Here is a 57,671-nt window from a genome sequence, read left to right as displayed (position 1 = left end):
CGGTTTTCTCCAAACCGATCAACCAACGTAAAGGCCAATCGTTCTGCCCCTCCAGATGTTCGTAACATTTCACCAAACATCGCACCAAGCCCAACGACGATGGCAATAAAGCCGAGGGTTCCACCCATTCCTTCTTCCATTGTTTCAATTAACGATGTTGGATCCATTCCAGTAAAGATCCCAATAAAAATACTAGCAATCAATAGCGCAAGAAACGCTTGCATCTTTGAATGCATAATTAAATATAGAAGTACCGCAATCCCGACAATCGTGACGAGGATTAACCCTAATGAAGACATGTTTGATCCCTCTCTTTCTTTCTATCCATTACCACTCTGCAACGCTGTGATCCTTATGTCTCCATACTGGATTTTTCCAGTCATGTCCGACCTCTGCCATCTTACGGACATGGGCTTCATTTATCTCAATACCTAAACCTGGTTTATCTGGAATAGCAACGTAGCCATCTTCGTACTGAAATACGCTGGCATCTTCAAGGTAATCGAGTAAGTCTGAGCCTTGGTTGTAATGAATACCTAAGCTCTGTTCTTGAATAAAGGCATTGTGACAGGTCGCATCTACTTGTAAGCAAGATGCTAATGCAATCGGTCCTAATGGGCAATGAGGTGCTGCTGCCACATCAAATGCTTCTGCCATTGAGAGGATTTTCTTATTCTCTGTAATCCCTCCTGCATGAGACAAATCGGGTTGAATAATATCAACATAACCGTCCGTCAGCAACTTCTTAAAATCCCACTTGGAATACATTCTTTCACCCGTTGCGATTGGGATCACGGTGTGATTGGCAATCTCACGTAATGCTTCATTATTCTCTGGTAAAACTGGTTCCTCGATAAACATCGGCCGGAATGGTTCTAGCTCTTTTGCCAGAATTTTGGCCATTGGCTTATGAACTCTGCCGTGAAAATCAATTCCAATTCCAATGTACGGTCCAACCGCTTCGCGAATTGCGCTGACATTTTCCAGAACGCGGTCAATTTTTTCATAGGAATCAACGTACTGAAGTTCATTGGTTCCGTTCATTTTTATCGCTTTAAACCCTTGATCAACAACGGCTTTTGCCGCCGCTCCCACATCGGATGGTCTGTCACCACCAATCCACGAGTAGACTTTAATGGATTCTCTCGCTTTTCCGCCAAGCAGCTGATGCACCGGTACACCTAAATGCTTTCCTTTGATGTCCCATAAAGCTTGGTCAATTCCTGATATGGCACTCATTAAGATTGGACCACCTCTGTAAAATCCACTGCGGTACATCACGTTCCAGTGGTCCTCAATTTGAAGTGGGTCTTTACCGATTAAATAATTCATCAGCTCATCGACCGCCGTTTTTACCGTAGCCGCTCGGCCTTCTATAACGGGTTCACCCCAACCCGTCACACCTTCATCGGTTTCAATTTTTAAGAACAACCATCTTGGTGGCACTTGAAACAATTCATAGCTTGTGATCTTCATTTCTCCTCATCCTCTCTTACTGTATAAGCTTTACAAAATGGGCTGCTTTTTTTGTTAACGCTTCTAAATAGTCTTCTGTTACTTCTTGCTTCGTATCAACGAGGGAACTACCAATTCCAAACGCCGTCGCCCCTGCTTGTTTAAATGCTTGAATATTCGTCTCGTTCACACCACCCGTTGGCACGAGTGGAATATGAGGCAACGGCCCTTTTAAGTCTTTGAAATACTGGGCTCCAACACTTGCAGGAAATACTTTAATCAAATCGGCACCGTTTTCGAATGCGGTTACAATTTCCGTCGGCGTGAATGCACCGGGAATACTGACCTTACCGTAACGCTTCGTTAGCTGGATCGTCTCAAGCTTCACGCTCGGAGCTAAGATAAAGTCTGCGCCTGCGTCAATTGCCGCTTTCGCTGATTCAGGATCAAGTACGGTCCCAGCACCGATTTTCATTTCATCACCAAATGCCTCTTTTAAGCGTCTAATCCCGGCTAAAGCATTTGCCGTGTTTAGCGTAACTTCAACTAGCTTCACCCCTCCGTCTTGCAAAGCTTGACCGATTGGAAGAATGTCTTCTTCATTAGCACCTCTTATGATGGCGATCAGCTGATGTGTTTTAATGGCATCAAGCGTATTCATCAAACCCCTCCTCTTTAGCGTAAAACATCTGTGCGTTTGGATTGCATAAACGCTTCTAGCTGCGCTCTTGTTGGTAGCCCTTCAATATCACCGTTCACTTGCGTCACCATTGCTCCAACGGCACAACCTCGTTGAACAGCTTCTTGTAAGGACCTCTTATCGAGCAGACCCGAGAGCAGACCAGCCGCAAACCCATCACCTGCGCCAACTGGGTCGATAACACGGGAGACAGGGAACGCGTTCACATACCCGCTCGTTTTTTCACCTTTATAATAAGCACCATCTGCTCCAAGTTTCACAATAGCGGTTTTTGCTCCGAGCTCTAGGCAGTGGTTGGCTATTTCTTTTTCATCGGGCGTTCCAAATAAAAACGCCCCTTCTTCTTTACCCGGTAGAACAAGACTCGCTGCTCCAATCAATTCTTTTAGCAGCTGCTTGCCCGCCTCTCCTTTAATAAGCGTTCGGCGAATATTCGGGTCAAACACGAGTGGAACACCCGCCAGCTTTGCTTTGCCAACAAGCTGTTGTACCGCTTTTTCACAACTACGGCTTAACACCGGCGTAATTCCGGTCAGATAAACGTATGTAAACGACTCGACATCAACTGTCTCAATTGCTGTCTCATTGAGCGTGCTCGCAGCTGAATTCTGACGGTAATAGGAAACCGTCGTAACGTCTTCCATTGTCTTTTCTTTAAAAAACAAGCCCGTCGCATGCTCCTTGTCATAGGTGACGTGTGTTGTGTCAACACCTTCTCCACGAACGGCATGAATAATTTTATGACCGAGTTCATCTGCTCCAACCCGGCTAATCCAGCTCGTTTGATGCCCTAGCTTTTGCAACCCTATTAACGTGTTCGTCTCCGCCCCGGCGATTTTCGCGTGAAATTCTGTCTCATAGCGCATCTGCCCTGTTGATCGAGGTGAGAACAAAACCATTGTTTCCCCCATGCTCAAGACGTCCATTGGTATCTCCTCCTTATCTCTAGTAGCCTAGCTTATCTGAGAGAAGCTGTGCAGTTTGTTTTAACTGATCAACAATTCGTTCTTTTTGCTTGATCATGCGCTGCTTTGGACCAGCGACGCTAATCGCCGCCTCCATATTCCCCGCAGCCCCGAATACAGGAGCAGCCAGACAATACAATCCGTCTTCATTCTCTTCATCATCAATCGAAAATCCTTGGTCAAAATAGTGTGCGAGCTTTCGCTTTAACTCGTCTTTATCCGTAATCGTCCCGTCTGTAATCGGTTGCAAAATCGTTTCTTGTAAATAGAGCTCTTTTTCCTTTTCTGGCATAAAGGCTAAATACGCTTTGCCAAGACCTGTGCAGTAAAGCGGTTTTTTTCCACCAAGATAAGCGGAAGTTCGAATCGAGCGATTGCTATCAATCTTCGCTAAGTAAACAAGTTCTTGATCGACAAGCGTGGCCATAAAGACCGTCTCTTCTACTACCCTCATTAAATCTTCCAGTGCCTCTGTTCCCAGTGCAGCTAGATCAAGCGATTCCATTGCCGCGTGACCGATTGGAATTAATCGTGGACCTAACAGATAGTGCTGCTGCCCTTTTCCCATCACGTAATTTTCTTCAACAAGCGTTTTTACGAGTTCCGATGTGCTACTTTGTGGAATCCCTAACTGCACACTTATTTCTTTAATACTTAAGCCGTTTTTGTTAGCGCTTAACAACTCAAAAATGCGTAATACACGTACCGCAGATTTAACCGACATAGCCACCTCAATCACATATGTGATATATGATCATATATGTAGTTTTTAATAGCTGCAGTCTAACATGATTAAACAAGTATGACAAATAAAATCTTTCTGATTAAATAAACAGGTGAAAAAGAGCTAGCGCTTCCTTTCACAATATATTAAACTAACTTAATAAAGTTATTTTATTTTATAGAGGAGTGTATCGATTTGACAATGAGAGAACGCATTGCCGCAGGAAAATTGTTTACCGATCAGTGCGAGGGCTTACCTGAAGACCGTCTTGATGGAAAATTAAAAATGTGGGCCATTAATACATTAAGTCCTGATGAATTAAACCGAAAAGATAAATTAATGCGGGAAACGTTTAATATTACAGGAAACGTTTCAATTGAAGCCCCTCTTTCCTTTTGTTATGGTTATAACATTAAAATTGGTGATCAATCGTACATTAATACAAATTGTACACTTATTGATGACGGAGTGATTTCAATTGGTGAACGTGTTCTAATAGGTCCTGCCGTAACAATTGCTACGGTTAGCCACCCTATTCATCCAGATTACCGGAGCTACATGTATTCAAACAGCGTTACCCTTAAAGATGGTTGTTGGATTGGTGCCGGTGTAACAATTTGTCCTGGCGTAACGATTGGTGAAAACAGCGTAATTGGAGCTGGCAGTGTTGTTGTAAAAGACATTCCGGCTAATACAATTGCTGTTGGTAACCCGTGTCAGCCGATTCGTAAGATTACCGAAGAAGATCAACGGTATTACTCAAAAGATCACCCCATTACAGACGCTGATCTAGCTGAAGAAAGACGATTAAGCAGAAAACGCTGACTAGTCCTTTTCTGACTTACTTGCTAAATAGGTTGATAACAGGCATACTTTATTAAATACATTTATAAAGGGTGTCTCTTGTGAGCAAAAATTTAATTCGCAAAAAGAATCTAGATACCATTAAACGTCTGATGTTTCTAAATGGAAAAATGGTCGCATCTGAGCTCGTTAAGAAAAGCGGGCTGAGCATTGTGACCATTAATTCGTTGATGAAAGAACTGCTTGATGAAAACGTCATTAGCGAAGGTTCGTTAATCCAACAACCAATGGGGCGTCCAGCCATCGAGTATTTTTTTCAATATGATCTACAGCATATGCTCTTGCTTTCCCTTCAGGATTTTAACGGCACACTTTGTCTTGTTGCTAAGACAACGAACTTAAGTGGGACAGAAAAACAAGCGTGGTTTATCGAGTTACCGGAGATTACGCTGGATTGGTTAATCGGTGCAATTACCAGATGTTTAGAAGAAAGTGATGTGGCAATCACGCAAATCTCGCTCTCGATTCCAGGAAAAGTGTTTGATGATACCGTTACGTCCAGTTGGAAGCAACAGCTTGACGGCTGGTCAATTAAAGCCGCCTTACAGCAAAAAACAGCCATTCCCATTAACATCCAAAACGATGCCCACCTGACAACGATTGGTTTTTGCATTCGCGGCGATTATCAGCGTGACGGAACAATTGTAGGTATTTTTTATCCTCAGGAAAGTACGCCTGGTGTGACGATTTTTAGCAACAAGAAATTAATTGAGGGTCATTTAGGACTGGCCGGCGAAGGAAAATATCTCCCCTTCTTAATGGATAAACAAGCACCTAAAAATGATGAAGAGCTGATGCGCAATATCGCGGAAATGATTGCCGTCTATAATGCGGTTATTGCCCCAAATATGTTCGTGATCTCCTCGAACGAGCTCGCGCGCGACGAAATGAACCTGGCTGTGTCAACGAACAAACACCTGCCTGAACACCCAAACAAGCCTGAGATTTTAATTGACACGAAATTTCAGGAAAGCATGACCCATGGATTGCGCTGGCTTGCCCATGAAGGAACGCCGTACTATTTGTAATTTCGTAAAAGAGACTGGGGCGAAGTAGATAGACAGACCAAAATGACGAACACTCCTGATAAATAGGAGCGTTCGTCATTTGTTTTATACAAAAATTGCTGAGGGAGATTCTGAAGACTCTGGATTACTGGTTTTCCACGGCGACGGCTGAGGCCGAGTCCCCCGGAAAGCGAGGAATTCTCCCGTAGCGGTGCTACTCAGCTATGTGTCTTTTCAAAAGCTACTTTAGGCCCCATTCTCTTCATTTCTTTACAAATAGTATTTAGCGATTTCTTCAACGTCTTTAATACCTGACCACATGTCATCTGGTCCGTCATAGACAATCGTCAATGGGCCAGAATAGTCCCCTTGCACGACAAGCTCAAGGCATTGTTCTAGCTCTGCTTGATCAATTGATCCATCGTCAAGCTGGAGTGCTTTTACATGAATCGATTTGCTATGAGGTAGTGTTTCTTGAATGGAATGAAGCTTGGACTCCCCAGAAAAATTGCCAAAATCGGTAATTAAGCCAGCAATCGCTGTCTGCTCGTTTAAGTATAAACAGTTTTCCGCTGTCGACGTTAACCGTTTGAAATTCTCGGTTAACACGCCCACGCCTTTTGTTTGTGCATATGAACAAATCTCGTTTAATTGCTCCGACGCGGTCTGAAGCTGTTTCTTTGCATCAGGCTCTGCCTCACCACCAATGATGCGAACATGCTCAGCACCAACCGCAGCAGCGACATCAATCCACTCTTTCAGAAACTGTACATCTGCCGCTTGACGAAGCGGATCTTCACTACTGATGTCTCCATAATCAATTAATAGCGTGTAAAAACGGATGCCTGCCTTTTCCACTGCCTGCCGGAGCTCTTCTAAGTAGCTTAACTCAGTTGATGGAAAATGAGGATGAATGACTTCCATTGCTTCATAGCCCTTTTCCACAAGGAGTTGCGGCAGTTCAAGCAGCGAATGCACCTCTGGTTTCTCTTCAACACGCGTCACGATTTTCTTATGTGCATCATCCCACTCATTCCATTGCAACGACCCAAGCAACCTATTCAAACTCCATGTTGTTACCGATAAAAACCGCACAGATGATTCCCCTCTCTATTCATTACATAGTAAAGAACATTTAATATGTTGAGTCTAGCGTGTTTTCTCCTTTTTTGCAAGCGCTTTATCGTACCTATTTCTTTTTATTTTGCTATTCACTCTACTTTTTTCATACTATAATAGATTAATAGAAACGAAAGAAAAGAGGAATGGATCATTTGAACGTTATTCATCAGTTTAATCAGTCTCAACCGTTATTAAGTAAAAACTATGAGCTATTTGGTTCGATCATGTCAGGCATTCGCACCGCTCTATTTGAAAAATACGGTGAAACTTACATGCCCTACAGCACAGACGATGCCCACTTTGAAGTGTGGACCGTTCTTGAAGAAGATGTAAAAAGTGAAAGCGATCGCGTTGAGCATGTAGCGCAAATTCTTGACATGCTCGAAAACTATACATTTGAATACGATGAAACGATGGACAATCCAACATTTGCCGTTCATCGGGCCATCCAAAACCATGTCTACGCTTACCCGAACGAAGGCGTTGCCTTTGCAAAGATTCCCGCCTTTGATGATACAAGCATTTACGGTATTCAATGTGTGCTCGCAACCGACAATGAACGAATGCAACAATTTCTTGAGTCGATGCGCGAACGCCTATGGGAAAAAAGCAAACAGGAAGTGCTGACCTTTACCGATAGTTATGAAGGGCTTCAACAAAAGCACCAGCCCGTCACTCATTCGGTTGACCGCGAAGATGTTGTAATGAATGCAGAAACCAAACAGGAAATTTACGGTTTGCTTGATCAATTTTTTACCGAAGATCGCTCGTTTTTCACTCGCTATGACATTCCTTATAAGCGCGGCATTTTGCTATACGGACCGCCTGGAAACGGAAAAACGACGCTGGTTAAGTCTGTTGCAAAAAGCATTGATGCCCCTGTTGCCTACTGGCAAATTACCGAGTTTACATCGAGTGAAACGATTAACGAAGTATTTCAGTCTGCTAGACGACTTGCGCCGATGATCCTTGTTGTTGAAGATATTGATGCGATGCCAAAAGAAGCACGCTCGTTTTTCTTGAACACACTTGATGGAGCAACGTCCAAAGAAGGCTTGTTTTTAATTGGCACAACCAATTTTCCTGAAGAAATTGATCCTGGGTTAATCAATCGAGCTGGTCGCTTTGACCGTGGCTATGAAATACCTTTACCAACACAATCGTTGCGTGAAGAATATTTACAAAAAGTTGGCTTCAGTGACATGATGAGCGCAGAATTGATCAGTGAGATTGCCTCTGACACAGACGGATTCTCGTTTGCCCAATTAAAAGAGCTGTTCATTAGTGCGGCAACAGACTGGCACACACTCGGCAACTTTCGCATCAATCATTGGCTGGAACAAATGAAAGGAGCAAACCGCAAGAGCCGCAACCGCAACTGGCTCGATAAGAAAGACGGACGCGTTGGATTTAATTAAAGCAAAAAGCATCACTCAGTCGAGTGATGCTTTTTTTAGCCAATGATCATTGTCATAATAACAATCAGTAGCAACAGCAAATAGATTTTAGAATACAGTTTATCAGGCAAATTTTGCGCAAAGGCTCTGCCAATCGGCACCCCGATAAAACCACCAATCGTAAAGCCAATTAGCGCCGGTATGTAAATAAATCCGACGGTTGAAGAAGGCATCGTCTCTACCGCTAGCCCCGTTACTAAAAAAGAGATTGTGCCAACAATGGCAATTGGCAAACCAAGCGGTGTCGCTAACGCAACAGCATGCAGCATTCGCATCCCGCGATTACGTAAGTATGGAATCGTCATCGTACTTCCGCCAACACCGAGTAAAGTTGAGATAAAGCCAATAATGATTCCAACGAAAGTCGCCGATTTATGCGTTGGATTTTGATAAACACGGTCTTCGACATCCATCGTAAATGTTTTTTTTATTAAACTACTTAGTAAGACGTATACAAGCAGCGCAATAAATGCAAACCGCAGAAAATTTGAATTAAGGTAAATCGCCACAATGCCGCCAATCAAAGAACCAATTGCAATATAGCCTGCAAGCCGCTTAAAAATCGGCCACTGAACATTTCCTTTTTTCGCATGATTGTAGGTTGAATTAAGTGAGTTAATAATCATCACAGCGAGTGACGTCCCAATGGCTGTATGCATCAGGTAATTGCTCGGAATCGTATCCGGCAAAAACGCAAATAAAACGGGAACAACGACCAATCCCCCACCAAACCCAAATAAACTAGAAAAAATGCCTATCAGTATCCCGATCAACGAAAAAAGCATAATCGTAACTTCCACTGCAATCACCTTTCGTTCTTTAGCTGCCTAAACTGTGTTCACAACTTAACTAGTTTATCATAAAAACAACAATCATTATGGTAGTAATTCAAACGGTTCTTTCTAGGAGATTAGTGATTACATCTTTAGCAAGAGCCAGTTACGAGTATGGATAGGGACCTCCAACAATAAAAGAGCTAACCCAATCGACAATGGAACGCGAACGCTTTTCCTTTTAGAGTTGTTGTTCTCTTCTCACTCCGCATCCTGAAGTTATTTTATCACAGCAAAGAAGCACGTCATAAGTGTAAGACATGCTTCTTTGCTGGAAATTAAGCGGTCCTCTTTATTTTGGTTGCTGCTTTTTTTAATGTCAGCAAATGGAGCATGCAATAAAGTAATAGAGATACAAGAGTTGCGCTCATCAGATTTGCAAATGAAAAGGAAGTAGCGATCAATAGTACTAGCCAGACGAAGCTAGCAATACAGGCATGTATTAACAGATTAATATTCAAATTCTTTCACCTCACGATAAAAAGCCAATCCAACTTCATACTGGATCAGCACGATACCTATACATACCCCTATTTCGTACTTCGAAACAAAAATTCGATCCATACATTAATGACTCCTTTTTCTAAAGTGAGCCATGAAGAAATCATCTGTTAATTTTTAATTGAATAGTAACAGCACATTCCTTACACCCGCAAAAAGCAAGACCGGAATTAGCACACTCGTGATAATCAAAACGCCTCTTTTCTTTCCACTCCAGATCACCTCTAAAGACAGCAAGAAAAAGAAAAGCACTGAAGCAAACGCAAACAAGATGTCTAACCAAATTGATTCAAAAGTAAGTCCTGCTAGTAACGCGATAATTGAAAGAAAACAAAAGTATGGCCATGTATGTATCAGTCGCTTCATAACGCTCTCCCCCCCTCAGTTGAGCTTATCATAAAATGAGGCTGTGACCATCCCTAAAGAAAATAAAACGCTGTGAAAAAACGTTGAGTTCTTCTTAAATCACGAACACCGTTACAATTCCGCTACAGGAGAATCCCTCGCTTTCCATGGGCGCTTCCTCAACCTTTCATGTTGAAATACCACCACGACAAAGACTTAAGACTCTTGCTGTGCCATAGGAGTCTCGGGTTCTCCTTACGCTACTTTAGATGAAAAACGAACAGACGATCAATCCAAAAGTGGACCGTTCGTCTCTTCATTATATGTTCCTATCTTTCCATTGGCTCTTTTTCATAAATAATAGCAACCTGCAACGCGATCAATAGTATCTTATGCAAGGTGGGGTAAGCTGTGCTACTTCTTGGTGATTAAGTTAACGTCTTCATAAATGTACCGATTCGCCGATCATAGTCTGTAAGCGACTCCGTATTCTGCCAAACGAGCCAGCTACCGATACCAACGGATTGAACACCTGCTTCTAAATAGGCTTTGGCATTTTTATTTGTCATGCCTCCTGTTGCCATAATAGGCAGCTGCTTAAAAGGCCCTGCTAGATCCTTAAAGAAACGTTCACCAAGCGTTGTAGCAGGAAACACTTTTACTGCATCGACTCCAGCCTTTAATGCGGTTATGATCTCAGTTGGTGTAAACACACCAGGTATTACGGCTAAATCATGCGCTTTTGCAGCATTAACTACATCCCTATCGAAGTGTGGCGAGACGATAAAAGCAACCCCTGACTCACGGGCAAGCTGAACCTGTTCTGTCTCAATAACTGTACCTGCTCCAACCGTAACCTGATCCCCATATGTATCAACAATTTTTTTTATTTTACTTGGTGCATCTGGATCATCTAACGTAATTTCTAGCGTAGTAATGCCGTGTTTCACTAGCGTCGCAATACTTTGGTCAAAAAGCGTGTTATCGACGTTTCGTAGTACGGCGACCACTTTTGATCGTTCTATTATGGTTGACATGTAGAAATCCCCATTGTTCCACAATACGGAAATTAGTTTCATTGATATCATAAAAGAGTCTATTTGTTTACGCAATCTTTTTTGCACAAAAAAACCAGCAACGAAGCGATTCTCACTTCTGCTGGTTTTTTCTATCAAAGCCTAACTCACGGGAAATTGTGGCTGACGTCTGTTTCATTTTTTCAATCAACGTTTCATGAATAAATTGCTTTGTTACGCGATTAATCGGACCGGCTACGCTAAAACTGGCAACGATATCCCCTTTAAAATTAAAGAGTGGTAACGCTACACAGCGAACGCCTTCTGTAATTTCTTGCTCATCAATCGCAAACTGCTCTTCTTTTACCTGCTTCATTTCCCGTTCAAGTAGTTCGGGCGAAAGTAGCGTATGTGACGTAATTTTTTCAAACGTTGTTTCAGCAACGATTTTCTCATAGCGCTCATCTGGCATGCCCGATAAAAGCACTTTTCCCACTGCCGTGCAGTACATTGGTGCCCGTGTTCCAATCCGTGAATAGAGGGCGATGGGTTGCGTGCTTTCAATTTTGTCTATATATAAAACCTGTCCTTGATCTTCGATACAAAGATGTACGGTTTCGTTTATATCAATCGACAGCTGCTTGAGATGAGGCTTAGCGATTTCGATCATTTCACTATTGCTTAAAAAATGGGTTGCCAGCGATACAATTTGATAGCCCATCTTGTATCGTTCTGTATCTGGATCTTGTCTCACAAAGTTCTCGGTAATTAACGTTGTCAATAGGCGATGAACCGTTGCTTTCGATAAATCCAGTTCTTTAGCAAGACTGGTTATCTTTATTCCATTCGGGTGCTCAGCTAGCACATTGAGGATGGATAGTGCTCGTGTCACAGATTGTACAGTAGACATGGTTGGTTCACCCTTCACAGTAGTCGTTTATCGTCTTCCTCATATTAAGTGAAAGCTTTTAGTTTGTAAATGATCGCCTGAATTCTTTAAAAAAGGCTTGCTTTATTTATGAAAGCGCTTATAATCATACTTGTGAATTAAATGAAACACAGTTCCACATTATGAAACAAAAGGAGTTGTCTTATATGAAAACACTTTACCCTCATCATCCCGAAGATGTCCGTTTGTACACAACGAATAAGCTACGTGATCAGTTTTTAATGGAAAAGGTCTTCATTTCTGGAGAATGGAACATAACGTATAGTCACGTTGATCGTATTATTTATGGTGGTGTGATGCCAATTGAATCAGCCCTTCAATTACCTGCTGGCGATTCTTTATCTGCTACCTACTTTCTCGAACGAAGAGAACTAGGAACGATCAATATAGGAGGAGCCGGTTATGTCCATGTTGATGGTTCAACATTTGAGGTTGGACAGGAAGAAGCTTTGTACATCGGCAAAGGTGCGAAAGACGTTTCTTTCGAATCTGTTGACAGCAACAACCCAGCCAAATTCTACATAAACAGCTGTCCTGCTCACCATACGTATGAAACAAGAGTCATAACGAAAGAACAAGCGCAAAAGCGTGCCCTTGGCACAAAAGAATCAATGAACGAACGCGTCATTAATCAGTACATCCATCCAGATGTGCTCCCCACCTGTCAGCTAACTATGGGAATGACTGAACTTGCTCAAGGAAGCGGTTGGAATACAATGCCAAGTCATACTCATGAGCGACGCATGGAAGTTTATTTTTACTTTAATATGGCAGAGGATACCAACGTATTTCATCTAATGGGACAACCAGAGGAAACGCGCCACCTTGTTGTTCGTAACGAACAAGCGGTGTTGTCACCGAGTTGGTCGATACATTCAGGAACGGGCACTGCTAACTACACATTTATCTGGGGCATGTGTGGGGAGAACCAAGACTTTGATGATATGGATTTCGTCCCCATGCAACAACTACGCTAACGCATAAAGGAGTGAGAAAATGACTGCAACCGTCATTATTACAGACTGTGACCATGAACATATTCAACATGAAAAAGACATTTTTAATGAGCGAAACCTCTCCTTTCTACTAAAACAATGCAAGACCGAAGAGGATTTAATTCATGAATGTGCCGGTGCAACGGTCTTAATTAATCAATATGCACCGATTACAGACCGAGTCTTGAAAGCGTTGCCGACGGTAAAACTCGTTGTTCGGTACGGGGTAGGTGTAAACAATGTGGACTTAGCTGCAGCAAATGCCGCTGGAGTTCACGTCTGCAACGTTCCAGATTACGGTACACAAGAAGTTGCCGATCACGCACTGGCGCTCATGCTTGCCTTCACTCGAGGCGTTCATCAGATGACGCTACGTGTAAAGGCAGGTGAATGGAATTATCAAGACGCCGTTCCCCTGTTTCGTCACCAGCAGCAGACGATTGGTGTAATCGGTCTTGGTCGCATTGGCACTGCTTTTGCCGAGAAAGTACATGCTTTAGGTTGCCGTGTGCTCGTTTATGATCCGAAATTTGCGGACAACAAGACAAAAACGATTCCTCCATTTGTAGAACAGACAAGTCTTGATGAACTACTTGCTCATGCAGACGTTGTCTCGATACACTGCCCTCTTGATCGTGCCTATCACTTAATTGGGCAAGCGGAGTTAGCGCTAATGAAACAAACCGCCTATTTAATTAATGTTTCTCGTGGTGGAATCGTGGATGAAACGGCTCTCGTTGAAGCCTTACAGCAAAAAGAGATTGCTGGTGCTGCCCTTGATGTATTTGAGCAAGAACCTGTTCCTCATGATCATCCATTGCTCCACTGTGATCAGTCTCTGTGCACACCACACATGGCTTGGTATTCCGAACAAGCAGCAATTGAATTAAAGCAAAAGGTCGCACAGGAAGCGGTTCGTTTCCTCGAAGGCGATTCTGTTCATTACTTAGTAAACGATCCGCAATAAGAGGAGTGAACTTAATATGAAGCGTTTTCTTCTTATTGGAACATGCCTGCTGATGTTGGCAGGCTGTTCCGCTGAAGAATCATCCGTTGGTCAAGTCGATATTCCTGAAACCGATGCAACAATCATCCGTGTATCGTTCAATCAGCCTGAAAGCAATCCACAGTTTATTGCGCTTGAAGAAATGGGTAAGCGCTTTAATGAGCGTACAGACGGAGCTTACGAGATTGTCATCTATCCTAGTGAATTGCTCGGCGCCCAGCGTGAATCGATTGAAATGGTACAAGTCGGCGCAATTGACATGGCTGTCATTGTTGGAAGCTTAATGGAGAACTTCGTTGACGAATTTGCCGTGTTTAACCTGCCTTACGTATTTTATTCCAAAGAGCATCAAATGGATGTTTTGCAGAATCAAGACATTGTTGCCGATCTTTATTCTTCCGTTGAGGATGGAGGCATGAAGGTGCTTGGTGCATTTCACGGTGGCGTTAGAAATGTCTATAACACAAGCGGTCCGATTGAAACGCCCGCTGATTTAAACGGCATGAAAATTCGGATTATCGACAGCGATACAAACATTCAAATGATGCAGCGAATGGGCGGAGCTGGCACCCCAATGGGTCAAGGTGAAGTGTATACAGCGATTCAGTCGGGCGTACTCGATGGTGGGGAAAACAACGAGCTCATCTACTCTAATTTAAGCCATGCTGAAATTGCTCCCTACTATTCTTATACCCGGCATTTAATGGTACCAGATTACATCATTGGCAGTACCAATTTAATTAATTCTATGTCGGACGAGCATCAAGCGATTTTTATGGAAGAAATTCAATTGGCGATAGACCATCAAGTTGACTTGTTCGACTCCGAAGTGGAACAAGCCATTGATACAGCCGTCGCTGCTGGTGCTCGTTTTAATGAAGTAGACATTGATGCCTTTCAAGAAGCGGTTTCTCCAGTTATAGAAAACATGCTCAAAACGCCAGAATCACAAAAGCTTTACGAAGATGTTCAAAGCGCGGCACTTCCCTATCGATAGAGGTGATAGTTATGACAACCATTCGTACGTTATTAAACAAATTACTTAGCACGTTCTGCATAATCTTATTTGCTTTCCTTGTTTTACTTGTAACTTGGCAAGTCGCTTCCCGTTATTTTTTTAACGCACCGAGCTCGTTTTCAGAAGAACTCGCCAAATACTGCTTTGTTTGGCTCGCTTTATTTGGAAGCGCCTTCGTTTTTGGCGAAAAAGGCCATATGGCGATTGAGTTTTTAAAAGAAAAGTTCTCTAAGGCCACACAGTATCGCTTAAATCTATTCAGCGAGCTTGTCACATTACTCTTCGCGCTCATTGTTATGCTTATTGGCGGTATCCAGCTTGTGCTCATGACTTGGTCACAAACATCAGCATCTCTTGGCGTTTCAATTGGTTTTCTTTATAGCGCAGTTCCTTTAAGCGGTTTATTTATTGTCCTTTACAGTCTCGCAAACATGTACACATTATCGAAAGAAAAACGCACGTAATGGGGGGTGTATGAAATGGAACTTGCACTACAGGCTGCCCTGATTTTGTTTATTGTTATTGCTGTATTGCTCGTGATCGGCGTTCCAATTAGCATTAGTGTTGGATTTGGTTCCGTCATTGCGCTTATTTCAATTATCGGCTTTAACGAAGGGCTTATTTTATCTGCACAGCGAATGTTTACCGGTATGAATTCCTTTACGTTGCTTGCGATTCCGTTCTTTGTCCTTGCTGGCGTCATTATGAATAATGGTGGTATGGCCCTACGATTAATTAATTTGGCAAAAGTCATTAGTGGCCGCATGCCCGGATCACTTGCCCATACCAATGTTGTCGCCAATATGCTGTTTGGTTCCATTAGCGGCTCTGCCGTTGCCTCTGCCGCAGCGGTCGGTCAAACGATGGGACCACTTCAAGAAAAAGAGGGGTACAAACGCGAGTTTAGCGCAGCCGTTAACATTGGCTCAGCACCAGCTGGAATGATTATTCCACCAAGTAACACATTAATTGTCTATTCCCTTGCTAGTGGAGGAACATCGATTGCCGCTCTCTTTATTGCCGGTTATTTGCCGGGCATTTTATGGGGACTAGCTTGTATGGCCGTTATCTTTTTTATGGCACGACGGAAGCAGATGCCCCGCTCCGAACGTGTTACGCTCAAGCAAGCAGGAATTATTCTAGCGAAGGCTATACCCAGTTTGCTGTTAATCGTCATTGTTATTGGTGGGATTGTTGGAGGCGTTTTCACAGCAACAGAAGGTTCGGCAATCGCCGTCATTTACTCCCTTCTACTCTCGCTTTCCATGCGAACCATTCAGTTTAAGCATATGCCGGACATCTTATTGACAGCAACACGCACGACCGTCATCGTCCTTTTCTTGATCGGCGTTTCCATGGTTATGTCGTGGGTAATGGCGTTTACAAACATACCTGCATTACTTGCCAGTTCATTATTTGGCTTCACCGACAATATCATTATCATTTTACTTATTATGAATCTTGTGCTTTTACTGATTGGAACGTTTCTCGATCCGACACCAGCTATCCTCATCTTCACACCAATTTTTTGGCCAATTGCTCAAAGCTATGGCATTGATCCCATTCACTTCGGAATCATGATTGTCTTCAATTTAAGTATCGGTACGATTACACCACCAATGGGACCTGTATTATTTATAGGTTCACGTGTTGCCGGCTTAAAGCTTGAACAAGTCATAAAACCGCTCATGCCGTTCTTTATCGTCACTGTTCTTGTTTTACTGCTCGTCACCTTCGTACCGCAAATTACGCTGATCGTACCAGAATTGCTTGGTTTATTTAATTAACGGATTAAATGAGATTGAATAGGAGTGGAAAAAATGAAATCAATCGTTTACGAACACGCACAGGTTGTCTCTCTTAAAGAAAAAGAATTGATACAGGGAAACAATGTCCGTCTCCGCGTGGCCTATGCTGGCATTTGTGGAACAGACTTAAATATCTTTGCCGGCACACATCCCCGGGCTAAACCGGGATTAACGATGGGGCATGAATTTTCAGGAACTATTGAAGCGAATCATCCTACCTTAAAAAATGGAACAACCGTAACTGTCAATCCCTTACTCTCCTGTGGTAGCTGCTCATCATGCCTATCCGGCTACCCTCACGTCTGTGAAACGCTCGAACTGATCGGAATTGATTGCGATGGTGGGATGGCAACATATGTAGATGTTCCCGCTGAGAATGTGGTGCCCTTACCTGAAACCATGTCCCTCCGTCTCGGTGCGTTAACAGAGCCTGTAGCGGTGACGGTTCATGCGATTCGACAGGCTGGATACAAGCCCGGTGACAGCGTGATCATCTTCGGTGCTGGAACGATCGGCTTATGTTTGGCACTTACGCTCCAAGCATCGGGTGCAACCGATATTGTTATCGTAGAAACAAACATGAACCGAATTGAAAAAGCAAAGGAACTAGGCTTTATAGCTATTAACCCAGCAATCGAATCTGTTTCCTCTTTTATCAAACAAAAAACAAATGGAGCAGGCTACGACGTCGTTTTTGATTGTGCCGGTCATCCCGCTGTACTTGAAAGCGTATTTGATAATGTAAAAAATCGCGGCACAATCGTTATCATCGCTGGATACAAACAGCCAGCAGAGGTGAATTTGTTGAAAGGCATGTTTAAGGAACTGACAATGCGGTTTGTTCGCGTCTATACTCCCAAAGACTTCAAGATCGCAATCAATCTCTTAATGACTAAACAAAGTGACTATGATGCAATAATCACTCATACGTTAAAACCTGAGCAAGCAGCTGATGGCTTCAAGCTACTAACAACACCATCTGATGCTGTCAAAGTCGTTTTTGACTTCACAGAGGAGACTGTCTGATGAATCCATTATTCGATTTAAGCGGAAAAACAGCCGTTGTCACAGGTGGAAGCAGAGGCCTTGGTAAAGACATCGCTCTGGGTCTCGCACAAGCAGGCGCCAATGTCGTCATCCTCTCTCGCGAAAAACAGCCGCATTTTCAATCAGAATTGCGTGCTTACGGTGTGACTGGAACAAGCATCGCCTTTCAGCTAGAAGATGATCATCTTTATCCAGAGCTGATTGACCAAATTGAATCTGACGTCGGACCCATTGATATTTTTGTTAACAATGCTGGAGTCCAAGCACGCTATCCATCAACTGAATTTCCGAGAAAAGAGTGGGACATTGTGATGAACATTAATGCCAACGCCGTCTTTTTTCTCTGTCAAGAAGTGGGCAAACGAATGATTAAACGAGGGAGTGGCAAAATCATTAACCTCGCCTCCCTCCTCTCATTTCAAGGTGGTCTAACCGTACCTGCCTATGCGGCAAGTAAAGGAGCCGTCATGCAGTTTACAAAATCATTGGCGAATGAATGGGCAAAAAACGGTGTTAATGTTAACTGTATCGCTCCTGGCTATATGGAAACCGATATGAATACAGCCTTAATTGAAGACCAAGCCCGCAGCAAACAAATCTTAGAACGCATTCCCGCTGACCGCTGGGGGCGTCCACAAGATATTCAAGGGGCGGTTGTTTTCCTTGCCTCACCCGCCTCCGATTACGTGCACGGCTTTACACTGGCCGTCGATGGAGGTTGGCTCGGCCGCTAAGCAACAAAGACCGCTCCTCGGGGAGCGGTCTTCTTCATTCAATTCTCCAGCGAAATCTGCTCATAAATCGATGACTCAATTCCAGGAAACAACTGATAAACAGAACAGCCAATGATCGCTTCAATCTCTTGTTTAATCTGAAAGAAGCCGCGCCAATGTGTAGGCACATGAACGGAGGTACCATTGCGGATGGCAACGGATACAAGCCGTCTTTCGATAATCGTAAATCCATTCGTATCCGCAATTGCATCACTGAGCGTAAGCACTTTGTCATACATCGTCCAGTCTATTTGTTTCAAGATGTTAATCAATTCACGTTGCATCCATTCCGGTACCTGATCCCAGCCATTAACCGCCTCAATTAACTCTGTCCCAATTGGAAAGGAATGCGTCACGCAAATAGTGGCATTGCCGACGTATCCCAGCTTTTTTAATAAGAGATAGCCATCATAGGAATGAATAACAGATGGAGAGAAGCCTTTGTATCGGCCAATATCATGCAATATACCTGCTATGTATGCGATTTCTGGATCAATCTCATAGCCGTTCTCCACCAAAGCTTGAGCCATTCGTTCCGCTGCTTTAGCCACAAACCTCGAATGATCGACCCATCTGCCCGGATTTTCTTTGCTTGCCCACTCTAGTAATCGTTCCGCCTCATATCGGTCCTTTAAGTACATATCCCACCTACCAACCATAAGGATGCTTACAATCTCATTATACCGACTATTCCGCTGATGATAAAATAGATAGGCAATAAACACATAATTGCTAACATCATTCGATTATCATTTTTATGGTTGCGAATACATGCAAAAACGATTGTTCCTATAAACAGGGCAGCTAGAAAGAAATCAGATACAATAGAATAGACTTGGTTAGACTCGCCCTCTCTTAAGGAGAAAAAGAGGTTAATGATCGTTGCAATCAGAAAAACAATGCTCGATATAATAATAATTACCTTTATTCTTCTCATCCGAAACACCTCTATTTATTGATTACCCAAGTAAATGAGAAAGAAACCGTTCTACCCTTTTCAAAAATCGTATTTCCTATGAAAAGTTTACATTTCTCCCCTTGAACTTAACGTTAACGTCAACGATATACTTAAATCATTCAGGAGGTGACATCGATTGAACACCATCAGCAAAATTGCGGCTGACTTTGATGTAACAACGCGGACGATTCGGTACTATGAAGAACTTGGATTAATTACCTCTCAGCGCACAGAAGGAAATCAGCGGCTTTACTCAAAAAAAGAATACGCCAAGTTGAAGCTGATTTTTCGCGGAAAACGCTATGGCTTCTCACTCGAAGAAATTAAAGAAATGGTGTTGTTGTTTGATCGAGATCGCTCTGGCGCCGCTCAGTTGGAACGAACAATACGCTACGGCGACCAACGACTGAAACAAATTGACGAAAAAATCGCAGAACTAACGGAAATGAAACAAGAGCTTCTCCATCTTAGAGATTCGTTTGCGCAAAAACTAGAAAACTTGACTCAAAAGGAGAATGACGATGAATAGTGCTCAATTCGTTAGCCGTAACGCTCGTAAATACCCGAATACCATGGCAATTCACAGCCCCCTTCGTGCATACACGTATGCGCAGCTTGAGACAGAAGTGAATGGCTTAGCGAATGCCCTTCTCAATCTCAGCATTAAACAAGGCGACCGTGTTTGTTTGTTTATCCCGAACACACCAGCTTTTATAAGTAGTTATTTTGCTGTTCAACGGATTGGGGCAATTGTTGTGCCGATCAATGCCAAGTTTACGCTTGAAGAAGTACAGCACGTCATCAATCATGCTGAACCTAGCTGTATCATCGTTGACGATGCTCTATTCCCAGTAGTTGCTAGTGTTTCAAACGTTCCTCTTAAAATTAAAACAGGTTCTCCATCCTCTGACTGGAAACACTTTGAGACGCTCATTGCGGAAGCAAGTCATGCAGACATTCACATCCCCTTAACCGAAGATGACCTGAGCACCATCCTTTATACATCTGGCACAACCGGAGACCCGAAAGGTGTGTTATTCAGCTATCGCAACATCTTAACCGTTGCGCAAATGATTGCGGTCGAGCTGGAAGTGAAACCAGAAAGCAAGCTGCTCATTATGATGCCTCTTACCCACTCTGCTCCGCTTCATTTGTTTTTAATGGCGGGTATCATCACCGGATCGACTATCGTCATCACGCCAACCTTTTCACCTGACCAACTTTTGGAAGCGGTTTCTAAACAAAAGACGACGCACTTCTTTGGTGCCCCGGTCGCTTATTTAATGACCGCAAACCATCCTTCCCTTTCAGAATATGACCTGTCTTCAATGAACTGGTGGGTGTACGGTGGTGCTCCCCTTGCGAAAGATCAAATTGACTTTATTGAGCAGAAGTTAAATACGAAGCGGCTTACATGCGTTTATGGCTTAACCGAAGCTGGTCCGAGTGGATCAATTCTATTACCCGAAGAACATGGCGAAAAAACCGGCAGTATCGGCAAGCGCGCCCCGCTTCATACAGAACTACGAATTGTCACAAACGATGGTGACGATGTGCCAATAGGGGAAATTGGTGAGATTGTCTTAGCTGGAGAAGGCAATATGGTCGGCTATTACAGAAATGAGCAAGCAACAAAAGCGGCTTTTATTGGTGAGTGGCTTAAAACCGGTGATTTAGCAAGACGTGATCAGGACGGTTACATCTATGTTGTGGATCGGAAACGCGACGTCATTATTTCCGGCGGCGTCAACATTTATCCAAAAGAAATTGAAGACGTGCTTGTGAGCTATGACAGCATTCAAGAAGCGGCAGTTATCGGAACACCCCACCCTGAATGGGGTGAAACAGTCACGGCCTACTTTGCCGCTCCCGAAACCATTGATGTGGAAGCAATTAAACAGTTTCTCCAGCTCCACCTCGCCGCTTATAAAATTCCGCGCATCTTTGAACAAGTGAAGCAGCTCCCTCGTAACGCCTCGGGCAAAATTTTAAAACGCGCTTTAAAAGAAGGAGTGAAAGAAGCATGAATGTCTTGCAAAAACCACTTCGCATAAACGGCTACAAGGCGAATTTTTTTACTGATGATGACACACTGCTGATGATCTTAAAAGAGAAGCTCCCGCTCGACTTCTATCACTATGCAATCGAACAGTTCACTTTATACGGAAAAAAATGCGCTACCGACATTGACGCGCGTGCGAAATACACGGATCGTGATGGCCAGCCTCGCTTACAGCGCTACAATCAATTTGGAGAAGAAATATCAGAAGTTTGGGTGAATGAAGGCTATGAGAAGACGGTCTCCGAATCGTATCAAACTGGAATGGTTGGCTACGTTCATAAGGACATTCCTAAACTAAACCAAAAAGGAAACTACCTATACAGCTTTGCGTTAGGGTATCTGGTCTCGCAAACCGACCCGGGCTTTTATTGTCCGGTCACGTTAACGATGGCGACGGCTTACTTGCTCGACAACTATGCGAATGATGAAGTGAAGCAAAGGTTCTTGCCACATGTGTGTGCAACGGGTGATACAGATTTATTTGAGGGGGCAACCTTTTTAACGGAGAGACAAGGCGGTTCAGATGTTGGCGCAAACGTGGTAGCCGCTGTTCACGAAGGTGATCATTACAGACTATATGGAGAAAAGTATTTCGCCTCAAATGCGGGGAGATGCGGAGTTGCGATGGTGCTGGCACGACGGGAAGGCGCTCCAGCTGGAACAAAAGGACTTACGCTGTTTGCTGTGCCTTGGAATGGTGAAGACGGCAAACGAAACAAGCTTCGCATAAGACGCCTTAAAGATAAGCTCGGCGTCCGCTCGGTTCCTTCTGGAGAGGTCGAGTTTGAAGGTTCAGTCGCCTATGTTGTCGGCGATGAAACCCGAGGTTTTTACTACATGATGGAAGCCCTCAATTTGTCGCGTATTTGCAACGCCGTCGCTTCCATCGGTATCATGAGACGCGCTTATGAGGAAGCCCGCCACTATGCAGAAGCCCGCCATGCATTTGGGCAAAGCCTGCTCCAACTGCCAATGATTCGGCAGACGCTTGCTGGATTGAAGGCAAAACTAGAAATTGAGGTAGCCGCAGTATTTGATCTGATTCATCTGTATGATAAAGTCGCAGCAGGAGAAGCCTCAGAAAACGAAATCATTCTCCATCGTCTTTACATTGCCATTTTGAAAAAAGAATCAGCCGAGATGGCGATTCACTTTAGTCATGAAGCGATTGAGATGCATGGAGGGAACGGCTATATTGAAGATTTTGTCACGCCAAGACTGTTACGCGATGCGCAAGTTCTGACTGTTTGGGAAGGCACGGCGAATGTGCTCGGGCAAGAATTGATCAGGCTCATAAACAAATTCTCAGCTCATGAGCTCTTTATTGCGGAAATGGAGTCTAGATTAGCGTCATTGAAAAGCGCAACAGGCGTTACAATTGTGCGTGAACAGCTCACAATCATCGCGCACCAGCTGCATCAATACGCAAACGCAGACGCGCTAATCCAACAGGTAGAAGCCAAACCACTCATGCAAAAACTCGCTCACGTCTACGAAAGCATCGTGGCGCTTGAATGGGCTGAGAAACACGGTGGGAAATATGCCGACCTTGCAGAGATCTACATCGAAGATACGTGGAAGGCTAACTCTTTTGGCAAACAACCAAAATCGCTTGAATTCGCAGAGCGAGTATTATGACGAACAAAAAAAGAAGGGGCGTCGTTTCTACCCTTCTTTTTCTCGTTCTATCGCTCATTCGAGTCCAATTTTGTAGTCGCTTAGCAGGCGATTCTGATGGCTAATCACATCTTGCGTTGACTGAATCTCTCTAGTTGCTTTTTCGATCGTTTCCCCTACTTCGTTTAGAAGATCATTATAGGAATTGACAACTTCAGCCTCTCGTTCCTCATCAAATTCATTTGCATGTTTGCCGTACCACGTTTCTTTTGTTAGCTCAGGTTCTTTAAATTTGTGTTTGGCATTCCCCATCGTTATTTCTTGACCAATTAAACGAGCTCGGCATGCTCGTAAACGATTGATTTTATCATTCGCTGATTCAATAAAGTTTTCTGTTGACTGAATGCGATCTCGCATGATCTCAACCGACACAGACTCCCTCCTATCTTATCTCTGCTTCCATGCGCTCTTCTAACTGAGGTGCATGTTTCACTAATTCACGTTTAAATTCTTCCATACGCTCGGGAGAAATTTTCACTTCCCCTTTTGGACCCGTATGTTTAATCGTAAATCCTTGCGAAGAACCGAGAATTCGCTCATTGCCAGAGAAAGGACTACCCATTGGCTCAATTGCTGTTATGCTTTCATAGGGAAAAACCCTCCTAATAAAGCCTGCTTGAGCAAGCAACCCCACTTCTTTGAACTCATATGAGATAAACACCATACCTGATACAAAATAAATCATTCCGACAATAAATAAAAAACCAAAAAACAACAGACGCCCAATCGAATCATCCATTAGTATGAAAATTACCATAATCGCAGTTAGTCCAAGCACTAAACTGCTGTAGCCCGTTATTACTTTTTTGTCTCTTGTTGTTTTATATACACTCATTTAGATGTTTTCCCTCCTATATCTCACAGGGTGTTTTAGCACACGCTCAAGCAAATCTTTACTAACAGCGTTCCACTTCTCAAAGGATGTCTTTTGAATGATCACGTCATCAGTTGAGTGGATATTGAAACACATAGTTGGTTTCATCTCGTAATCTCTGCTTTAAAACATATGAGGAATGTTGACAAGAATGACCAGTATTACAGCTATTCCAATCCATTCTAAAAGAAAAATAAAACGTCCCTTTAGAGCTCCATGTATATCAGTAGACCGTCGAAATAAAACAACTGCAATTCCAAAAAACAGATAATAAAATCCATTCATGAACCGATCATATATACCCCTCGGTTCATTTTCATATAACTTATTAACTAAGAAGACAAAAGGCGTATTCTTTCCTAGAATGAAAAGCAGCATAGCCGTAATCAATTGAAAAGCTAAAGCAAGACCTATTATAAAAGCAAAAACATCTATCAACGTTTTAACAGCTCCATCTCAATTGTTTTCTCATCTAAACCAACCGTCGTGCAACGCATAACTGGTTTCATCTATTAATCTTCTTTCATTCAAATGTTCAAATGCTACCTTATTTTTAAAAGCTTTTTCGCCTTCTGCTTACCTTGTAAGCCTAATTTCAATTGCATTAATGATATTTGCGACAATAGCTAAAACAACTGTAGTGATAAACACTAACCCCGCATAGCGCAATTTTCCTTTAATACCACCATGTTTTGTCATTACTTTTTCATATGAACGGTGAGCAACTCCATAATTCATTATGTAGAAATAATTCATAAATTTATCGTACATGTCTTTTGGATTTTGCTCGTAAAATTTTTCAACAAACCTCGCATACGGATTCCTTCTGCCAAACACAAGAAAAACAAATGCTGTTACGTATTGGAACGCCAAACACAAACCTACTAAATAAAGAGTACCCATATAAACAATCATGACAAATTGCCACCTCATTTTTAAAGCTTTCTCATAAAGGCTTTTAAACGTAAGCTGACGTGTGCAACTTTAACTATTGTTACCCAGCTCTCCTCTGGCTTCTTCCAAACTACTTTCTCTCCTACTGACTAGGACATCATTTCATAGCGATTCATTGTCAAAAGCAACATTCACTCTTCCGTTGTACAACGTATAAATCAGTCTCCTTATCATATAAGTGGACGCTTTTATAACATATAGGGGACGTTGACCGCAATAACAACAAGAATTAATATGATAATCCATTGACCAAAATAAATGAGCCTTCCCTTAAATCCACCGTGTTTCTCAATTAGCTTAAGAAACGAAATGTGGGCAAAACTATGGGCAGCTAGATAAAAAATATTTGTGAACCAGTCAAAAAAATCTTTAGGCTTTTTTACGTAGTAGTTAGATAAGTAACTACCTATAGGTGAAGAAATCCCAAATAAAAAAAACAACATACCTGTTATAAATTGAAATGTTATAGATAGACCAATCGTCTCCATTTTTGCCTCTTTGATTTTATCTTTGTATGTACTCTTACTTATTTTTTCATTACTTAGAAACAACTTTAAAAGTACGAATCGTATTTTATATCATTCAGCTTTTGAGCTTACTATTTACAAGCTAAACCAGTCCGTAAAACCACCGAAAGACGTATAGATCTTTAGATTCTATGAAACTAGCCTTCATCTACACCTCTAACTTGTAAGCCCTATTTCAATTGCATGAAGGATATTACCAATAATGATTAAAACAACTGTCGCAATAAAAATTAAACCCAGATAGCGTAATTTCCCTTTTATACCACCATGTTTAGTCATTACCTTTTTATAAGCACGATGCGCAACCCCGTAATTCATTATGTAAAAAATTCATAAACTTGTCATACAAGTCTTTCGGATTATGCTCGTAGTATTTCTCTACAAACCGTGCATATGGATTGTTTCTTCCAAGCCCAAGAAAAACAAATGCTGTTACGTATTGAAAAGCAAGGCAAATTGATACTAAAAACATAAGTCCAGCATAAACAATCATTTGATTCGCTCCATGGTCTTAATTTTAACTAAACCGATTCGCGACACTCTTAGTAGTAACAGCGAGCTTACTAATAGGCTTTGAATCTCTTATATCTGAAGAAGCACATTTAAGTTTAGTACTCCTTTTAAACTTGCTATAAATTTGTTTCTTCAACTGTACAAGTAGAATTGTTCGGTTTTACTTTATTGCGATGCTCACTTACCCATGACCTCCATTTTTTCAATTTCTATAATTCCAATTATCTATTTTCCCAATTTTTAATTAGACAAAACCACAATACAGACAGTTAACTTGTTATCAAAGTCATTTTAGAAACTTTTACCTTTTCCACATCAATTTTAACGAACCTAGGACGACATTAAAACAGTACATTCCTCCTTTCCCCAAAAATACTGAATAGAAATAAAGGTCTTTTCTCCTAATCTATCTGTCATTTTTAAATAAGCTCGATTCTCTGATTAGGACTGAAGACACCTCGTATGAACAACTCTGTAAACAATCGCTACCAATAAGTCTTTCACAAAGCCATCATCGCCGCTTCTTTATGCTGAGCGAGCATTTTAAAGGAACATGCTGTTACTGAAGCAACAACTTTTATCGTTTACCTAGTCATGAAATAATTCAAAATGTTCAACTGTCGGGAATGGCTCATAGAAATGATGCAACAGCTTTTTCCACCTTTGATACTCGCTTGATTGCCTGAAGCCAATTGTATGGTCTTCGAGCGTATCCCACCGAACGAGTAAGAGATATTTCCCTTTCACCTCGAGGCATCGTTGCAGTTCGTGCGATTTGTAGCCATTCATCGCTGTGATAATCGTCGATGCCTCTTCAAACGCCTTTTCAAATTCATTCTCCATACTGGACTTAACTTGTAATAGTGCTGCTTCTAATATCATTCATTCTCACTCCATTCTATCTTTCAAGTATACTGCAAAAAATTAATAATTTCGCAAATTAAATAGACTGAGGATGCAACATTCGCATAGAACAGCATCTTTGTTTACTAATATGTAACCAAAAATAATGCTAGAAAAGCTGTTGCCGAAGCAACAGCTTTTCCCTTATTTCTTACGCAGTTTCTCCATTTCATCCGCTACAAACTGCACCTGCGTGCCGACAACAACTTGAATATTGTAATTGGACACAACATTAATACCTGGTACGCCCGTGCTTTTGATTTTTGCTTGATCGACCTTTGTCATATCTCTTACTTCCAGTCGCAAACGCGTGACACAATTATCAATCGAAACGACGTTATCGTCGCCACCTAACGCTTGATAAATCGTGCTCGCCATAACCGCCATTTGACTTGAGCCAGCTGTTTCCGTTGTTTCTTCAGAAATATCTAAGCCCTCACCCTCAGGCTCGCGACCTGGCGTCATTAAGTTAAATTTTACAATTAAAAAGCGGAACAGCACATAGTAAAGTCCACCAAAAATGACCCCTTGGATCAGTAACATATATGGCTGATTGGCCATATCGAGCGGAAAGCCTAAGACAAAGTCTAGTAACCCGGCGCTAAAGGAAAATCCTGCTGTCCATTGGAAGAATGCCGCAATCGCTAGTGATAGTCCAGTCAATACGGCATGAACAACAAACAGTAGAGGTGCGACAAACATAAACGCAAACTCAATTGGCTCCGTTACCCCTGTTAAAAACGCGGCAAACCCTGCCGCTAACATGAGGGAACCGATTTGTTTCTTCTTGCTCGCATGAGCCGTGTGGTACATCGCCAGCGCAGCAGCTGGAACGCCAAACATCATGATCGGGAAAAAGCCTGCCTGGTAACGACCGGTAATGCCGAGCTCGCCTTCCCCTGCCCAGAATTTACGAATATCATCAATTCCTGCTACATCAAACCAAAACACGGAGTTTAATGCATGATGAAGACCTGTTGGAATAAGCAATCGGTTAAAGAAACCATAAAGCCCTGCGCCGATAAAATCAAGCTGGCTAATCCATGTTCCAAACGTGACAAGACCATTGTAAACAAACGGCCAGATGAAAAAGAACACCGCTGACAGCACCATCATAACCGCTGCCGTCACAATCGGCACAAGTCGTTTTCCACTAAAGAAAGCAAGCGCCGTTGGCAGCTGCACATGACTAAAGCGGTTGTACATGATTGAGGCGATTACACCTGATAAAATTCCGATAAATTGATTCTCAATAACGTCGTACGCCGGGTTAACCTCTCCAGTCGCGATCTGAGTCAGGTCCGCAACCGATTCAACTGATAATACAGAGGTTATAACGAGGAAGGCAACCAGGCCACTTAGTGCCGCTGCTCCGTCCTTATCTTTTGATAAACCAAGGGCAACACCTAGCGCAAACAACACACCCATGTTCTTAATGATTGATTCCCCAGAGGCCGTCATAAATGCCGCTATTACACTATCCTCACCCCATGGGAAATTCGTCATCCATGCACCGACACCGAGCAACACAGCTGCCGCTGGAAGGACGGCAACTGGTAGCATTAACGACCGTCCCAGTCGCTGTAAGTAATTCATCATTTTCATTCACTCCTTAAGCTTCATTTATATAAAAAAGACGAAAAAAACCCAAACAACAGCTAGACCACCCATAGGTGAAATCTAGATGTTATTTGGGTTATGCCTGTTTTACCAGTAACACGCCAAATGCGTTATGTAATTAAGCGCCAAATATGCAGCGTTAAATAAACCTTTTCATTCTGCGTAATCTCCCAGCTGTAGTGCTTGTGGAGAACACGCGCAATCTTATCGGCACAGTCAAATGCTTTCGCATACTTGCCTTGGATCATCTCAATTAAATCGTCGTCCATCTCATTTTGGTCTAACTTTTCCCCATGAAGCTGCCGCAATAAAAAGTAGCGTAAGTGGGTAAGCAACCGTAAATAATTAATCGACTGTTCATTTAATTCCATGTCATAGTGGTATTCAATCACCGAGATGATTCGGTTAATTGCCTCGGTCATTTTCATTGTCTCTGAAAGCTGAGCTTGACGCCCTTGTGCATTAACGAAATGATACGTTAAAAACGTTTCTTCACTTTTTGGCAAGATTACGTCTAGTGTGTCATACACGACGCGAATCGCTTCGACCGCCGCTTGGTGTTCTTTCGGATAAAGCTTTTGTAATTCCCATCGGTTCGTGTGGGGGTAATCCAATTCTTCGTTAGCCCGCTTCACGGCATGATGTATATGATCGGCTAAGGCTAAAAACAACTGCTGGTTTAGCTGCACACCAATGACCGCTTCAGCCGTTCGAATCATCTGTTCCGTTGTCTCAAAAATGGCAACTGGCATGTTTTCAATCATTGCCAAAAAAGGCTGTCGGGAATTGGAGTGAGATGCAGCAACAAACTTCTTCTTTATGTCAGCGTCATGAACAATTGAGCCTTTTTCTTTACCAAAGCCAACACCGTTGCCTAGCACAATCCACTCTGTACCGGAAGCATCTTCAACCAACGCAATATTGTTATTAAACGACTTAATGAGGTTCATTTTGTACCTCCTGAACATCTTAACGCTAGAGCTTATGCCTAATCGAGTTAGTAACACTCTCTAATTCAGTCATTATAGTATACGTTTACGACTGCGTAAATGCTTATTTTGAAGAATAATAGTGAAAGCAGCACTATATTATCCCCTCAAATAACTTTCTTGAACAAAGCGGCACAGCCTACCCCGCCAGCAGCACCAATGACCGCCATGCCATAACGAGCGTCCGATCGCTGCATTTCGTAGAATAAGCGACAGACGTTAATCGCACCTGAGGCCCCGTAAGGATGTCCTAGGGCCAGTGCGCCGCCGGACACATTCACTCGCGCTAAGTCAAGCTGCAACTGCTCTGCGCACGCAATCAGTTGAACTGCATACGCTTCATTAAACTCGATTCGATCAATCGCAGTAATTGATAAGGACTGGCGTTTAAGCAACGTTTCCACGGCATGCAACGGGCTTAAGCTAGCGTAATTGGGATCAAAGCCTGCGCGCACTCCATCTACAAACGTTAGCCACGGTGTTATTCCGGCCGCTATACATGCTTTTTTTGACATCAGTACGATCACTGCTGCACCATCGGATTTTTCACAGGAGTTCGCCGCCGTAATGGTGCCATTTGTTCCGGTTATTGGCGGGACCCGCTCGAGCAATCGCTCTGTCATTTGGCGAATGCCTTCATCTTTTATCCCCTGATGAGCACGTATTTTCTCCTCTTCAAACTGCCCATGAAGATGAGCTTGATAGGATCGACGATAGCATTCGTACGCGTACTGGTCCTGCCTTACTTTGGAAATGGCAAAACGGCTTGCCACCTGCTCGGCTGATTGAGCCATGTCAGGGTCGCCGATCTGCGCAGGGGCAAATGCGGCACGCTTGAGCGCCAGCTGTTCGCCTGCTCGAAATCGGGTTGGTTCCAAGCTCGTACTTTCTACCCCTCCAGCGAGATAGCAATCGCCCGCTCCAGCTTGTATAAAGCGAGCTGCCGTTAGAATCGCGTCTAAGCCAGAGGCGCACTGACTGTCTACCGTTAACCCAGAAATGCGCTGATCTAAGCCTGCTTCAAGCAATGAGTGCCTCGCAAGATTGCCTCCTTCTCCCACAGCATTGCCTAGGATCACCCCATCAATCGCTGGCAGGTCTTCGGCTACTTCAGCTAACACGGTGGCGGCTACTTTCTCGGGCGGCACCGTTGAAAGAATACCGCCTATTTTTCCAATGACGGACCGTTTGGCTTTAACAATGTAGACCTCATTCATTTGCTGTACCTACCAATCCTTGCCGATCGACCTTTCCACTAGGAAGAAGAGGCAGTTGTTCGACTAGATAGACTTTGCGCGGCCGTTTTAGTGGTGGAAGTGCCTCTTTCACCTTCGACCGAATGAGTGAGATCGCATTTGCTGGAACCTCACTTGCTTGCACATAAAGCGCCATCCGACTGCCCCAATACGTGTCTGGCACTCCAACGGCAACCGCTTCTTCAACAAAAGCAAGCTCTTTGACCACCTCTTCCGTTTCTTCAGGGTACACATTGTGACCACCAATGATGAGCATATTGCCTTTTCTCCCCGTTACATGAAGCGAATTTGCGTCGTCAATTCTGCCTAAATCACCGACTGAGAAGCTAGGTCCAATCGGCTCCTCGCCCACATAGCCAGCAAACAAAAACGGACTGCGCACAAACAGTTCCCCGTCTTCCTCCACATGCACCCGCACGCTTGGGAAGAGCTTGCCCACACCCGCCTGTTGCTCGTCAACTAAGGAGTGGTTGATGTACGACACAAAGCTTAATTCAGACGCACCATAAAATTCAAACAGCTGCGCCTCTGCAAACACGCGCTTAACCTGAGCACGGTTTTCCTGTTGCCACTTGGCGCCTGAGACGATGATTTTATCAAGTTTGCTCGAAGCATTGCCCTCTTGCGCAAGCGCATACACCATGGTCGGTACCCCATACAGAACATTTATTCCATGTCTTGAAAGTGACTTGCTCGTTTGCTTGGCCTCAAACTGTTGCTCTAAACAGACCGTTGCCCCGAGATGAAGCGTATGAACCGCTGCAAACAAAAACAACGAATGAACGAGCTGGCCAGGCACGCTAACACAGTCGGATGATTTCAGCTTAAAAACGTCCACTACATCAGCAAAGCTTTCTGTCCATGATTGATGTGTCCGCGTAAATGCTTTTGGCACGCCCGTGCTGCCCGATGTAAAGCCGGTATAGAACAGCGCGCTTCCAGCTGCTTGAGGCAGGCGAATATCTTGCTTAAGCGGTGAAAGAGTGAACACGTTCCAGACAGGTAGCGCCGACTTTTCCTTTTCTGAGCGATCAGTGAGGAAAACCACTGCTTGCGCACGCTCTGCCATCGCATCCCGCTCAGACGAATCCCAAGAAGAATGACAGAGCATCCCGTTCCAGCCAAGACTTGTCACCGCCAAAAACCAGTAAAGCTGCTCGTCCTGTCGCTTTAGATCAATTGCCACAACAAGTGGGTCGGTCCAGTTTTCCCGCACTGCCTCACTCGCCAGCAGCAATCGGTACGCTGCTAGCTTATCCATTAATTGCTTGTATGTAATCGGTTTATCCTGATAGATAATAGCCGTTTTGTCAGCAGAATGATTTGCATGGTGCCGAATCTGTTCCCCAATAAACATGAAAGACTCCCCCTTCAAACGTAAACCATTTTCTTGTATTAGGTTTACAATAACATAGAATGAAGGGGATGGAGAACTGAATAGAAGTGTACCGTTTTTCAGAAATAAATTAATCTTGACAATTCCAAAAGCGCCCATCATAATCAATTTACGAAAACGTTTACTTAAAGGGGAGACGCGATTGCAAAAACCTACAATCAAAGATGTCGCAAAAGAGGCAAACGTCTCAATTGCCACAGTTTCCCGGATACTTAATAATGGGGTTGGCTATTCGGCGAAGACAAAAGAGCTTGTGCTCCGTACCATTCAAGAAATGGGCTACTCTCCAAACGCGATTGCCCGGGGGCTGATTAACAAACAGAGCAATACACTTGGTGTGCTGATGCCAGAAATTTCAGGACTTGTAAGCGCTGAGATTTTACAAGGTATTGAGAAAGCAGCACATAGCCAAGGTCAAAGTGTTATCGTCTGCAATACAGCAGCAAGCGGTAAGCAAACAATAGACTATTTAAAGCTTTTGCAAGAAAAACAAGTCGACGGCTTGCTCTTTACGAGCCAATACTTAACGAATGAACACAGTACATATATTGCAAAAATGAACGTACCCGTCATTACGATTTCTGCCTACTCAGAAGATGATTCCATCCCAGCCGTGCGCGTTGATGATGAACGGGCTGCCTACGATGCGGTTCGCTATCTAATCGAGCGAGGGCATCGCCACATCGGCATGATTAGTGGTTCACCTGGCGACAGACTTGCCGGTTCGCCGAGAATTAGTGGCTATAAACAAGCCTTAAAGGATGCGGGCATTGCTTATGACGAGTCAAAAGTAGCATGGCGTTATGGCTTTTACTTTGAAGACGGTCAAGAGTCATGTGCGCACTTATTGAAGCAGCATCCAGAGCTAACTGCCCTGTTTGCGGCAAGTGATGAGCTTGCGGCTGGAGCCATAACAACATCCTATCAACTCGGGCTCTCAATCCCCGATGATTTATCGATTATCGGCTACGACGGGACGAAGCTAAGCAAGATGACGCTACCAGCGTTAACGACTGTTTCACAGAACTTTGTTGAAATGGGCGAAACGGCCGTCAATCGTTTACTGAACTCGATTCGAGCTGGAAAAAACAGTGATGGTGCGATTATTCAACATCACATTATTGAACGTGCTTCGGTAAAATCAATCATTCATACAAGCTAGCATTATGCTGATACGAGTGCCCTCTCCTAGCAAGAGGACGCCGTATCCCCTTTTTAAAGCTTTTACGTAAACGTTTACTTACTGTTTGAAAGGAGTTCTTTTGTGATGAAAAAAACGGTTTTACTCTCGTTAGGAACATTTCTTCTTGTCGCATCAGGCTGTGGTCAAAGCACTGACGATGGCGTCGTTGAGCTGGAGCTCTTCTCCAATAAAACGGAGAACATCTCGACTTATCAACAACTTATTGAGGAATTTGAATCAGAGCATGAGGGAATCCGCATTCGTCTTAACTCCCCTCCGGATGCGGAGACGCTTCTACGAACGCGGCTTGTTAAAGATGATATGCCCGATATTGTTGCGATTGCTGGCAGCGCCCTTTACGGGGAACTAACGCAAGCGAATATGCTCGTTAATTATGAAGGAAGCCCGATGCTTGATGGCATTCAAACGGCTTACTTGGATATGTTAGCGGAGCTTGAAGGCGAAGAGCAATCCGGTATTCATGGCGTACCCTTTGCGGCCAACGCCAATACGGTCATTTACAACAAAGAAAAACTCGCGGCTTTAGGACTCGATGTTCCAGAAACGTGGGATGACTTTATCGCCGCACTCGAAACGGCTCAAGCTGCTGAAGAGATCCCGATTTACTATACGCTGCAAGATGCGTGGACGGGAATGCCGATGTGGAATTCGATTGCCGGCGTGCTTCAACCAGACCAGTTTGCCGAACGAAAAACGAACAAAGAAATCAGTTTTGCTGATACGCATACAGGCGTGACCGATAAGATTCAAACCTTGCTTGAATTCGGCCATCAACGAATGTACGGCATTGGGTATGACGATGGAAACCGAGAGTTCGCTCAAGGCAACGGTGTGTTCTACTTTCAAGGAAACTGGGCTGTTCCGCAGCTGCTGACAACCAATCCTGAATTAGACCTTGGCGTATTCGCCCTCCCTGTTACAAATGATCCAGAGGAAAACGAGCTTGTCTCGGGCATTGACGTACTGTTTGCAACGTTGGAAGATACGGAATACCCAGAAGAAGCGGAAACATTTATCTCCTTCATGCTTGAAGAAGCTCAATCGGAGACGTACATGGAGCAGCAAGCTGCTTTTTCCGTGCTTGATGGTTTGCTGACGGAAGATCCTTATATGGAAGGCATTCGACAAGATTTTGCCGATGGAAACATTACGAGCTTTCCTGATCACTTTTATCCGCCGGGCATTGGCGCCGATAATTTGATTCAAGAATTTATGTACCGTGGCAACGCTGACGCATTCCTCGAGCGGTTGGACCGCGAATGGGACCAAATTCAACTACGCTTTTAGAAAGGAGATTCCGCAATGAAAACAAAACAACGTGTGTATTTACTAATGACGATTCCTGCCGTTCTACTCTTCTTCCTATTCCATACGTTTCCTCTACTGCAAGGGGTTTTTTACAGCTTCACCAACTGGCGTGGCTACGGGGATTGGGATTTTGTTGGCATATCGAACTACATCAATGTGTTTCAAGATAGACGCGCCTGGAGTGCCTATGGCTTTACGTTTCAGTTCGCGATCGTCTCGACTTTACTCGTAAACGTCTTTAGCTTGGTTGTTGCCCTTGGCTTAAATGCCAACGTGAAATTTAAGAAAACGTTACGGGCCCTTTATTTTCTCCCTAATATTTTAAGCATCTTAATTGTCGGCTTTATCTTTCAATTCATCTTTACGCTTTTCTTACCGCAACTAGCTGAAATACTCGGCCTGAATGCCCTTGCCGTCAACATTCTCGGCAGCCCTGACTATGCATGGCTCGGCATTGTTATTATGGCGGTTTGGCAAGCGGTCGCCTTTAATACCATTCTTTATTTAGCTGGGCTGCAAACCATCCCAGGCGACATTTACGAAGCCGCTGCCATCGACGGCGCAAAACCTTGGCGCCGCTTTTGGAGCATTACGTTCCCGATGATTGCCCCATTCTTTACGATTAACATGGTGCTGGCGCTGAAAAACTTCCTGATGGTGTTTGATCACATTATTGCCTTGACTGGTGGCGGACCTGGTTATGCGACGGAATCGATTTCCGTGCTCATTTACCGCGGCGGGTTTGAAGGTGGGCAATTTGGCTATCAATCAGCGAATGCCGTCGTTTACTTCATTGTCATTGTCGCCTTATCGATCTTTCAGCTACGCGTCTTACAGAAACGGGAGGTGCAACAATAATGAAGCACAACAAAACCAATTGGCTTGTGACCGCTCTGCTCATTCTCGGTTCGTTGCTTATTTTAATTCCGCTTTATTTAACGATCAACGTTGCCTTAAAAACGCCGCAGGAGATGGGCAATCCGCTCTTTTCTTTACCGACGGAATGGCGCTTCCAAAACTTCCTTGATGCGATTGAGCTGACGAATTTCTTTAATGCTCTCGGAAACAGCGTCTTTGTCACAACCTGTGTTGTCATTCTGACAGTACTAAGCAACTCGCTCGTTTCCTATGCGATTGCGCGGAACATGCATAAACGGTTTTACAAAGCGCTGTTTTACTATTTCGTGAGCGCAATGTTTGTTCCGTTCCCAATCATCATGCTGCCTCTTGTGCGGCAAACAGCGATTTGGAATATGGACAATCTATTTGGATTGATCATTCTTTATATCGTCTTTCAGCTGTCGTTCAACGTGTTTATTTACGTCGGTTACATTAAGTCGATACCCGTTGAGCTTGAAGAAGCAGCGATGATGGACGGAGCGAGCTCTTGGAAAGTATTTTGGAAAGTCATCTTCCCCCTGCTCGCACCAATGAACGCAACCGTGGCCATCTTAACGGCGCTGTACGCTTGGAATGACTTCCTCTTACCGCTCGTCATTTTAACCGATTCAGCTGATGCGACCTTGCCGTTAACCCAGTATATTTTCCAATCGGAATTTAGTACAAACTACAACCTCGCCTTCGCTTCCTATTTGCTGGCGATGCTGCCAATGATTCTCGTCTACTTACTGGCGCAACGCTGGATTATTGGAAATGTAACAAGGGGTGCGTTGAAATAAGCTCCAAAAAAAGAAACAAGCTTCCGTATAAGAAGCTTGTTTCTTTCTGTTTGACACATAAATCCTTACTTCCGTCGAATCCCCATCACCGTGTTTGCTCCGTTCGGCCATTCGGTTCCAGCGTGTGGCAATTGCGCCACTCTGGCTTCAACCGCTTCCGGAAATGGCGCAGGTCGGCCTGTTTCTTGACTCATGCCCATGATCAGTTGCTCACTTGTGGCGACAACTTGTCCGGCTTGGTTCATCAATTCGACCCATAGATGCAATCGTTTGGAATCACGATCTAAAACAAGGACCGTTGTTGAAAGAGACTCCTTTTCGTGCGCTTCTTTCAAATACTTAATGTGGCTTTCGAGTGTAAAAATCGTGTACTGGTGCTGGGCTCTTCCAGCCTCGCCTAACTCGATATAGGCCATCAGCTCTTCAAGGGCGATGCTAAACACACGCGCGTATTCGGCATCATTCATATGTCCGTTGTAATCGACCCATTCAGGCAGGACAGACCCTTGCCAATTATACGTTTGGTCGCTCATAGGCTAGCACCCTTTCTGATGGCCAAAATCCTTCTTCTTCAAGCAGCTGCATCAGCTTGATCAGAAAGCGGTCGCGGCGGTGTTCCATATCAGAAATACTAACATCGCCGGACTGCAGCGTTGTGCCATCTATCACTTTTTGCTTTAGCTCATCGGTTAGTTCCGGAGCAACGAGCTTTGTCCACGGCAGCTTCAGCGCAGGGCCGAACTGTTCAAGCATATGCTTCATGCCTTCGTTCCCACCGGCAAGATGCAGCGTCAGGAACGGACCCATTAGCGCCCAGCGCAAACCAGGACCATAGACGATCGCTTTATCAACTTCCTCCGTCGTGGCAATCCCATCGTTGACAATGTGCAATGCCTCGCGCCAGAGTGCTTCCATCAGGCGGTCGCCAATATGTCCGTCGATTTCACCAGACATCACGAGCGGCTTCATCTTTAACTGATCATAAATTGCGTTTGCTTTTTCAATAAACCGTGCTTCTGTCTGCTTCCCACCAGCAATTTCAACAAGTGGAATCAAGTAAACCGGGTTAAACGGATGGGCAATCACAACCCGTTCTGGGTGTTTCTCACATGCTTCTTGCAAGACAGACGGCATGTAGCCAGACGTGCTTGAAGCAATAATTGCCTCAGCTGGTGCATGCTGATCAATCGTGTAAAGCACCTGTTTCTTGAGTTCTTCTCGCTCTGGGACACTTTCTTGAATTAAATCTGCTCCAGACACGGCATCTGCGAGTTCGTCCGCAAATGACAACTGCTCTATCGAGGCATTTCCTGCTAGACCATATCTTTCCAAGGTTGGCCAGATGTCTTCAAGCAAGGCTCTTGTCTTTTCTTCTGCCTGTGGTGCTGGATCATAGGCAATGACTTTATGACCATTCGCTAAAAAGCGGGCAATCCAACCATTCCCGATCACCCCTGTGCCAACTACGGCCATCGTAAGTTTCGTCATGCTTTCCCCTCCTTTAACGTACTGCTTTTTTTAATCCTAGTATTTCGCGCGCTTCTTCAGGTGTTGCCGCGTCTAATTGCTCGGCTGCTAGAAGATCGATAGCCTTGTCGACGAGCTGTTCGTTCGTACCAAAGACACCTTTATCTAAATAGAGATTGTCTTCAAGACCAACACGGACGTTTCCACCTAATTTGGCCGCTTCTACTAAGATCGGGAACTGCTTTCTTCCGATACCAAAAGCAGACCAAGTCGCACCTTCAACGATGCGCCCTTTCATATATGCGATTGTTTCTTGATCCGCATCAGCGCCCCAAGGAATACCTAAGCAAAATTGATACATTGGATTTCCATCAATCAGTCCATCTGCAATGAGCTGATTGGCGAGTCGAATATGACCAGTGTCAAATACCTCTAATTCCGGTTTAACGCCACTTTCTTTAATAAGCTGGGCGTGATCACGTAACCACGATTCAGGCCCAAGATACACTTGGTCACCGAAATTCAAGCTGCCGCAATCGAGCGTGCAGATTTCAGGCAGAAGCGCCCCGACAGGCTCATGTCGCTCTTCCGGCGTTTGTATATCTGTACCAGGCCCTCCGCTCGTCGGGTTTTCAAGATTCGGCACAAAATCACCACCGCCACCAGCGGTTATATTAATAATCACGTCGGTAGCCGATTCGCGAATTCGTTCAACCGTTTCACGGAAAAGCGCAAGATCATGACTTAATTTCCCTGTTTGTGGGTCACGGACATGAATGTGAGCAATTGCCGCTCCTGCTTTTGCTGATTCAATCGCGGAGTGAGCAATCTCTTTTGGAGTAATCGGTACATGTGAACTCTTAGAGGTCGTGTCGCCTGCACCTGTTAGCGCTGCGGTAATAATTCGTTTATTCGTCATTCTTTGTTTCCTCCTTCATCAGGTTGTAATGGCGCTAATTGAAAAATCTCGCCTGTTTCAAAGACATCGACCAATCGATCGATCCATGTGTAATACGCTGTCCAGTCATCGAGCTCTTTTGCCATCATTTGATATTTTTCAAGGAGGTCTGCTGAAGGATTGCTACCCATTTCGGCTTCAATGTCTTGCAGTTTATCGCGGAGCTTCCGCTCAAATGCCATATTCTTCGTAATGACTTCTTTCCAGCTTGTTGTGAAAAGCGAGATAAACGTCTGCACATAATCACTTTCTACATTGTAATGTTCCTTCCGACTTCCTTTCACAAACTCTTTCTCAGCTATGTTTAAGGAAATCATTTGGCGCATTACTTGACTCATGCGGGTTTTGCTCATCCCTGTTTTATCTGCTAAGTCATCGAGCGTCATCGCTTCCCGGTTCATATAAATGATCCCAAGCAATCGTCCGACTGTTGAGGAAACCCCAAACGTTTCCATATTGTTCGCCACGCGATCCGAAATGAGATCCTCGCACGCTTGTAACTCTTTTACTAGTTGTTCATCCTTCGATTTAGACACAGCCAAACCTCCTTCAATCAAATCAGTTGTAACTTTACCACAGATTTAAAAATCATTAAAAAATCATTTCTACTAGCATGCTCGAGTAATCAAGAGGAATTGTAAGTATAAAGGAACTGTAAACTTTGTGCAATTTAAATTGCACAAAGTTTACGTTAATCATACCAAATTTGCGGTTTTCATTTTAGCACCGGGTTTGCCTATACTTTACTAGTGCTTAAAACGCAAGCAGGACACTGGAGGTATGAAACTTGCTAGAATTTAAAGATGTCGTAAAAACGTACAGTGAGAACGGAAAGCCCGCTGTGAATCAGATGAATTTAAAAGTCGAAAAAGGTGAATTCGTTGTTTTTATCGGACCAAGTGGTTGTGGAAAAACAACAACAATGAAAATGATTAATCGCCTCCAAGAGCCAACGAGTGGAGCGATTTTTGTCAATGGAAAGAATGTGCTTGACCAAGACCCGGTCCAGCTCCGCCGCTCCATTGGCTATGTTATCCAACAGATTGGCCTCATTCCCCATATGATTGTTGGAGAAAACATCTCACTTGTTGGTTCCCTCTTAAAATGGAACAAAGGACGCCGACAAGCGCGAGCGAAAGAGCTAATCAAGATTGTTGATTTACCAGAGAGTTTCCTTGAGCGCTACCCACATGAATTAAGTGGTGGCCAGCAACAGCGAATTGGCGTTCTTCGTGCCCTCGCCGTAGATCCACCGTTAATCTTAATGGACGAGCCGTTCGGGGCACTCGATCCTATTACGAGAGATACGCTGCAAGAAGAGTTTAAAAAACTACAAAAAGAAATGGACAAAACGATCGTTTTCGTCACCCATGATATGGACGAAGCGATTAAACTAGCCGATAAAATTGTCATTATGAACCAAGGTGAGATTGTCCAATTCGGCACTCCAGATGAGATCTTGAGAAATCCAGCGAACGAGTTTGTTGAAGATTTCATCGGAAAAGACCGCCTGTTACAAACGCGACCAGACGTGTCGAAGGTCGAACAGATTATGAACGCCAATCCGGTCACCGTAAATGAAGAAACGTCACTCAAAGACGCGATTCAACTCATGCGCAAAGCACGCGTTGATTCGCTGCTCGTGGTCGATCAAGCCAATCGCTTAAAAGGCTTCGTTGATATTGAAATGATTGATGCCAATTATAAAAAGAAAACATACATTCACGAAGCGATGGCCACAGATCTGTATTCTGTGCAGAAAGACAGCCTCTTGCGGGATACGATGCACCGGATGTTGCGCCGCGGTAGTAAATACGTACCCGTTGTTGACGAAAATCGAACATTGGTTGGGATTGTTACGCGTGCGTCCCTAGCCGATATGGTATACGACACAATTTGGGGCGATCTCGACCGTGCGGATGAACCGATCATAGAACAGTAAGGAGGCAGATTGTAAATGATTGAAGCGATAACCAATACGCTGTCTTCTTATGGCTGGGACTTGTTAGAGAAGACAGGCGAGCATATGTATATTTCCGCCGTAGCAATCCTACTCGGCGTAATCGTTGCCGTCCCAGCAGGCATTTACTTAACGAGAGTTCCTAAAATCGCCGACCGGATCATCTCGTTTGTCGGGATCTTACAAACCGTTCCGAGCTTAGCAATCTTAGCGTTTCTAATGCCCTTTCTTGGCGTCGGCACAGCACCCGCCATTGTTGCGCTCTTTATTTATTCCGTCTTACCGATTCTCAGAAATACGTATACAGGAGTAAACGAAGTTGATTCCAAGCTTGTCGAAGCTGGTAAAGGGATGGGGATGAGCAACACCGAACTCATCTTAAAAATCGAACTGCCCATTGCGCTTCCCGTTATTATGTCAGGAATTCGCTTTGCTACGGTTTACCTCATCGGTTGGGCGACGCTTGCAGCCTTTATCGGTGGCGGTGGTTTAGGGGATTTAATCTTTGATGGCTTAAATTTATACCAACCTGAACTGATTATATTAGGAACCATTCCAGCAACCATTCTTGCCCTTCTCGCAAGCTGGGGCTTATCCGCTTTAGAAAAGAAATTAACGCCTAAAGCGTATCAAGAAAAAGAAGCGGCTTGAGAGGAGTACACACAATGAAAAAAAGAAGCATCTCCCTTATTCTTGCCACATCGTTTGTTTTTTCAGGCTGTGCCCTTCCCGGATTAAGCGGTCCAGCTGAAAGCACGATTCGCATTGGAACAATAAATACGGTCGAATCAGAAATATGGGGCCATATCGTCGGACAAATGATCGAGCACTACACCGATTTAGAAACGGAATTAATTACGAACTTAGGCTCTTCGATCGTCCAGCATCAAGCGATGATGCAAGAAGAAGTAGACATTACGGCAACGCGATACACCGGTACAGATATTGCGGGGTTATTGGATCGACCGGACATCACTGACCCAGAAGAAGCAATGGAAATCGTCCAGCGTGAATTTACCGAGCAGTTTAACCAAACATGGGGTGACTCTTACGGGTTTGAAAACAGTTATACGATTTCAATTACGAAAGAATTTGCCGACCAAGAAGGCATTACCCATGTCGAAGATCTAAGACCATTTGCATCCGATATGAATTTCGGCGTTGATAATTCATGGGTCAATCGTGCCGGTGATGGCTATCAAGCATTTACAGAAACCCATTTTGCCTTTGGCAATGTCTATCCGATGTCAGTTGGGCTCGTCTATGACGCTGCTGCCTCCGGTAACATGGATGCCGTCCTCGCCTACTCATCCGACGGCCGTATTGCCGCGTATGATTTAGTCGTATTGGAAGATGATTTCTTCCCACCATACGACGCCTCGCCTGTTATTCGGAATGAAGTGATTGACGAACACCCAGAAATCGCCGACATTTTGAAACGACTGGCAGATGTAATTACAACAGAAGGCATGCAGGAAATGAATTACCAAGCGGACATGGAATTAATTAGTCCCGCAACCATTGCAGAAGAATTCTTAGAAGAAAATCAATACTTCATTGATAATCTAGAGGACGAGGAGGAAAACGGATGAGCATTTGGGAACAGCTAGTTACGTATGTTTCGCAGAACGGCTGGTACATCTGGGAAGAGTTTTACCGTCACTTTCTAATGGCTGCTTACGGCGTCTTATTTGCGGCAATCCTCTCGATTCCAATTGGAATTCTTATTGCCAAGTACGGGCGAATAAGCGGCTGGGTCCTCTCCTTAGGAAGTATCATCCAGACCATACCCGTCTTAGGCTTTATGGCAATCACGATGGTCATTATGGGGCTTGGAACAACGACCGTCATTACGACCGTTTTCTTTTACTCCTTACTGCCAATTATTCAAAACACGTATGTCGGAATAAGAGGCGTTGACAAGAGTGTGATTGAAGCAGCCTTTGCTTCAGGAATGACAAAATACCAGCTTCTGACGAAAGTCGAGTTTCCCCTTGCGATCAGCGTTATTATGGCAGGCATTCGCACTGCCCTCGTAATCAGTATCGGCGTTGTCGCTGTTGGTACGTTTGTCGGAGCCGGTGGCCTTGGCGCCATTATTATCCGCGGTACGAACGCAACCGACGGGGCAGCGATCATCTTAGCTGGAGCGATTCCAACCGCGCTAATGGCAATCGCCGCCGACTTGATTTTAGGCAAAATCGAAAGACGGTTAAATCCGGCCAATCGATCGTCAAGTTAAAATTAATGGGCTGTCCTATTAGGTCATCGTTTTGACCTTAACGGGACAGCCCTTTTTTAGTATGAAGTGTGCGCGCAGCTTTGATGGGCTGATTTTCTCTTCTGTGACAAGGTGGGTTTCATCCAGCTTGTCTCAACACGCCACTGGCATCAGCGCTATCCAGTGAACTTAAAATCAATAAGACCCTCGAATATGCTCATGCACTCTATTCTGATAAAATTCATTTACCTTATTTAGCTCAGCCTCTGAGAAAGCAGGAACATTTAATGCTTCAAGATTTCGTTTTACTTGATCGACTGTTTTAAAGCCCGGAATGACCGTTGTCACCTCATCTTGATCAAGAATCCAGCGTAAGGCAGCATTTGAAAGTGACTCACGACCTTCACTTATCCATGCGATCTCTTCGACCAAATCAACTCCCGTTTTAAATTCTAAGCCACCAAAGGTTTCTCCCACATTAAAGGCTTCTCCATCCTTATTAAAATGACGATGATCCCCCGCTTCAAATGTATGCTCCTTCGTAAATTTCCCTGTGAGCAGTCCACTTGCTAATGGAACTCTGGCAATAATACCGACGCCTTTTTTCTTCGCTTCTGGCAGTAATGTTTCAAGAGGTTTCTGTCTAAGAAGGTTAAAGATCACTTGAAGTGCGGCTACATTAGGCTGTTCAAGACAAAGAAGCCCTTCTTTCACCGATTCAACACTAACGCCATAATGACGAATCTTTCCTTCAGCCTGCAACTCATCTAATACTTTAAAGACCTGACCGTCCTTTAGAATTTCAATCGGCGGACAATGAATTTGATACAAATCAAGTCGTTCTCTTTGTAAGCGCTTAAGGCTATTCTCAACATAAGTCTTCACTTGTTCTTTCGAGTAGGTATCTTTTGAAAAAATATCCCCCGCTCTACAAAACTTACTCGCAATATAAATCTGGTCTTCCTTGCCTTTTATTGCTTGAGCAAGCAGCTCCTCGCTATGCCCATCACCGTAGACATCTGCTGTATCAAAGAAATTCACGCCTTGGTCGATTGCAACGTCGAGTGCTCGTAAGGACTCTTCATCATTCGTCTTCCCCCACGAGCCACCAATTGCCCATGTACCGTAACTTAATTCACTAATCTTCAATTCGGTTTGACCAAGCTGTCTGTATTGCACAACTATCAGCTCCCTGTTCAATTTAAAAATAACCCTCTCTAAATGAGTATATATTTTTAATGATTAATTGGCTAGATTTAGAAGAGTGCGACTAGATGGATGTTAAGGTTTAAGTAAATGAGAAAGGGTCTGAGACATAACTAAAAGTACTATTTGAAATGACGACTAATCGAAACGATGCTCAGAACACCGCTACAGGAGAATTCTTCGCTTTCCGTGGGCACGGCCTCAGCCTCCCTCGTGGAAAACCGCCACTCCAGAGTCTTCAGACACGTGCTGGTCCCCCAGTCTTCGGATTCTCCCTCCGCTAACGACGAACGTTTCTATTTTCTGGAATGGTCGTCGTTTCAGTCTGACTATCTAATTTTGTTCCAGTTTCTTTACATTAAATAGCTTACTCCCCCTCGCCATACCCATAACCCGAATACTTCACCACTGGCCACTTCTCTTTTCGCAGTACATCAAGAAACGCATTTCCCACATGCACATTCGACCCAACCAGCTCCTTTGGCGTCAATGCTAACCACTGATTGAGCGAGACATCCTCAAACACATCACTCTTAAACATTTCCAAAAACCAGACCGTATCCTTGCCCGTATTTTGAATGTAGTGTCCTGTCGCAAATGGTACATAGCCAACGTCTCCAGCCCTGTAATCAAATGTACGCGCAACCCCGTTCCCGCTGAACACCGTCATCCGCGCCTCACCTGCTAAATAGTACTGCCATTCATCCGTATTTGGATGCCAATGCAGTTCCCGCATCGCCCCCGGCTTCACTTCCACTAAAGCAGCCGCAATTGTCTTCGATATTGGGAAGTTGCGCGAATCGACAATTCTTACTGAACCTCCCGGCGTCACGATTGGTTCTTGCCTAAGCAGCCGATGCGTGAAAGTCTGAGGCACCTCTCCATAAGGCGACTCCACTGCTTGCGTTGCCAGCGGTCCCGGCACTTCATCTTGATAGATGTAGACCTGCTTAGAAGGAATCATTGCAATCGCCGCTTCCGGAACACCGAAATTAGCCGACAGCACCTCAGGAGGCGTATGCGCCATCCAATCGGAAAGCGACAATGTGCTCAAGTCGGAGAACTTGCCATCATCAAACACAAGTAAAAACTCACAGCCGCCTTCGAGCCCTTGAATCGAATGAGGAATGCCCGGTGGGAAATACCACAAATCCCCCGGACCGACATCGGCAATAAAATTCCGACCGTTCTGATCGACCGCCGTAATCCGTGCCTTCCCCAACAGCATATACGACCACTCCGCCTGTTTATGCCAATGCAGCTCCCGCACCCCGCCAGCGGTTAAGCTCATGTTCACCCCTGCAAGCGTCGTCGCAATTGGTAAATCACGCTCCGTCACCTCACGTGACCAGCCTCCATGATTAAGCTGCATATGCGCATCTGAAAACGAGAAGCGCAAGTTCGGAATTAAGCCACTATCGGTCTTTGGCGGAACGAGAATATTTGGGTTTTGCAGATCGCGCCATAGATTACGTGGCCCTCGGTCAACACCCCCGGCCCCGTCGCTTCGAATCGGCTGGGGAATGTGGCGGTTTTCATTCGCTTGATTGTCCATAGGTCTCCTCCTGCATCTAATAAGCTTCTTTATATTTATTCGGGAGAAAAAAGCGAATGACAACTATAAAAAAAGCATGCGGCGATTGGTTGGCGGCATACTTATGAATTGTTTGGACGATCAGCTTTTTTTATTCGGAATGCTAGATAACCGCCGATACTGAACGGAATTAATTGCAAAAGAGAAAAGAAACCTAAAGCCGACGAGGCAGTAAACGGTTTGAAAAACGAATCCCAATAAGGATCAGCAGGTAACCATAAAAGCACATAGGATAAGAGCATTGACGGCAATGGAACAAGAAAAACCAATTTCCACGAAAGCCATCGTTTAGCCAAAAAGCCACTGACGAGTGAAGCAATGATCCATATACCGTAACCCATTATTGTGCGTCCAACAAAGTCCCAGTACATCGCTAAGAATCCGAATGGAATGAGCGAAAAGAGAATTAAGAGCAGGATTCGGAAGGGTTGTTTCATCAAGAAGCCTCCTTATGAAGTTCCAGTTATCAAAGTTCTCCACATGATCTAGTAAATCAGTAACCTTTTAATCATATGAAAGATGTGGATTTCCAGAAATATTTTTTCAAAAGTATCAATATTATCATGAATCTGAACAAGAACTACACCATTAATTTAGACGCCTTATTTAAGGGTAACATTGACTTTAAATTCTCAAAAGAGGATCTTCATTACTATTTATAAAATAATCTTTAAGTTTTCTTTAAACTCGTCTAATTCATCAGTTATCGCAACAAAAGGATTAACAAAAACCTCCCCAAACCTATATGATTTTGAAACTCCATGATGTTTGACAACAGTATGTTGATGATGGAAGAGATTGCATGAGCGGAAAGAAAAATGGATGAACAACACTTCTTTTTTTCCCCTTCCATTAAAAAAAGATTTTCAATCGAGCGTTTTTTTGTTATGCTACCTTCTTGTGTATGACTTAGCCATTTTTTCATCATGCTACAAACTGACAAAAGAATTTGGCTTTTTTTTTAGGTTAGAATCTGCCTCAACGATCACGTTGAGCAAGTCTGTTAGTAAATTCTATTTAGGGGTGTGCACGCATTAATGACGAAACCGAATCCATGGGCATTAACCCCCTTTCTCATTTTCTTGAGTTTATTTATCGGGGCAGGAATCGTAACCGGGGATTTTTATGCGTTTCCGGTTATTGTCGCCATTGTAATCGCTAGTGCGTTTGCGCTTGCAATGAACCGACAAGAATCTTTTTCAAAAAAAATTGATCATTTTAGTAAAGGCGCCGGGCATCCAAATGTCATGCTGATGGTGCTGATCTTCTTATTAGCTGGCGCCTTTTCTGGCATAACAAATGCCATGGGTGCCGTGGATTCCACTGTTCAGCTGGCGCTAGCAGTCGTTCCTCAAGACTTACTTGCTGTTGGTTTGTTTGTCATTGCTTGTTTTATTTCATTAGCGATGGGAACATCGGTTGGGACGATTGTCGCATTAGCACCAATCGGCGTTGGCATTAGCGAGATCACAGATATTCCTACAGCGTTAATCATCGCCGCCATTATTGGAGGAGCCATGTTCGGCGACAACCTTTCGTTCATTTCTGACACCACCATTACAGCAGTTCGTTCCCAAGGTGCACAAATGAAGGACAAGTTTAAAGTAAATTTCTGGATTGTCTTGCCAGCTACAATTATCACGTGCATCCTCTTATGGACATTAACTTCCGGCGAAAGCGCGCCAATTGAATACACGAGCTTCAGCTGGTATAAAATCGTGCCATATTTGTTGGTTATTGTTTTTGCGATTGCCGGAATGAACGTCTTTATTGTTCTGGCTCTCGGGATTGTGTTGGCAGGAATTATCGGCTTAGCAGATGGGAGCTTTCAACTGTTGCAACTCTTGCAAAGCATCGGTGAAGGTATGGAAGGCATGTACGAAATGGCGTTCCTCGCTATTCTCATCGCTGGAATGATGGAATTGATTCGGTTAAACGGAGGCATTGAATTTCTCCTTCAACTCGTCACAAAACGAGTGAAATCGAGAAAAAGCGCAGAATTTGGGATTGCCGGTCTAGTTGGCCTTACGAATCTCTCGACTGCCAATAACACAATTGCCATTATGATTGCTGGACCACTTGCCAAAAACATTGCCAATCAGTATGCGATTGAGCCTAGGAAATCGGCAAGTGTACTAGATTTATTTTCATGCACTGTCCAAGGACTAATTCCTTACGGCGCTCAGCTCTTAATTGCCGCAGGTGTGGCAGGTATTTCACCCGTCAGCATTGTCCCTTACTCCTTCTATCCAATGCTCATCGCTATTTGCGGAAGTGTTGCCATTATAATTGGGTATCCGAAAAAGAAAGAAAAGAGTAGACCGTAAATTGGTTTACTCTTTTTTAGGCTTTACTATATACGTTTTCCTTATAACTTTACAATGAACCGTTCTAACTCTATATAGGTTCATGTAAGTAAACAGAGCCATTATCACTCCTAGTAAGACGTTGAAAAGCGGGCAGGGAATCAACCTCTTCACTGTTCCATAACCATCGAGGTTCTTGCTGATTGTTGTTTACATAGACATTCTTGCTAAAAAGCGTATTGTGATTCTCTTCGTATTCACTACTGATAAACAGACCCGTGGGACTAGCCGTTAACTGATTCTGTTCGAAGCGATTTGAATACGAGTAATACTGAATCAGAAGCTGGCCACCTTCTAACCCTATTGTATCGTTATTCGCCAAAACATTCTCAGCAATTCGCGTGTGACTCGTGCCCCCTCGCTCCGAATCATATCCTCCAATCGCAATCCCTGTATAGTGATTGTCATAGACTTCATTTGCTATTATTTCTATTTCACTAGCAAATTTTCCTTTATGTTCTGAAGTCGCTTCGATCCCAATATCATTTTGATAAACCGTATTGTCTCGAATTATAATCGAGCTGCCTCCATCTATATAAATGCCACCAGCACTATAATCTTGGTTGTAGCTTGGATTGTTGTAGCTAGAATTATGATGAACTCGATTTCCTTGAATGACTCCATCGCGTGCATAGTCATTTGCTTTATTTAAGGCAACACCTTCATAACCAATTGCATCGATTCCGATGTTGTCCGTTTCATACACGTGGTTATTTTGAATGGTAAATCGGCTTACATCTCCATTCACAACAAGGGCCTCACTTAATCCTAACGACAGATTTGTTAAGGTATTGCTTTCAATTAGAAGATCTGTTATTGGATGATTTCCATAAACAGCGATACCGTGGGCATTTCCCTCAATTGCTGTAGTTGCCACGTTTTCAATCGTGTTATGAACCAATGAAACATTCTGACTCGCTCCAGTAATAAGTATCCCTATAACGGTCTTATCAATGTGATCGGTCGTAAGATCCCCAATAGTGAACCCGTCAATCGTGATATCATGATGTCCATTAATTTCAATTAATGCTTGATCCTCTAACGTATCCTCAAATTGTTCACCACTTAGATAAACATCTTCTTCCTGGTACGCTTCAAAACGAACTGGCTGTTGTTTTGTCCCACTGTGCTGCACAACGAGTGGTTCGAAATAGGTGCCTTCGCGAACGACTATAGTTGATCCTGCTGTTGCTTTTTCCGCAGCAGCTTCTAAACTTCTCAGTGGTCGATCAATCGTTCCTTCATAATGATCGTCCCCGTCTGTTGCAACATAGATTGTTGTTTCTCCTGTCGCGCTATGACATGCAGTCACCATAAACCCGATCGTAAGCAGACTGCTTATGTACATTATTCTTCGCTTCAATGTAGCATGATCCTCCTAAACGGACGTTTTCTTATTAGCTTATCTCAGACACCTTTTAAAAGACACCTATAAAACATGTACCAAGATGTGTTTTAATGTAAAGATCAATTGTTCAAAACAGAAAGACGGTGTCTCCATGCAAAAGATTTTACTTGTAGAAGATGATAAAGCGATCAGCGAAATGGTTCATACGTATCTAACAAATGAAGGCTTTACGATTGTCCCGGTGTTTACTGGACAAGAAGCAGTCACCCAGTTTAAGGAAGAGCCCTTTGATCTCGTTTTACTAGATATCATGCTCCCCGAGCTCAATGGAATGGATTTCTTGCTTGCGCTTCGAAAAAAAAGCTATATTCCCGTCATTATCATGTCAGCAAAAGATAGTGAGTCTGATAAAGCTCTTGGATTAGGCTTTGGTGCTGATGATTATTTAACAAAACCTTTTTCTATGATTGAACTCTTAGCACGGGTAAAAGCGGCCATTCGTCGTTCCACTCTTTACACGAACGTTGATGATCCCGATTCAAGTACGCGTTTATCAATTCATGAAATTGAAATGGATCTTGAGACTTTCATTGTGAAAAAGGGTGACCATGAATTAACGCTCACCTCTAAAGAATGGAAGATTCTAAAGTTGTTTTTTGAACACCCAAAAAGAGTCATGACAAAAGAACAAATCTATCATTCCGTCTGGGATGATCACTATTACGGAGTCGACCATGTAATCAACGTACATATTAGTCGACTTCGCGAAAAAATTGAAGATGACCCAACCAAACCTATGTACATTAAGACCGTTTGGGGAATCGGCTATAAACTAGGTGAATTCAAATGATCCTCTTGTTACTTATTGTGATTGCTTGTTTATTGATTGTCGTTGTTTTTCAATTTTACTCTAAGCGAACGCTGCAAAAACAATTAGATACGATCGTTAAACAAGTCACGCCAATCGTTGAAAATCAAATAAGTAGCCCCATCTTACTTGCAACAACAGATGGGCATGTAGCAAACTTGTTAATCGCGTTAAATAAACTGATTGATCAAAATCGAGCGCACACGAGCCACTTTATTCGTACCGAACAATCCATGAAGCACATGCTCGCAAATATGTCCCATGATTTGAAAACGCCCTTGACCGTCATTGCTGGTTATGCCGAGATGCTTCAAGCTCAAGCATCCATGTCTGAAAGCGAGCAAAAACGCATCATTAACCACGTCTATGAAAAAACAGAAGAAATAAACAGCTTAATTCATTCGTTCTTCGATTTAGCCAAGCTAGAAGCAGGAGACAAGCAGATTCCTTTAGATCGAGTGAATGTAACAGAGATTTGCAAGCAAACGATTCTTATGTTTTACGAACTGATCACAAACGAAGGAATAACGGTCGATCTTGATCTTCCTGACCGCCCTCTTTATGCGCTCGCAAACGAGGAAGCACTAAACCGAATTCTCTCTAACTTGCTCTCAAATGCCCTTCGTTATGGTGCCAGTGGAAAAGTGATTGGCTTGCACGTTTCTGAAGAGGCTCCGTACATTTCCATAGAAGTATTCGACCGTGGTACTGGCATTCAAGAATCAGACCAGCAAAAGATTTTTGAGAGAATGTATACGCTTGAAGAATCAAGAAACAAACATTTCCAAGGAAGTGGCCTCGGACTAACCATTACGAAGCGACTTGTAGAACAAATGCAAGGAACCATCTCTGTAGTCTCTAAACCCAATGAGAAGACTTCCTTTGTATGTAAATTAAAACGAGTGAACCCGTAACTTCTTTTCTTGAGGTTTTTGTGAGAATTCCGATAGAAAAACGATAGGTTCAAACTGTACAGTTAGACATATAAGAGTTAAAGGAGGAGTAAAGCCTAGTGAACCCAATTGTTCAGACGCGAAACCTAACCAAAATCTACAATGGGAACGAGATTGTATCGGACGTTTCCATGACCATTAAAAAAGGCGAAATCTATGGGTTTCTTGGCTCAAATGGGGCAGGAAAGTCTACGATCATGAAACTACTCATGAATTTAATCAAACCATCCCGAGGGAACATCGAACTCTTTGGCTCCCCGCTAACTGAAACTTCCTATCAATATCTACACCGGATTGGAAGTATGATTGAATACCCTATTTTCTATGAGAAAATGACGGCTTTGGAAAACCTAGAATTGCATTGTGCTTACATGGGCTATCATGACAGAGATGCTATTCTTGAGGTATTGGAGTGGGTTGGCTTGAGCAACGATGCGAATAAAATCCCGCGACACTTTTCATTAGGAATGAGACAGCGTCTTTCTGTAGCACGAGCGATTGTCACAAAGCCTGAATTGGTTATTCTTGATGAACCAATTAATGGATTGGATCCTGAGGGCATCCAATCGATGAGAATACTCTTCAAAAAACTAAATAAAGAATATGGGATGACCTTCCTCATATCTAGCCATATCATCGGTGAAATTGAACAAATTGCCGATACTGTTGGCATGATTAAACAAGGTAGATTAATTGAAGAAACGTCAATGGAACAGTTAAAACAACAAAATACCGAATATGTAGAGGTAGTGACGAGCTCGCCCAAAAAAGCATCCGTCATTCTTCATGATCAATTAGCCGTCACGAATTTTAAATTGATTGAAGACCGTACCATTCGGATCTTCTCGAACGAAGTCTCTCAAGCTTCACTGACAAAAGCATTGATTCTAGGAGATGTGGAAATTGAATCCATTCGGACAAAGCAGACCACTTTAGAAGACTATTTTATCCACAAAATCGGCTTACAGCAAAAATGATCGCTTGGAGGAAAAAGAATGTATCACTTAATAAAGCTTGAATTAAAAAAATACAGAATCGGATGGTTTATAAAAGGCGCCCTTCTTGCAAATGGAATTATTCTAGCCTTGCTCTATTTTTTTACGGTGATTGAACAACTAGAAAATGAAGTTGTCTTTCAATCAAGTGCCGATTTTTATCTCTTTGCTGGAGTGTTGATACGCGGACCGTTTATTGTCTTTGCGTCTGTCCTCATTTCAAGAATGGTTATTGACGAATTTAAAAATCGGACGAGCATCGTTCTCTTTTCTTACCCGATCAGTCGAAAAACAATAATGGCATCAAAACTCGTTTTTATTTTCTTCCTAACTCTGTTTACAATGATGGTTTCAACATTAGTTGTTGTGTTAAGTTTTATTGGTTTGCATGAGTGGTTTCACTTCTCCGATAACCTTCAATTTACGAGTGACCAATTGTTTAATCAACTTTTAGTATTGACGGGCTTTAATCTTGTAGCTGCCGGAACAGCTCTTGTTCCTCTATACTTTGGTTTACTAAAATTCTCAACGCCAGCGACTATCCTTTCTTCCATTCTTATCGTCATAGTCACAAGTTCTTCATTCGGCCCAGAGTTTTCCCTTATCAATATTTTATATGTGCCGATCGTATTGGCTTTTATTGGTTTACTGATTACGTTTCTAGCTGTCCGCAAAGTGAACCACTTAGAATTATATTAGCGCTAAAAAAAGACCACGATATCTTCGCGTGGCTTCTTTTGTCGTTCTTCCGTTTGGCACTAATAGATGACATAAATTCATTGATACAATGCTAACGCTTCTCTTAAAAAAGACGTGTAGCGATCAAGATAATGGGTAGGACCTATAATTTTTATCTTGTTTCCAAAACCTGCAAGAAATTGAAATGCATACTGATTTTCAGGAAGTGGGATGATTGCACTGTACGTCCTTATTGTCTTCTTCACTACAGCTTCGCGCCCAAACCGTTCGATGAATTGATCTCGAACACGAATATCCAGCTCGATCTTCACACTCGTCATAGAAGGTTTAACAGTTTCTTGTATAATGCTTTGTTTTTTCGTCATTTTCTGTTCTCTCGGTGTGAATAATCCTCTTTTTTTTATATTTGTTATTCGCGTCAACTTAAATGTTCGAAAATCGCTACGCTCTAGGCAATAGCCAACGACATACCAATTCATTTCCCTTAATTGAACCTTATACGGTTCAACGAGCCTATGGCTAATTCGCCCTTGTTGATCTACATAATCAAACGCCAGTAACCAATGGTTCTCAATCGCCTTCATCACATAAGAAAGCTCTTCATTTGTTTCACTTCTCCCAATCGACTGATAAAACGTTACATCCATCTTTGAAGCTAGATTCGTAGAACTCATCCCTTTTATTTTCTGAATCGTCAACTGGATATCGCTGTTCGTTGTCAACTGTTCAAATCCATCTAGCGCCACTAGGATATGTTCAATGTCTTTCTGATTAACCAATCGCTTGTCAAATTTATATTCTTCCATTAAGGCATACCCTCCACTCGGGCCATGCTTTGCATAAATCGGTATGTTTGCATAGCTTAACGCTTCCACATCCCGTTGGATCGTCCGTTTTGTCACTTGAAAGAGTTGACTAAATTCTGATGCAGACACGACCTCCTTCTTTAACAGAATCATGATGATGGAAAGAAGTCTTTCAACTTTTTGCATAACACCCTCCTATATACGACAGACAGTTGTCACCTACTGTCTAGTATACTACGAATAGACCAATGAGGAGGTTAGACAAAATGAACGCAATCGCATATTTACAATTTAGTGGGCAAGCACAAGAGGCACTCGATTTTTATCAACATGCATTACAAGGAACCGTTAAGAAAGTGAACTTTGGTTCTATCCCGCAAGACCCTTCTGTTCCACTTAGTGGTGAAGAACAGGATATGATCATGGAATCTCAGATTACATTTTCCGAAAACATCCTGATGATCTCAGACGTACTGCCTTCTATGCAAAGCGTCTTAGGTGAAGTAACAAGAGGAACCAACGTGATCATAAGCTTGATTAATGGAGACGACGAAACAAATAAACGTTATTTTGAGGAACTTTCTAAAGGTGGGAAGATACTGATGCCCATTTCTTCTGTTCCTTGGTCATCCAGTTTCGGCATGCTGATAGACAAGTTCGGGACTATGTGGAAATTCAATAGCGATGCAAGTAGCTTTCTAAATCGACTCGTTTAACGTCATCAAAAAACCCGTGCTTACTAAAGCACGGGTTTGATCGTTTATAGATAGAGAAAGTTAAGAAAGAATAACAAGGAATACAAACCGGTCAATAAACAGCCTAGTAATACAACAAACACCTTGATCAAATACAAGCCCTTTTGCTTACGCCACCCTTTTACAATTGGATAAAGCAACGCCAGAAAAGCGATGAGAAGCAGCCAAAATCCGATCACGTAGAAGGTAAAGTTAGACCAAGGCTGAAACGGATTGTTAGCCAATTGAACAACAATGGCGCCAAAAAGACCAAGAGTCAAAACACCAATGAAGGACCACGCTATTACCCCTCTATGCACAGAAGTCATATGGGTTTGGTGCCTCCTTTTTCGTATAAAGCCAACTATTCCCCATACAAGACCAACAAGTGAAAACAGTGCAGCGCCTCCTGCTATTCCATAAGCGACATAAGGTGACGCTAACCACGATATAGGTAATTCATCTGCAATGACGCCATATGATAATTGCTCAACCTCACCGGCATCGTTCGTTTTAAAGTATAAGTGATTTGTATTCATTCCTGCGTTATCAAGTAAAGACGACTCTTCTGTCACTTTTTCAAACAAATATGGAGCTGTTTCCACATAGTCTAATTCTAGACCGAGAGCAGCAATTGATAACGTGATTCCACCCTCTTGATTAGCGGAAATAACAGAATCAGCATCAGAGAGAAAAGGCATGATTTTCATTGGCCCTGTTTCAACAGAGCGAGCAGACCGGTAACGACCCTCTACCTCTTCACTATGGTTGATGTCACCTGCGGCTTCTGGTTTATCTGTCGACTTCCCAATCAAAACATCCGTTAGTTCTCGTCTCGCTCCTGCCATCTCACCATCCATATTCGTCATAACGGCAATGCCAAACTGTTCATCTGGCACGATGGAAAGAAGTGCGCTAAACGCATCTGTATTTCCCCCATGCTCTAAAACACGATGATCACCCGCTTGACGCTCCCAAAATCCGTGGGCATTTCCTGCCATATCAGGATGAGGCGTGTACAATGTCTGATGCATCGTCTCTAATGTTTGTGGATCGTTGAATAAGACATATGATCCAGATTGCTCCGTATTTAAGTGAGCTAGCATAAAATGAGCAAGATCATTTGTTGTCGTCGTTAAACCACCAGCAGGATTATCATTAATATAAGCAGTTGGTTTAGCGACCCACTCCGTCCCTTTTTTTGTGTATCCAATCGCCTTCTCGTCCATCAAACCAGGAATGCGATCATAGCGTATATCAAATGTAGATTGCCCCATTTCTAAAGGCGTTAAAATCAATTGCTCAACATAATCAGCAAAAGCCATACCTGTCAATTCCTCAACCATATAACCTGCAAGATTCGTACTGAAATTGGAGTAAGCTACCACATCTCCAGGCGGATACAGTTGCTTTGGTTGTCTATCAGGAGCTAAGTAGTCCTCCAATTCAAATAGATGGTCAGGATCGTAGACCGTCAAATTCTCCACCCGTTCTTCAAACCCCGCTGTATGGGTCATCAAATGAGCCACTGTAATCGGTTCATCATACGTGAGCGCTGACTCCCCTCCTTTTAGATACGGGCGAACATCTGTATCAAGGCTGATTTGCCCCTCTTCAACCAATTGCATGATCGCGGTCCACGTAAACAACTTTGAAACCGAACCAGCTTCCATATACGTTTTTTCAGGATGAATCGGTTGTCCATTCTCTCTATTGGCTAACCCATAGCCTTTTTGAAAAACAATTTCTTCGTCTTGCACAATCGAAACAGAGGCTCCCGGCACATCTTCTTCGATGTAAGCCTCCATGATCGAATCGACGGTTTCTTCAATATTAGCTGTCGGTATACCAGAAGGTGTCGATAGACTTTCCGCATATCCTATAGAAGGATAGAGGGAAATCATGACCCATACAATCACCAGTAAAAGTAGTTTCTTCATTTCCATTCGCTCCTTTGCAATTCTTTCATTCATGAGTATACGGATGTAACCTTTCTTTTCTCTATCGCAAATCTCACGTTTTTCTCACGAATGAAAAAGGAGTCTAAATAAGAAAAACCATGCAGGTTGTTTTACCTGCATGGTTATGGAGCTGACTCTTTCTTTTGATGGACTTTTGTCAGCAGTTGCTCAAACGCTCTTAAGTCTTCCTCTACGTGAAACAGCTCCTTGACCGCATACTGCTGATACCACTCGAGCGCCTCTTTCACCTCATGATGCAGCTTCGTATCGTAACTTTTCCACGTACCTTGTCCTGATTGAAGAATGGTCTCCACTTGTTTCGTTAAGAAAGCAATGTTGTGACTGATCCCCGTGAATAAACATGACCTGACGCCGTAAGGAATTTGTGGCATGAGGAGGTCTCCTTTCGAGTGAATTTGGTTACTTTAGTAATAATAAAATGTATTTTATTCACTTTAATAACCATATTATAAATTCATTATCACTTTAGCAACCATTTTTGACGAAGAATTTTGTACTTTAGTAACCATGATCAATATAATTATCTTTAGGTGATTTTATATGAGAGCAGAAGAATTTGGATTATTTATTAGAAGTCTCAGAAAAGAAAAGCAGATGACAATTAGACAACTTGAATTATATTCAGGTGTCTCCCATTCGTACCTTTCACAATTAGAAAATGGAAAAAAAGACATCCCCTCTGCGAATGTCATAAACAAAATAAGTAAAGCATTAAAACTTCCTCAAGAGCTATTAATGCAAAAAGCTGGTTATATTGAAAGAGATCAATTGGTTGATCTTAAACAAAATAAATTTCAAGATTTGACTGATGATGAGATTAGATATCTCGAGGAACAGCTGGAGCTTTTTCGACGGTTGAAGGGGAAGAAATAGAATGTAAAACAAAACAACAGGGCTAGCCCTGTTGTTTTGTCCAGATTGTCGAGAAAGCCTGGGTTCTGTGAACCCAGGCTTTCTCTTATGATCTTTTGATTGCTCCCAATGACGAAATTTGATGGTGAAAAGGATA

General features: G+C 43.3%; 61 protein-coding genes (1 of these 61 running past the window's edge). 28 read left to right on the top strand and 33 right to left on the bottom strand.

Annotation, left to right across the window (positions count from 1 at the left end):
• The 5 genes in view from JOC54_RS19405 to JOC54_RS19385 are tightly spaced (at most 28 nt apart) and all read right to left on the bottom strand, a layout consistent with a single transcriptional unit that may run on beyond the window.
• On the bottom strand, positions 1-299 hold the beginning of the coding sequence (locus JOC54_RS19405) for a GntP family permease (protein WP_204468469.1). Its footprint begins 1,054 nt before the window's first position; the window shows 299 of its 1,353 coding nt (coding positions 1-299); its start codon is at positions 297-299; the stop codon falls past the left edge of the window.
• A 28-nt stretch (positions 300-327) separates the two neighbouring features.
• Positions 328-1,476, bottom strand: coding sequence for a galactonate dehydratase (dgoD, locus tag JOC54_RS19400; RefSeq protein WP_204468467.1), 1,149 nt, complete (start codon positions 1,474-1,476; stop codon positions 328-330).
• A gap of 16 nt (positions 1,477-1,492) precedes the next feature.
• Positions 1,493-2,116 carry a bifunctional 4-hydroxy-2-oxoglutarate aldolase/2-dehydro-3-deoxy-phosphogluconate aldolase gene (locus JOC54_RS19395; RefSeq protein ID WP_204468465.1) on the bottom strand — a complete coding sequence of 208 codons (624 nt, stop codon included), beginning with the start codon at positions 2,114-2,116 and terminating at the stop codon, positions 1,493-1,495.
• A 14-nt stretch (positions 2,117-2,130) separates the two neighbouring features.
• Positions 2,131-3,081 carry a sugar kinase gene (locus JOC54_RS19390; RefSeq protein ID WP_204468463.1) on the bottom strand — a complete coding sequence of 317 codons (951 nt, stop codon included), beginning with the start codon at positions 3,079-3,081 and terminating at the stop codon, positions 2,131-2,133.
• 19 nt (positions 3,082-3,100) lie between these two features.
• Positions 3,101-3,844: an IclR family transcriptional regulator gene (locus tag JOC54_RS19385; protein WP_204468461.1), complete on the bottom strand. Its 744-nt coding sequence runs from the start codon at positions 3,842-3,844 to the stop codon at positions 3,101-3,103.
• 201 nt (positions 3,845-4,045) lie between these two features.
• Between JOC54_RS19385 and JOC54_RS19380 the strand changes: the two genes are divergently transcribed.
• The gene (locus JOC54_RS19380; protein ID WP_239586847.1) at positions 4,046-4,669 is read left to right on the top strand and encodes a DapH/DapD/GlmU-related protein; all 624 of its coding nucleotides are present in this window, start codon (positions 4,046-4,048) and stop codon (positions 4,667-4,669) included.
• Positions 4,670-4,749: 80 nt separating this feature from the next.
• Complete coding sequence (locus JOC54_RS19375; RefSeq protein WP_204468456.1) at positions 4,750-5,736, top strand: ROK family protein; 987 nt, start codon at positions 4,750-4,752, stop codon at positions 5,734-5,736.
• 249 nt (positions 5,737-5,985) lie between these two features.
• Here JOC54_RS19375 and JOC54_RS19370 read toward each other — a convergent pair whose 3' ends face one another.
• Positions 5,986-6,810, bottom strand: coding sequence for a sugar phosphate isomerase/epimerase family protein (locus tag JOC54_RS19370; RefSeq protein WP_204468453.1), 825 nt, complete (start codon positions 6,808-6,810; stop codon positions 5,986-5,988).
• 170 nt (positions 6,811-6,980) lie between these two features.
• On the opposite strand from JOC54_RS19370, the gene JOC54_RS19365 reads away from it, so the two are divergent.
• Positions 6,981-8,255 (top strand): AAA family ATPase, encoded by a 1,275-nt coding sequence (locus JOC54_RS19365; protein WP_204468450.1) that lies wholly within the window; start codon positions 6,981-6,983, stop codon positions 8,253-8,255.
• A 35-nt stretch (positions 8,256-8,290) separates the two neighbouring features.
• Here the strand turns inward: JOC54_RS19365 and JOC54_RS19360 are convergent, their stop codons facing one another.
• The 4 genes from JOC54_RS19360 to JOC54_RS19345 form a co-directional block, all read right to left on the bottom strand.
• The gene (locus JOC54_RS19360; RefSeq protein ID WP_204468448.1) at positions 8,291-9,094 is read right to left on the bottom strand and encodes a sulfite exporter TauE/SafE family protein; all 804 of its coding nucleotides are present in this window, start codon (positions 9,092-9,094) and stop codon (positions 8,291-8,293) included.
• 651 nt (positions 9,095-9,745) lie between these two features.
• Positions 9,746-9,994 (bottom strand): hypothetical protein, encoded by a 249-nt coding sequence (locus JOC54_RS19355; protein WP_204468445.1) that lies wholly within the window; start codon positions 9,992-9,994, stop codon positions 9,746-9,748.
• Positions 9,995-10,401: 407 nt separating this feature from the next.
• Entirely contained in the window at positions 10,402-11,010 is a 609-nt protein-coding gene (locus JOC54_RS19350) for a bifunctional 4-hydroxy-2-oxoglutarate aldolase/2-dehydro-3-deoxy-phosphogluconate aldolase (protein ID WP_204468443.1), read from the bottom strand.
• A gap of 112 nt (positions 11,011-11,122) precedes the next feature.
• Complete coding sequence (locus JOC54_RS19345; protein WP_204468441.1) at positions 11,123-11,899, bottom strand: IclR family transcriptional regulator; 777 nt, start codon at positions 11,897-11,899, stop codon at positions 11,123-11,125.
• Between the two features lie 185 nt (positions 11,900-12,084).
• Between JOC54_RS19345 and kduI the strand changes: the two genes are divergently transcribed.
• Genes kduI through JOC54_RS19310 form a run of 7 tightly spaced genes read left to right on the top strand, consistent with a single transcriptional unit; the run spans position 12,085 to position 18,546 of the window.
• Entirely contained in the window at positions 12,085-12,915 is an 831-nt protein-coding gene (gene kduI / locus JOC54_RS19340; RefSeq protein ID WP_239586840.1) for a 5-dehydro-4-deoxy-D-glucuronate isomerase, read from the top strand.
• A gap of 19 nt (positions 12,916-12,934) precedes the next feature.
• Positions 12,935-13,900: a C-terminal binding protein gene (locus JOC54_RS19335; protein ID WP_204468439.1), complete on the top strand. Its 966-nt coding sequence runs from the start codon at positions 12,935-12,937 to the stop codon at positions 13,898-13,900.
• Between the two features lie 16 nt (positions 13,901-13,916).
• On the top strand, positions 13,917-14,936 hold the full coding sequence (locus JOC54_RS19330; RefSeq protein WP_035420224.1) for a TRAP transporter substrate-binding protein: 1,020 nt from the start codon (positions 13,917-13,919) through the stop codon (positions 14,934-14,936).
• Between the two features lie 11 nt (positions 14,937-14,947).
• Positions 14,948-15,421, top strand: a complete 474-nt coding sequence (locus JOC54_RS19325) for a TRAP transporter small permease (RefSeq protein ID WP_204468437.1) — start codon at positions 14,948-14,950, stop codon at positions 15,419-15,421.
• 15 nt (positions 15,422-15,436) lie between these two features.
• Positions 15,437-16,744 carry a TRAP transporter large permease gene (locus JOC54_RS19320; protein WP_204468435.1) on the top strand — a complete coding sequence of 436 codons (1,308 nt, stop codon included), beginning with the start codon at positions 15,437-15,439 and terminating at the stop codon, positions 16,742-16,744.
• Between the two features lie 33 nt (positions 16,745-16,777).
• On the top strand, positions 16,778-17,791 hold the full coding sequence (locus JOC54_RS19315; RefSeq protein ID WP_204468432.1) for a zinc-dependent alcohol dehydrogenase: 1,014 nt from the start codon (positions 16,778-16,780) through the stop codon (positions 17,789-17,791).
• On the top strand, positions 17,791-18,546 hold the full coding sequence (locus JOC54_RS19310; protein ID WP_204468430.1) for an SDR family oxidoreductase: 756 nt from the start codon (positions 17,791-17,793) through the stop codon (positions 18,544-18,546). The genes JOC54_RS19315 and JOC54_RS19310 overlap by 1 nt, the downstream gene beginning before the upstream one ends.
• A 38-nt stretch (positions 18,547-18,584) precedes the next feature.
• Here the strand turns inward: JOC54_RS19310 and JOC54_RS19305 are convergent, their stop codons facing one another.
• Together JOC54_RS19305 and JOC54_RS19300 are read right to left on the bottom strand one after the other, a co-directional pair.
• Positions 18,585-19,226 carry an HD domain-containing protein gene (locus JOC54_RS19305; protein WP_204468428.1) on the bottom strand — a complete coding sequence of 214 codons (642 nt, stop codon included), beginning with the start codon at positions 19,224-19,226 and terminating at the stop codon, positions 18,585-18,587.
• A 26-nt stretch (positions 19,227-19,252) separates the two neighbouring features.
• Entirely contained in the window at positions 19,253-19,522 is a 270-nt protein-coding gene (locus JOC54_RS19300) for a hypothetical protein (RefSeq protein WP_204468426.1), read from the bottom strand.
• A 157-nt stretch (positions 19,523-19,679) separates the two neighbouring features.
• Between JOC54_RS19300 and JOC54_RS19295 the strand changes: the two genes are divergently transcribed.
• Genes JOC54_RS19295 through JOC54_RS19285 form a run of 3 tightly spaced genes read left to right on the top strand, consistent with a single transcriptional unit; the run spans position 19,680 to position 23,243 of the window.
• Positions 19,680-20,072: a MerR family transcriptional regulator gene (locus JOC54_RS19295; RefSeq protein ID WP_204468424.1), complete on the top strand. Its 393-nt coding sequence runs from the start codon at positions 19,680-19,682 to the stop codon at positions 20,070-20,072.
• Positions 20,065-21,570 carry a class I adenylate-forming enzyme family protein gene (locus JOC54_RS19290; protein ID WP_204468422.1) on the top strand — a complete coding sequence of 502 codons (1,506 nt, stop codon included), beginning with the start codon at positions 20,065-20,067 and terminating at the stop codon, positions 21,568-21,570. Before JOC54_RS19295 ends, JOC54_RS19290 begins: the two co-directional genes overlap by 8 nt.
• A complete protein-coding gene (locus JOC54_RS19285) occupies positions 21,567-23,243 on the top strand; it encodes an acyl-CoA dehydrogenase family protein (RefSeq protein WP_204468420.1) in 1,677 nt (558 codons plus the stop codon). Before JOC54_RS19290 ends, JOC54_RS19285 begins: the two co-directional genes overlap by 4 nt.
• Before the next feature lie 54 nt (positions 23,244-23,297).
• Here the strand turns inward: JOC54_RS19285 and JOC54_RS19280 are convergent, their stop codons facing one another.
• From JOC54_RS19280 to JOC54_RS19235, 10 genes are all read right to left on the bottom strand, one after another.
• Positions 23,298-23,654, bottom strand: a complete 357-nt coding sequence (locus JOC54_RS19280; protein ID WP_204468418.1) for a YwqH-like family protein — start codon at positions 23,652-23,654, stop codon at positions 23,298-23,300.
• 10 nt (positions 23,655-23,664) lie between these two features.
• Complete coding sequence (locus JOC54_RS19275; protein WP_204468416.1) at positions 23,665-24,117, bottom strand: PH domain-containing protein; 453 nt, start codon at positions 24,115-24,117, stop codon at positions 23,665-23,667.
• Positions 24,118-24,279: 162 nt separating this feature from the next.
• Positions 24,280-24,594, bottom strand: coding sequence for a hypothetical protein (locus JOC54_RS19270; protein ID WP_204468414.1), 315 nt, complete (start codon positions 24,592-24,594; stop codon positions 24,280-24,282).
• A 138-nt stretch (positions 24,595-24,732) separates the two neighbouring features.
• Entirely contained in the window at positions 24,733-25,071 is a 339-nt protein-coding gene (locus tag JOC54_RS19265; protein WP_204468412.1) for a hypothetical protein, read from the bottom strand.
• A gap of 227 nt (positions 25,072-25,298) precedes the next feature.
• Positions 25,299-25,598, bottom strand: a complete 300-nt coding sequence (locus tag JOC54_RS19260; RefSeq protein WP_204468410.1) for a hypothetical protein — start codon at positions 25,596-25,598, stop codon at positions 25,299-25,301.
• A 1,140-nt stretch (positions 25,599-26,738) separates the two neighbouring features.
• Entirely contained in the window at positions 26,739-27,032 is a 294-nt protein-coding gene (locus JOC54_RS19255) for an antibiotic biosynthesis monooxygenase family protein (protein ID WP_204468408.1), read from the bottom strand.
• A 165-nt stretch (positions 27,033-27,197) separates the two neighbouring features.
• On the bottom strand, positions 27,198-28,652 hold the full coding sequence (gene nagE, locus JOC54_RS19250) for an N-acetylglucosamine-specific PTS transporter subunit IIBC (RefSeq protein ID WP_204468406.1): 1,455 nt from the start codon (positions 28,650-28,652) through the stop codon (positions 27,198-27,200).
• Between the two features lie 131 nt (positions 28,653-28,783).
• The gene (locus JOC54_RS19245) at positions 28,784-29,623 is read right to left on the bottom strand and encodes a PRD domain-containing protein (protein WP_204468403.1); all 840 of its coding nucleotides are present in this window, start codon (positions 29,621-29,623) and stop codon (positions 28,784-28,786) included.
• Positions 29,624-29,769: 146 nt separating this feature from the next.
• Positions 29,770-30,879, bottom strand: a complete 1,110-nt coding sequence (locus JOC54_RS19240; RefSeq protein WP_204468401.1) for an acetyl-CoA C-acyltransferase — start codon at positions 30,877-30,879, stop codon at positions 29,770-29,772.
• Entirely contained in the window at positions 30,872-32,275 is a 1,404-nt protein-coding gene (locus JOC54_RS19235; RefSeq protein WP_204468398.1) for an AMP-binding protein, read from the bottom strand. Before JOC54_RS19235 ends, JOC54_RS19240 begins: the two co-directional genes overlap by 8 nt.
• Positions 32,276-32,456: 181 nt before the next feature.
• Here JOC54_RS19235 and JOC54_RS19230 point away from each other — a divergent pair, with 181 nt between their 5' ends.
• The 4 genes from JOC54_RS19230 (at position 32,457) to JOC54_RS19215 (ending at position 36,505) form a co-directional block, all read left to right on the top strand.
• Positions 32,457-33,476 carry a LacI family DNA-binding transcriptional regulator gene (locus JOC54_RS19230; protein WP_204468396.1) on the top strand — a complete coding sequence of 340 codons (1,020 nt, stop codon included), beginning with the start codon at positions 32,457-32,459 and terminating at the stop codon, positions 33,474-33,476.
• A 105-nt stretch (positions 33,477-33,581) separates the two neighbouring features.
• Positions 33,582-34,805, top strand: a complete 1,224-nt coding sequence (locus JOC54_RS19225; protein WP_204468394.1) for an ABC transporter substrate-binding protein — start codon at positions 33,582-33,584, stop codon at positions 34,803-34,805.
• Positions 34,806-34,820: 15 nt separating this feature from the next.
• Complete coding sequence (locus tag JOC54_RS19220; RefSeq protein WP_204468392.1) at positions 34,821-35,684, top strand: carbohydrate ABC transporter permease; 864 nt, start codon at positions 34,821-34,823, stop codon at positions 35,682-35,684.
• Entirely contained in the window at positions 35,684-36,505 is an 822-nt protein-coding gene (locus JOC54_RS19215) for a carbohydrate ABC transporter permease (protein ID WP_204468390.1), read from the top strand. Before JOC54_RS19220 ends, JOC54_RS19215 begins: the two co-directional genes overlap by 1 nt.
• A 65-nt stretch (positions 36,506-36,570) precedes the next feature.
• Here JOC54_RS19215 and JOC54_RS19210 read toward each other — a convergent pair whose 3' ends face one another.
• From JOC54_RS19210 to JOC54_RS19195, 4 genes are read right to left on the bottom strand one after another with little or no spacing between them, the layout of a single operon-like run.
• Positions 36,571-37,038 carry a thioesterase family protein gene (locus tag JOC54_RS19210; RefSeq protein WP_204468388.1) on the bottom strand — a complete coding sequence of 156 codons (468 nt, stop codon included), beginning with the start codon at positions 37,036-37,038 and terminating at the stop codon, positions 36,571-36,573.
• Positions 37,019-37,993: a 3-hydroxyacyl-CoA dehydrogenase NAD-binding domain-containing protein gene (locus tag JOC54_RS19205; RefSeq protein WP_204468386.1), complete on the bottom strand. Its 975-nt coding sequence runs from the start codon at positions 37,991-37,993 to the stop codon at positions 37,019-37,021. The genes JOC54_RS19210 and JOC54_RS19205 overlap by 20 nt, the downstream gene beginning before the upstream one ends.
• 13 nt (positions 37,994-38,006) lie before the next feature.
• Complete coding sequence (locus JOC54_RS19200) at positions 38,007-38,891, bottom strand: beta-keto acid cleavage family enzyme (protein ID WP_204468384.1); 885 nt, start codon at positions 38,889-38,891, stop codon at positions 38,007-38,009.
• On the bottom strand, positions 38,888-39,466 hold the full coding sequence (locus JOC54_RS19195; protein WP_204468381.1) for a GbsR/MarR family transcriptional regulator: 579 nt from the start codon (positions 39,464-39,466) through the stop codon (positions 38,888-38,890). The genes JOC54_RS19200 and JOC54_RS19195 overlap by 4 nt, the downstream gene beginning before the upstream one ends.
• A gap of 251 nt (positions 39,467-39,717) precedes the next feature.
• Here JOC54_RS19195 and JOC54_RS19190 point away from each other — a divergent pair, with 251 nt between their 5' ends.
• Genes JOC54_RS19190 through JOC54_RS19175 form a run of 4 tightly spaced genes read left to right on the top strand, consistent with a single transcriptional unit; the run spans position 39,718 to position 43,132 of the window.
• Entirely contained in the window at positions 39,718-40,872 is a 1,155-nt protein-coding gene (locus tag JOC54_RS19190; protein WP_204468379.1) for a betaine/proline/choline family ABC transporter ATP-binding protein, read from the top strand.
• Between the two features lie 15 nt (positions 40,873-40,887).
• Positions 40,888-41,541 (top strand): ABC transporter permease, encoded by a 654-nt coding sequence (locus JOC54_RS19185; RefSeq protein WP_204468376.1) that lies wholly within the window; start codon positions 40,888-40,890, stop codon positions 41,539-41,541.
• Positions 41,542-41,555: 14 nt separating this feature from the next.
• The gene (locus JOC54_RS19180; protein WP_204468374.1) at positions 41,556-42,482 is read left to right on the top strand and encodes an osmoprotectant ABC transporter substrate-binding protein; all 927 of its coding nucleotides are present in this window, start codon (positions 41,556-41,558) and stop codon (positions 42,480-42,482) included.
• Positions 42,479-43,132: an ABC transporter permease gene (locus JOC54_RS19175; RefSeq protein WP_035442116.1), complete on the top strand. Its 654-nt coding sequence runs from the start codon at positions 42,479-42,481 to the stop codon at positions 43,130-43,132. The genes JOC54_RS19180 and JOC54_RS19175 overlap by 4 nt, the downstream gene beginning before the upstream one ends.
• Positions 43,133-43,306: 174 nt before the next feature.
• Here JOC54_RS19175 and JOC54_RS19170 read toward each other — a convergent pair whose 3' ends face one another.
• The 3 genes from JOC54_RS19170 to JOC54_RS19160 form a co-directional block, all read right to left on the bottom strand.
• On the bottom strand, positions 43,307-44,290 hold the full coding sequence (locus JOC54_RS19170) for an aldo/keto reductase (protein ID WP_204468372.1): 984 nt from the start codon (positions 44,288-44,290) through the stop codon (positions 43,307-43,309).
• Positions 44,291-44,684: 394 nt separating this feature from the next.
• Complete coding sequence (locus JOC54_RS19165; protein WP_239586839.1) at positions 44,685-45,872, bottom strand: oxalate decarboxylase family bicupin; 1,188 nt, start codon at positions 45,870-45,872, stop codon at positions 44,685-44,687.
• Between the two features lie 101 nt (positions 45,873-45,973).
• A complete protein-coding gene (locus JOC54_RS19160; protein WP_204468369.1) occupies positions 45,974-46,348 on the bottom strand; it encodes a hypothetical protein in 375 nt (124 codons plus the stop codon).
• A 600-nt stretch (positions 46,349-46,948) separates the two neighbouring features.
• Between JOC54_RS19160 and JOC54_RS19155 the strand changes: the two genes are divergently transcribed.
• Positions 46,949-48,238: a Na+/H+ antiporter NhaC family protein gene (locus JOC54_RS19155; protein WP_204468367.1), complete on the top strand. Its 1,290-nt coding sequence runs from the start codon at positions 46,949-46,951 to the stop codon at positions 48,236-48,238.
• A gap of 70 nt (positions 48,239-48,308) precedes the next feature.
• Here the strand turns inward: JOC54_RS19155 and JOC54_RS19150 are convergent, their stop codons facing one another.
• Positions 48,309-49,640: a right-handed parallel beta-helix repeat-containing protein gene (locus JOC54_RS19150; RefSeq protein WP_204468364.1), complete on the bottom strand. Its 1,332-nt coding sequence runs from the start codon at positions 49,638-49,640 to the stop codon at positions 48,309-48,311.
• A gap of 136 nt (positions 49,641-49,776) precedes the next feature.
• Here JOC54_RS19150 and JOC54_RS19145 point away from each other — a divergent pair, with 136 nt between their 5' ends.
• The 4 genes from JOC54_RS19145 (at position 49,777) to JOC54_RS19130 (ending at position 53,140) form a co-directional block, all read left to right on the top strand.
• Positions 49,777-50,475: a response regulator transcription factor gene (locus JOC54_RS19145; protein WP_204468362.1), complete on the top strand. Its 699-nt coding sequence runs from the start codon at positions 49,777-49,779 to the stop codon at positions 50,473-50,475.
• Positions 50,472-51,407 carry a sensor histidine kinase gene (locus JOC54_RS19140; RefSeq protein ID WP_204468360.1) on the top strand — a complete coding sequence of 312 codons (936 nt, stop codon included), beginning with the start codon at positions 50,472-50,474 and terminating at the stop codon, positions 51,405-51,407. Before JOC54_RS19145 ends, JOC54_RS19140 begins: the two co-directional genes overlap by 4 nt.
• A gap of 98 nt (positions 51,408-51,505) precedes the next feature.
• Positions 51,506-52,423, top strand: a complete 918-nt coding sequence (locus JOC54_RS19135; protein WP_204468358.1) for an ABC transporter ATP-binding protein — start codon at positions 51,506-51,508, stop codon at positions 52,421-52,423.
• Between the two features lie 18 nt (positions 52,424-52,441).
• Entirely contained in the window at positions 52,442-53,140 is a 699-nt protein-coding gene (locus JOC54_RS19130) for an ABC transporter permease (protein WP_204468356.1), read from the top strand.
• Between the two features lie 77 nt (positions 53,141-53,217).
• On the opposite strand, the gene JOC54_RS19125 is transcribed toward JOC54_RS19130, so the two are convergent.
• Positions 53,218-54,132 (bottom strand): helix-turn-helix transcriptional regulator, encoded by a 915-nt coding sequence (locus JOC54_RS19125; protein WP_204468354.1) that lies wholly within the window; start codon positions 54,130-54,132, stop codon positions 53,218-53,220.
• 80 nt (positions 54,133-54,212) lie between these two features.
• On the opposite strand from JOC54_RS19125, the gene JOC54_RS19120 reads away from it, so the two are divergent.
• The gene (locus JOC54_RS19120; RefSeq protein WP_204468351.1) at positions 54,213-54,662 is read left to right on the top strand and encodes a VOC family protein; all 450 of its coding nucleotides are present in this window, start codon (positions 54,213-54,215) and stop codon (positions 54,660-54,662) included.
• A gap of 44 nt (positions 54,663-54,706) precedes the next feature.
• Here the strand turns inward: JOC54_RS19120 and JOC54_RS19115 are convergent, their stop codons facing one another.
• Positions 54,707-56,620, bottom strand: a complete 1,914-nt coding sequence (locus JOC54_RS19115) for a serine hydrolase domain-containing protein (protein WP_204468349.1) — start codon at positions 56,618-56,620, stop codon at positions 54,707-54,709.
• A gap of 143 nt (positions 56,621-56,763) precedes the next feature.
• Complete coding sequence (locus tag JOC54_RS19110) at positions 56,764-57,033, bottom strand: hypothetical protein (RefSeq protein ID WP_204468346.1); 270 nt, start codon at positions 57,031-57,033, stop codon at positions 56,764-56,766.
• A 169-nt stretch (positions 57,034-57,202) separates the two neighbouring features.
• On the opposite strand from JOC54_RS19110, the gene JOC54_RS19105 reads away from it, so the two are divergent.
• Positions 57,203-57,535: a helix-turn-helix domain-containing protein gene (locus JOC54_RS19105; protein ID WP_054792909.1), complete on the top strand. Its 333-nt coding sequence runs from the start codon at positions 57,203-57,205 to the stop codon at positions 57,533-57,535.
• Positions 57,536-57,671 lie beyond the last annotated feature (136 nt).

It is taken from the genome of Shouchella xiaoxiensis, assembly GCF_016907895.1.
Classification (GTDB): Bacteria; Bacillota; Bacilli; order Bacillales; family Bacillaceae_D; genus Shouchella; species Shouchella xiaoxiensis.
Note: the sequence above shows the minus strand (reverse complement) of the source record. Positions and strands in the feature narration are given on the sequence as shown.

Excerpts from the sequence above, each read along its gene's own strand:
- dgoD (WP_204468467.1), bottom strand. The coding sequence starts at position 1,476 with ATGAAGATCACAAGCTATGAATTGTTTCAAGTGCCACCAAGATGGTTG.
- JOC54_RS19395 (WP_204468465.1), bottom strand. The coding sequence starts at position 2,116 with ATGAATACGCTTGATGCCATTAAAACACATCAGCTGATCGCCATCATA.
- JOC54_RS19390 (WP_204468463.1), bottom strand. The coding sequence starts at position 3,081 with ATGGACGTCTTGAGCATGGGGGAAACAATGGTTTTGTTCTCACCTCGA.
- JOC54_RS19385 (WP_204468461.1), bottom strand. The coding sequence starts at position 3,844 with ATGTCGGTTAAATCTGCGGTACGTGTATTACGCATTTTTGAGTTGTTA.
- JOC54_RS19380 (WP_239586847.1), top strand. The coding sequence starts at position 4,046 with ATGAGAGAACGCATTGCCGCAGGAAAATTGTTTACCGATCAGTGCGAG.
- JOC54_RS19365 (WP_204468450.1), top strand. The coding sequence starts at position 6,981 with ATGGATCATTTGAACGTTATTCATCAGTTTAATCAGTCTCAACCGTTA.
- JOC54_RS19355 (WP_204468445.1), bottom strand. The coding sequence starts at position 9,994 with ATGAAGCGACTGATACATACATGGCCATACTTTTGTTTTCTTTCAATT.
- JOC54_RS19350 (WP_204468443.1), bottom strand. The coding sequence starts at position 11,010 with ATGTCAACCATAATAGAACGATCAAAAGTGGTCGCCGTACTACGAAAC.
- JOC54_RS19345 (WP_204468441.1), bottom strand. The coding sequence starts at position 11,899 with ATGTCTACTGTACAATCTGTGACACGAGCACTATCCATCCTCAATGTG.
- kduI (WP_239586840.1), top strand. The coding sequence starts at position 12,085 with ATGAAAACACTTTACCCTCATCATCCCGAAGATGTCCGTTTGTACACA.
- JOC54_RS19335 (WP_204468439.1), top strand. The coding sequence starts at position 12,935 with ATGACTGCAACCGTCATTATTACAGACTGTGACCATGAACATATTCAA.
- JOC54_RS19330 (WP_035420224.1), top strand. The coding sequence starts at position 13,917 with ATGAAGCGTTTTCTTCTTATTGGAACATGCCTGCTGATGTTGGCAGGC.
- JOC54_RS19325 (WP_204468437.1), top strand. The coding sequence starts at position 14,948 with ATGACAACCATTCGTACGTTATTAAACAAATTACTTAGCACGTTCTGC.
- JOC54_RS19320 (WP_204468435.1), top strand. The coding sequence starts at position 15,437 with ATGGAACTTGCACTACAGGCTGCCCTGATTTTGTTTATTGTTATTGCT.
- JOC54_RS19315 (WP_204468432.1), top strand. The coding sequence starts at position 16,778 with ATGAAATCAATCGTTTACGAACACGCACAGGTTGTCTCTCTTAAAGAA.
- JOC54_RS19310 (WP_204468430.1), top strand. The coding sequence starts at position 17,791 with ATGAATCCATTATTCGATTTAAGCGGAAAAACAGCCGTTGTCACAGGT.
- JOC54_RS19305 (WP_204468428.1), bottom strand. The coding sequence starts at position 19,226 with ATGTACTTAAAGGACCGATATGAGGCGGAACGATTACTAGAGTGGGCA.
- JOC54_RS19300 (WP_204468426.1), bottom strand. The coding sequence starts at position 19,522 with ATGAGAAGAATAAAGGTAATTATTATTATATCGAGCATTGTTTTTCTG.
- JOC54_RS19290 (WP_204468422.1), top strand. The coding sequence starts at position 20,065 with ATGAATAGTGCTCAATTCGTTAGCCGTAACGCTCGTAAATACCCGAAT.
- JOC54_RS19285 (WP_204468420.1), top strand. The coding sequence starts at position 21,567 with ATGAATGTCTTGCAAAAACCACTTCGCATAAACGGCTACAAGGCGAAT.
- JOC54_RS19275 (WP_204468416.1), bottom strand. The coding sequence starts at position 24,117 with ATGAGTGTATATAAAACAACAAGAGACAAAAAAGTAATAACGGGCTAC.
- JOC54_RS19265 (WP_204468412.1), bottom strand. The coding sequence starts at position 25,071 with ATGATTGTTTATATGGGTACTCTTTATTTAGTAGGTTTGTGTTTGGCG.
- JOC54_RS19260 (WP_204468410.1), bottom strand. The coding sequence starts at position 25,598 with ATGGAGACGATTGGTCTATCTATAACATTTCAATTTATAACAGGTATG.
- JOC54_RS19255 (WP_204468408.1), bottom strand. The coding sequence starts at position 27,032 with ATGATATTAGAAGCAGCACTATTACAAGTTAAGTCCAGTATGGAGAAT.
- nagE (WP_204468406.1), bottom strand. The coding sequence starts at position 28,652 with ATGATGAATTACTTACAGCGACTGGGACGGTCGTTAATGCTACCAGTT.
- JOC54_RS19245 (WP_204468403.1), bottom strand. The coding sequence starts at position 29,623 with ATGAACCTCATTAAGTCGTTTAATAACAATATTGCGTTGGTTGAAGAT.
- JOC54_RS19240 (WP_204468401.1), bottom strand. The coding sequence starts at position 30,879 with ATGAATGAGGTCTACATTGTTAAAGCCAAACGGTCCGTCATTGGAAAA.
- JOC54_RS19235 (WP_204468398.1), bottom strand. The coding sequence starts at position 32,275 with ATGTTTATTGGGGAACAGATTCGGCACCATGCAAATCATTCTGCTGAC.
- JOC54_RS19225 (WP_204468394.1), top strand. The coding sequence starts at position 33,582 with ATGAAAAAAACGGTTTTACTCTCGTTAGGAACATTTCTTCTTGTCGCA.
- JOC54_RS19220 (WP_204468392.1), top strand. The coding sequence starts at position 34,821 with ATGAAAACAAAACAACGTGTGTATTTACTAATGACGATTCCTGCCGTT.
- JOC54_RS19215 (WP_204468390.1), top strand. The coding sequence starts at position 35,684 with ATGAAGCACAACAAAACCAATTGGCTTGTGACCGCTCTGCTCATTCTC.
- JOC54_RS19210 (WP_204468388.1), bottom strand. The coding sequence starts at position 37,038 with ATGAGCGACCAAACGTATAATTGGCAAGGGTCTGTCCTGCCTGAATGG.
- JOC54_RS19205 (WP_204468386.1), bottom strand. The coding sequence starts at position 37,993 with ATGACGAAACTTACGATGGCCGTAGTTGGCACAGGGGTGATCGGGAAT.
- JOC54_RS19200 (WP_204468384.1), bottom strand. The coding sequence starts at position 38,891 with ATGACGAATAAACGAATTATTACCGCAGCGCTAACAGGTGCAGGCGAC.
- JOC54_RS19185 (WP_204468376.1), top strand. The coding sequence starts at position 40,888 with ATGATTGAAGCGATAACCAATACGCTGTCTTCTTATGGCTGGGACTTG.
- JOC54_RS19180 (WP_204468374.1), top strand. The coding sequence starts at position 41,556 with ATGAAAAAAAGAAGCATCTCCCTTATTCTTGCCACATCGTTTGTTTTT.
- JOC54_RS19175 (WP_035442116.1), top strand. The coding sequence starts at position 42,479 with ATGAGCATTTGGGAACAGCTAGTTACGTATGTTTCGCAGAACGGCTGG.
- JOC54_RS19165 (WP_239586839.1), bottom strand. The coding sequence starts at position 45,872 with ATGGACAATCAAGCGAATGAAAACCGCCACATTCCCCAGCCGATTCGA.
- JOC54_RS19160 (WP_204468369.1), bottom strand. The coding sequence starts at position 46,348 with ATGAAACAACCCTTCCGAATCCTGCTCTTAATTCTCTTTTCGCTCATT.
- JOC54_RS19155 (WP_204468367.1), top strand. The coding sequence starts at position 46,949 with ATGACGAAACCGAATCCATGGGCATTAACCCCCTTTCTCATTTTCTTG.
- JOC54_RS19145 (WP_204468362.1), top strand. The coding sequence starts at position 49,777 with ATGCAAAAGATTTTACTTGTAGAAGATGATAAAGCGATCAGCGAAATG.
- JOC54_RS19140 (WP_204468360.1), top strand. The coding sequence starts at position 50,472 with ATGATCCTCTTGTTACTTATTGTGATTGCTTGTTTATTGATTGTCGTT.
- JOC54_RS19130 (WP_204468356.1), top strand. The coding sequence starts at position 52,442 with ATGTATCACTTAATAAAGCTTGAATTAAAAAAATACAGAATCGGATGG.
- JOC54_RS19125 (WP_204468354.1), bottom strand. The coding sequence starts at position 54,132 with ATGCAAAAAGTTGAAAGACTTCTTTCCATCATCATGATTCTGTTAAAG.
- JOC54_RS19120 (WP_204468351.1), top strand. The coding sequence starts at position 54,213 with ATGAACGCAATCGCATATTTACAATTTAGTGGGCAAGCACAAGAGGCA.
- JOC54_RS19115 (WP_204468349.1), bottom strand. The coding sequence starts at position 56,620 with ATGAAGAAACTACTTTTACTGGTGATTGTATGGGTCATGATTTCCCTC.
- JOC54_RS19110 (WP_204468346.1), bottom strand. The coding sequence starts at position 57,033 with ATGCCACAAATTCCTTACGGCGTCAGGTCATGTTTATTCACGGGGATC.
- JOC54_RS19105 (WP_054792909.1), top strand. The coding sequence starts at position 57,203 with ATGAGAGCAGAAGAATTTGGATTATTTATTAGAAGTCTCAGAAAAGAA.